We start from the raw sequence: 57,186 nt of genomic DNA, 5'->3' as shown, positions 1-57,186 counted from the left end.
TCCCCCCGGTTGCTGCTGGACACATACCGGCTGACGGCAGAGCTGGCACCCGGCTCGGGTGTGTGGAAGGCAGTGGACGCAGGCCATGGACAGACCGTCGCCGCCTACCGGTACGAGGTCGCCCCGGATGACCGCGGGACCTTCCTTCAGCAGGCGCGAGCGCTCGCCGATGTGCAGCACCCCCATGTGGTCGGCGTCCGCGATTTCGGATTCTGGAACGGCGGCGCATGGCTCGTCACGGACTTCGTGGAAGGCGTGACCCTGGCCGAGCTCACCGGCGAAGGAGGCGTCCGGCTGCCGTACTGGATGCTGACCTCTGTGGCGGCCCAGGTCGCGCGATGCCTCAGTGTCGTACACAGCCGGGACCTGACCCACGGCCGGCTCTCCCCGAACTGTGTCCTGCTCTGTCCCGACGGCACTGTCAAGGTCACCCGGTTCGCGCTGAGACGGGACGGTCGCACCAGCGAGTCGAAGGACCTCAGCGACTTGGGACGCCTGCTGTCCGAGCTACTCGGCGGACCCGTCCACCCCGAACAACACGACCCGGAAGGCACCGGACCGCCCCGAGCCCGCCGCGCCTTCTGGGAGAGGTTCACCGAGGCGGTGGACCACCTCCTCTCCACCGACCTCGACAGACAGCGCCATGGTCGGGAACTCTGCATGTCAGCCAACCACGACAATCAGAGCGTGTCCGCGAACGACCCCTACGGCTACCAGCTCCTGGGCCCGGTGCGGGTCACCCGGGACGGTCGCCCTCTGCCTGTCCTTCCTCCTGAGGAACAGGCCTTGCTGTGCATGCTCCTGCACAAGAGCGGCAGAACCGTGACGCACCTCGACCTGGCGGAAGGCCTGGGGATCGAACGATTCCCGGAGCGCCGGGCCTACCGGGGACTCGCTCGGCACGTCAACCGATTGCGGATCTCCCTGGGCCCGGGAATCCTCGCCACCACCTCCGGCGGCTACGCCCTCTACGCGACCCCGCGCACCGTGGACATGTACCGGTGCGAAGAGCTCGCCGACCGGGCGAGATTCCGCCGGGAGGACGGCGAGACCGCGACGGCACGTGACCTCCTCCAGTACGCCCTGGACCTGTGGCAGGGCGAACCGCTGGAAGGCGTACCGGGCCCCGCCGCAGAGGCGGCCCGCGTCCGCCTGCGCGCGCTCCGGTTCGACCTGTGGGTCACCCGGGCCGAACTCGACCTGGAGAACGGCGACTTCTCACAGGCCGAATCCGATCTGAGCGCGCTCGTACGCTCCCACCCGGCACGGGAGGACTTCCGCCGCCTGCACATGCTCGCCCTGCGCCACCAAGGCCGGGTCGGCGACGCGGTCAGGTCGTACGAGGAGTACGTGGAGCATCTGGAACAGGAGCTGCGTGGGGAACCGAGCGCGGCGCTCGAGACGCTGTACCGGGAACTGCTCGACGCACAGGGCCGCACCTTGATCACTTTGGAGATTTCCCCTCCGCACGAGCATCCGCGCACCCTCGCCGCCCTGGACCACACACTGCCGCGGCTGCTCTCGCTGAGCGGACTGGCTCCGGATCAGTACGAGGTCCTCGGCCGGGAAGACGACTATCTGATCCGGGCCGAGTCCGACGCCTCGGCGGCATCCGTCCTGTCGGCGCTCGATCCGGTCATGCGGCGACTTCCACGGGATCTCGCGGAGCTGTCGGATCCGCCGTCAGTCCGCGTGACGTTCTGGCGTGTCCCCGGTACCGCCCGCCCGGTGCCGCCTTCGGACATACGGGCCGCCCTCGGTCATGTCCCAGGATCCGTCGTCGTGATCCTCTCCCCCCTCCTCCACGAGGAACTCACAGCCGGTGGCGCGCCGGTCGACGCGTCTGTCTTCCGCCCCCTCCACGCGGCGGAACCGGACGACCGACCCGTCGCTTGGTACTGCTCCCTCGCAGCGACATAGCACGTCCCGTCCAGCTTCCTCCGCAACCCTCACCGAACCACCCGTCCAGCCGCACCCCCACCCGGCCCACCCCAACAGGCACCCCGCTCCCGCCCCCCGCACGATGCAAAGGGAACCAGGGAACCGCCGACCGCCGGCGGTCCGTACGGTCCGTGCTCTCGGGAGGATCCGCAATGACCGCGATGACCGCCAGTCTGGAGCAGCTGCGCCGCTGCCACTTCGGCGTCGACCTCGGGGCCGCGCGAACCCGGGTGTATGTGAAGGGCGCGGGTCTGGTCGTCGACCAGCCGAGCGTCGCCGCCGTGAACACCCGGACGGGCGCGTTGATCGCGGTCGGGGAGTTCGCGGAGAAGATGACGGGCCGTACGCCGGACTACATCCGGGTCGTCCGCCCCGTCTCGGGCGGCACGGTGGTCGACATCGAGATGGCCCAGCGCATGCTGCGCCAGCTGCTGGGCGACCGGGTCCGCCGCACACTGCGCCGCAAGCCCGTGCTGCGGGCCGCCGCCTGCACCCCGCACGGCGCGGACCCGCTCGCCCAACGCGCCACGATCGAGACCCTGGTGGGCCTCGGTGCCCGCCGGGTGGAACTGGTGGACACCCTCATCGCGGCGGCGGTCGGCTGCGGCCTGCCGGTGGAGCAGCCCGAGGCCACCATGATCATGGTGTGCGGGGCGGGCGCCACCGAACTCGCCGTCCTCTCGCTCGGCTCGGTCGTCAGCGCGGTACGCATCCCCGTCGGCGGTGAGACCATCGACCACGCGATCGTGCAGCACCTGCGCCTGCGCCACGAGCTGACGCTGCCGAGCCAGTCCGTACGGCCGCTCCAGCTGGCCCTCTCCGGCAACGGCCTCACCCCGCACGGCCCCACCTCCACCGAGATCCACGGCCTGGACGTGGCGACGGGACTGGCCCGTTCCGTGCAGGTGGACACCGCGGCGGTACGGGACGCCATCCAGACCCCCCTCACCGCCGTGGTCGACGGCATCGGCAAGGTGCTCCGCGACTGCCCGCCCGACCTGGTGGCCGACCTCGCCGACCGCGGCATCATGATGGTCGGTGGCAGCGCCCTGCTCCCCGGCTTCGACCAGATGCTGCGCCACGCCACCGGGATGCCGGTCCACATCGCGGAACGGCCCGACGTCTGTGCCGCGCTCGGCGTCGGCGCCATGCTGGACGGCCGGATCGAACCCATCAGCCTGGACCCGGTCGGCGACTGACCGACGCACCCGAGACGGCCCCGGCCCCGAGGCCGCCCCGCCGACACCCCCTACGAACACTTCTCCGAACATGCCCACGAGCGGCAGCATCCGGAGCACACGAGGGCGGTCGGCACCACGACGGTCTCCCGGTGGTCGCCCCCGTGAGCCCGTGACGCCCCACCGAACACCCGTACGCGTCGTTCTCGCCGAAGTGCCCCGCCGCTAGGGTTACTTGGAGGAACACGGCCACGGAGGTGAGCGCTCGGATGCCAGGGCCCGTGACCCGGATCGGTATCACCGGACACCGGGAGATCCCGGAAGCCGCCCTGTCCGCCGTCCGCTCGGGGATCCGGGCGGAGTTGCGCGGCCGCCCCTCCGGCACCCGGGCCCTCAGCAGCCTCGCCGCCGGGGCGGATCAGCTGTTCGCGGAGATCGCCCTGGAGAGCGGTCTGCAACTGACCGCCGTCATCCCCGGCATGGACTACGAGACCCACCTCGGCGACGACGAGGTCCGCGCCGCCTACCGCCGCCTCCTCAAATGCTGCGCCGAACGCGAGCAACTGCCGTACGAACGCACCCACGAGGAGGCGTACTACGCGGCCGGCCGCTACATCGTCGACCACACCGACCGCCTGATCGCCGTCTGGGACGGCGCCCCCGCCCGCGGTCTGGGCGGCACGGCCGACATCGTCGACTACGCACGCCTCACGGGCGTCCCGGTGACGGTCCTGTGGAGCCCGGGCGTACGCCGCGCCTGACCCCCTCGTCCCGTGGGTGCCCCTCCCCGTGTCAGGACCCGAACCGCACCAGCCAGTCCGTGTGCTGCGGCGAGACCAGCCGCTCGGCCTCCGCGACCGCGTCGGCCCACCCGTCCTCCGTGACGGTGGTGGTCATGGTGACGCGCAGGGTGTCCAGATCCTGCTCGACGAGCTTGTGCGCGTACGTCAACGGGCGGTGACGCCGTACCTCCTGCCAGGCGACACCGGCCGCGGCGGCGGCGCTGAGGACACCGGTCGGGTCCCAGCGGCTGCCGATGACCCCCAGGGCCCGGGCCACGGCGGTGACCAGGGCCACCGCGGTCAGGGTGGTGGTGACGCCCGACCAGCGCACGGACGCCTGGTGCGCCTGCCCGGCCTTGCCGCCGTACCAGGCCAGCTGGTTCAGCACCCGGTCACGGAGATAGATGTCGCGCCGCGCCGCGAACGCCTTGGCGCGTACCGCACGCATCCTCGGCGTGATCTGCCCGAGCCCGAGTTCGGTGACGGACTCGCGCGGGTCCTCCCACCCGACCTTGCGCAGTTCGCTGAGCCGTTCCTCCAGCCGTTCGGCGAACATCGCCTCGGGATTGACGAGCCGTGAGGGGAACGGCCCGCCATGGACCATGAACTGCCAGGCCAGCGACTTGACCACCTCGGCCGCCGCCCTGTGCGCCTGCCACTGCGCCCGCGCACGGCGCCGGGACACATAGACGCCGATCCCGATGGTCAGGCCGTACAGCACGGCCGCGACGGCCGAGGGCACCCGGCTCCCGACCCGCTCCGCCAGTGACGCGGTGGCGGTCGCGAGCAGCAGGACGACCAGTTGCAGACGGACGACCTTGAACGATTCACCCTGATGGGTCACCGCCTTCTCATCGCACACCTGGAACAACGGAGACAGATCTCGATCACTCACCGTAGTGCTGGGGCCGGGCGTCGCAGCCATGCAGACCTCATACGGATGCCGGGAAGTCAACGGAACGGTCATGCTCTCGTCAATCTTGAATTCGCGCCAGGCCGCCTGTCCGTGAATCACGGCGACGGACGGACACCCTTTACCGTCGGAGGCGGCGAGCCTCGTCCGCGCATGATAGAACTCGCCCAAACTCCACGAGCCAAGCCGCTCGGACCCTCAGTAAACCTGTGGACGGAGACAGCCATGTCCGCCAAATCCCATCCGCAACAGATACCGAAGCGGCGCGTGGAGAGCGACGACGCCGCGCCCCGACCCGGAGGGCACGCCGTGACCTTCCACATTCCCCCTCTCCCTCGCATCACGGCCGTCACCGCTGCCGGAGGTGGCACAGGCCTCATGATCGCCATCGGCACCGGGTACATTCCGCCGCACGTGGCCTGGCCTCTGGTCACGTTGTCCGTCAGCGCCATGCTGTACGACCTCGGCCGCCGGGCGCTCGGTCGGCACCGCTGACGCGCGGCACAAAGGTGGGCCCGGACACCATGCGATACACATTGCCCACCCCACCGAGGGGCTGAGAAGATGACCGTGCGGCCTTGCGCTTGTCGCACCCTCGTCCTGCACCACCCCTGACTCCAGCGCCGGACCTCTGCGCCGAAGGCGCCAGAACCCTGGCCTCGAACCAAGGTGAAGCAAATAGAGATGATTTCGCCGGACAGGAACACCACACACGGGCCGGCCACCACTGCGTCGACCCCGAGGAGGACAACACGCCTTTCGGCGATGTCCCCTGACGCGATCACAACCAGGAGAACCATCGGGCGAGTTGCCGACGTGCAGGGAGCGGAGGTCAAGCCTCACGCCTCCTTCAATTCGAGTCTCTAGCCTCGCGCGCGCCAAGGCTCCACTCCCACTGCACCACTGCGTAGTCCGGGACTCCGACCGATGAACCACCGCAGCAGTGCAGGGAGACAGGCAGCTAGGAGTGGGGTGCCGGACATGCCGATCCGGGAAGTAGTCCTCAAGGTCCACAGCAGATGCGATCTCGCCTGCGACCACTGCTATGTGTACGAACACGCGGACCAGAGCTGGCGCGGACGGCCGCCCGTCATCTCGGAAGAGACCGTCAGGCAGGTCGCCCGCCGATTGGCCGAGTACATCACCGAGAGCGGCTCGACCTCCGTGGGGGTGATCCTGCATGGCGGTGAACCCCTCCTCGTGGGGCCTGCGCGGCTCCGCCGTATCTGCGCGGAACTGACTCGCGTCCTGGCCCCAGTCGCCGAACTGGACCTGCGCATCCACACCAACGGAATACGCCTGGACCGGGAACACCTGGACGTCCTGGGGGAATTCAAGGTCAAGGTCGGAGTCTCTCTCGACGGCGACCGCGCGGCCAACGACCGCCACAGGCGCGACCGCAAGGGCCGCAGCAGCCACGACCGGGTGTTGCAGGCACTGGAACTTCTCCGTCTCCCTGAATATCGGCACCTCTACCAGGGCCTGCTGTGCACGGTGGATGTGGCCAACGACCCCGTGGCAGTGCACGACGCCCTCACCGCCCTCGCCCCGCCGAGTCTCGACTACCTTCTTCCGCATGCCACCTGGCAGACCCCGCCCCCCGGCAGTGGCGTGACGACCACGCCCTACGCGGATTGGCTGCTGACAGTGTTCGACCGCTGGGAGGAGCAAGGACGGCCGATGCGGGTCCGTGTCTTCTCCTCGGTTCTCAGCACACTGCGCGGCGGCCCTTCCTTGACCGAATCGATGGGCCTTGCTCCGGCGGACCTCGCGGTCATCGAGACCGACGGCACCTTCGAACAAGCCGACTCCCTGAAAACTGCGTTCCACGGTGCTGCCGCGACCGGTTACGACGTCTTCCGCCACGGATTCGCGGAGTTCGCCCGGCACCCCGGTGTGCTCGCCCGCCAGGCCGGCATCGAAGGGATCAGTGAGACCTGCCGGCGATGCCCGGTCGTCAAGTCCTGCGGCGGGGGCCTCTACGCCCACCGATACAGCTCCGAACGGGGATTCGACAACCCGTCCGTCTACTGTGCCGACCTGCGCTCCTTCATCGAAGGGGTCGCGGAACGCATCACGAACCGCACGCTTGCTCCTGCGGTCACCAGCCGAGACGAACTGGCACTGGCTCAAGTCGAGTTGGACCGCACCCTGCTGGCCGAACTGAACCTGGCCCTGAAGGGGTCCCCCGAGTGGGACACCGCCTGGAAGCTCCTGATCAGCCTTGACTCCGACCTGGCGACAACGGAGCATCTGGACACGGTCCTCGCTCATCCCTACCTCAGGCCGTCGTTGCTCCGATCCCGGCACGGACCGGTGGACCTCCCCCACTTCATGGGCGCGGCCGTGGCGGCCGCCGTGCGCGCTCGAGTCGAGGCAACCCTGGCGTGGGACCACACCGGCCTCTCCGTGCATCTGCCGACGCTGGGCACCGTGGGCCTCTCACAGCCCGGCCGGGTCGAGTTCCGTGTGAGCGCCGACGGCTTCGAGGTACTGCGGGGCCCGTCCTCACAGCGGACGTTCCGACAGAACGAGGTCGCCGACGTCGAAGTCGGCGTCCAGTGGCGCCCATTGGCTTCGTTGGCCCTCCCCGGGGGGCCGACGCTCCTGCTCGACGACGCCGACCCCTACCGTGACTGCTATCCGGCCTCCCCCACCCCACCCCTGGACTCGTCCGACGCGGACGCCTTCCTGGAGCGTCTGCGGACGGCATACGCGCTCCTCACCGAACGCGTTCCCGGCTGGCGCGAGGGCATCAACGCTCCGGTCACCACCACCATCACACCGCTCCGCGCCGGCGCGGGCCTCCACCTGGGCAGAGGGGGCCTGAAAGCCCTTGGAGCGGCAGTCGACTTCGATCCCGAGGTCTTCGTCCGTGAACTGCTCCGGCTGGGGCGCCGTGCGAGGCTCGTGGCCCTGCGTCAGGTCACTGAGCTGAACGTGCCGGGCAACCGTGCCGGACAGTTGCTCGATCTCGTCAGCGACGACATGGGCTGGGCCGTACCCTCTTCCTCCCGTGCCGCCGAGGCGCGGCATCGAGCGGGCCTCGCTCTGGAGGAGCTGGCCGCGCTGCCGGCGTCGGACCTCACCGAGACCGGTGCGTACCTGGCTGACGAACTGAGATCGGAGTGGACGGCTCTCCATGACTGACAGCACCCGGCTTCGCCGTACGTTGCAGGAGTTGGGCATCCATCGCAGTGGCATCCTCATGGTGCACGCGTCCCTCAGCGGTACAGGCCTCTCACCCGCCGCGGTGAGTTCCGTTCTGCGCGACGTGCTGGGCCCCGACGGCACACTCGTCGTGCCCGCGTTCACGCCGGAGAACTCGGACACGTCGCCCGCCTACCGCAATCTGACCAGGGGCATGACCGAACAGGAGAGAGCCGAGTTCCACAGGTCCATGCAACCCTTCGAGGAGGGTGCCACTCCCTGCCCCACGATGGGGGCGCTGGCAGAGCACGTACGGACGACGCCCGGCGCTGTGCGAAGCGCCCATCCGCAGACGTCCTTCGCCGCGATCGGCCCCAGAGCCGCGGAACTCCTCGACGACCACGACCCCCACTGCCATCTCGGAGAACGCTCCCCGTTGGCTCGCCTCTACGCCGCCGACGCCCAGGTGCTCCTCCTCCGGATCGGCTTCGCGGCCTGCACCGCGTTCCATCTCGCCGAATATCGGATGATTCCACCGCCACCCCTCCGCACCTATCGCTGCGTGGTCGGGCGAAAGGGCAACTGGATCTCCTACGAGGACGCCGTGCTCGACGACAGCGATTTCGCCGAGCTCGGCGCACGACTACCGCGGGGGCTGTTCTCGGAGGCGGAATTCGCCGGAAGGGAGGTGCGGCTCTTCCGAATGCGAGACACTGTGGACGCCGTCCGAGTCGAGATGTCGGGATATCGACAGAGCATGCGATCTCACGAACGCCCCGTCGGCGGAAGCGGGACCGATCCGTCACCCGCGTGAGCCGGACGGCGCGGACCATCCACGTACATACCAGGTCATCAGCAACAGGGGGCATGCGGTGGCACCTCAACGGGGATGGGGCCCGATCGACAACAGGCCCTATTTCTTCCTGAGTTACGCCCACACCCCGACCTGGGGGCCGGACGGGGGCGACCCCGATCACTGGGTGCACACGCTTTTCAAGGATCTGTGCAACCACGTCATGGCACTCACCGACCTGCCGGCGGGAGCACCCGCCGGTTTCATGGATCGGGAGCTGCGTTCCGGGCAGGGTTGGCCGGACCAGCTCAGCGAGAACCTCGCCACCTGCCGCGTGTTCGTACCGCTCTTCTCACCCCGCTACTTCACCAGCGAGATGTGCGGACGGGAGTGGTACGCGTTCAACGAACGGATCGTGCAGGCCAAGGCGGCCACCGGGGCTTCGGATCTGCCCGCCATCGTGCCGGCGCTCTGGACCCATGTGAACTTCGACCTTCTCCCCGATTCGGTTCGGCACATACATGTCGACCACTCCTCGTTCGGTGCGCGGTATCTGGCACACGGAATCTATGGGCTGATCAAACTCAAGAGGCTGAGAGACGAATACGAAGAGGCGGTGATGACTCTCGCCCAACGGATCGTGCGTGTGGCCCAGGAGTCCCCCCTGCCGACGAGCCGGCCGCGCCCCTACGACTCGACACCCAGCGCCTTCAAACCTCGCGGCGAAGGCCCCCGCCGCATTCATCTGACCGTGGTGGCGCCCACCAGGAGCAGCAAACCGGAGCATCGGGACGACCGCCCGTACGGCGAGGAGGCTCAGGACTGGAACCCTTACCACGGTGAGTCGGCCCGGCCGCTGCCGGCGCTCGCGGAGGAGATGATCCGGTCGCTGGACTACCGGATCACGGTCTCCGATTTCGACAACGACCCCTGGGAATGGGGTGGTTTCGGCCCGCTCGAGTCTGATGGTGGCACAGGAGACGAGAAAGTCCTGACCAGGCACCCGGGCATCCTCCTCATCGACCGCTGGGCGATCTCGGACGAGGACCGCAGGCGCAGACTCAAGGCACTCGATGACAACTCACGCCCCTGGATCAGTGCGATCGTCCCCTGGAACCGCGCCGACCTGCAGTGCCATGGCGAGGAGGGTCGGCACCTGGCTGCGGAGCTGGACCGCACACTGCCCCTGATCCTGGAGCGAGGCAGGCGCACCGACTGCCGTATCGCGGTCATGGGCGTTCCCACCCTCAAGGCGTTCACCGACATACTCCCTGCCGTCGTGGCCCACACGACACGGCAGTACTTCAAACACGCAGAGGCCCATCCACCACCTGGCCCACATGTGCCTCGCCCCCGGCTCACGGGTCCGACGTACACCTCGTATCCCGCGACAGGGAACGACACAGGAGGAGAAGCATGACGGCCACGGGCGGACGCATCATCACCTTCTACTCGTACAAGGGTGGTACGGGCCGCACGATGGCGCTCGCCAACACAGCGTGGATTCTCGCCTCCAACGGCAAGCGGGTACTGACCGTCGACTGGGACCTGGAGGCGCCGGGCCTGCACCGGTTCTTCAGTCCGTTCCTCGACCCCAACGCGCTCGCCGCCACCAGCGGCGTGATCGACATCATCACCGAGTACAGCTGGGCGGCGACGACTGGCGGCCCTCGCAGTGGCCCCTGGCACCTCGACTACGCACGGGTCGAGGACCACGCCGTGTCACTCACGACCGAGCAGCACGGCCTGTCCTTTCCGCACGGTGGCTCCCTTGACTTCCTCTCAGCGGGCAGGCAGAACCGTGAGTACTCAGCGACCGTGTCGTCCTTCGAGTGGGACAACTTCTACGAGCGCCTGGGTGGGGGCCTCTTCCTGGACGCCCTGCGCGACGACATGAGGGCCAAGTACGACTACGTCCTGATCGACAGCCGCACCGGCCTCACGGACAACGCGGACATCTGCACCATCCAGATGCCCGACGTGGTGGTCGCCTGCTTCACCCTCAGTGGCCAGGCTCTGGACGGCACGGCCGATGTGGCCAGAAACGTCGAGGAGGGCTACCGCAAGCGACGCATCCGGGTCCTGCCCGTACCCATGCGCGTCGACGAAGGCGAGAAACAGAAGGTCGAGGCGGGACGGGCGCTGGCCCGCATGCGGTTCGCGGGTCTGCCGAAGACCCTCGGCGGTGAGAATCGAACGCCGGAGCAGCTCGACGCGTACTGGGGCGCGGTCGAGATCCCGTACCGCCCTTTCTACGCCTACGAGGAGACTCTCGCGACCGTGGGCGACAAGAGTGGCATGCCGAACTCCATGCTGTCCGCCTTCGAACGACTCACCGCGGAGATCACCAATGGTGAGGTGACACACCTTCCCCCCATCCCCGAACAGGTGCGATCGCGCTGCCTGGACGCCTTCACCCGCCGGACACCACGGCCGACGCGACCGGACATCCTGATCGTGTACGCGGCGGAGAACCGTCTGTGGGCCGAGTGGGCGGAGTCGGCGTTCAAGCGCACAGGGTGCAACGTGACCCTGCACGACGTCACCAGCCACGCGCCGACCCAGCCGGACGTCGGAACCCGCGCGGTGCTCCTGCTGTCGGGCCCATTCATCAGCTCCCGCAACGCGCACGCCACGTGGCGCCTGCTGATGGAGGCCACTTCGGATCAGGCCCACGCCCCTGGTGTCGCGTTCCGCGTCGACGAGGTCCGGCTCAGCGGGCCCTATCGGAGTTCCACGCCCACGCTGCTCGGACTGGACGAGACCCAGTGCATCGCGGCCCTGCTCGGGGCCTTGGACTTGCGGGCGGAAACTCTGGCGAGCGGGCCGATGGACCCGAGCTTCCCGGGACGCACACCCGATATCTGGAACATGCCTGGCCGCAACACCACCTTCACCGGCCGGGCGCTTGTTCTCGATCGACTCCGTGATCAACTTCGGGAGGACATGACCGTAGCCGTGCCGAAGCCTCAGGCACTGTTCGGACTCGGCGGTGTGGGCAAGACACAGGTCGCGTTGGAGTACGTGCACCGGTTCATGGCCGACTACGACCTCGTCTGGTGGATCTCCGCCGAGGAGACCGAGAACGTCGTCGCTTCCCTCGCCGAACTAGGCGCGCGGATGGGGGCACAGGGGGGTGACGACATCACGCAGGTGAGTCAGGAGGCGGTACGCCTGCTCTCGCGTGACGCGAAGACGAAGCGCTGGCTCCTCGTGTTCGACAACGCCGACGACCCCGCCGCCCTGGCACGGTTCATCCCTGCGGGCGGCAGCGGGCACATCCTGGTGACCTCGCGCAACCAGGCATGGGGGGAGCGGGGCGAGCCCTTGCCCGTCGCCGTGTTCACCCGCGAGGAGAGTGTCGAGCACCTCTCCCGACGCACACCCGGGCTGAGCGCGCAGGAGGCCGATCGGGTGGCGGAGGCGGTCGGGGACCTGCCACTCGCCGTGGAGCAGGCGGCGGCCTGGCTCGCCGAGACGGCGGCGCCCGTCGAGGAGTATCTGCGCCTGCTGTCCGAGCAGACCTCGAACGTGCTGGACCTCAACCAGGCGGCCGATTACCCGCATACGGTGGCCGCCACCTGGCTGGTGTCCATCGCCCGGCTGCAAGAACGCTCACCGGCGTCCGTGCGGCTGCTGCAAGTGTGCGCGTTCATGGGACCGGAGCCGATCTCGTCGGCTCTGCTCTACAGCAAGGAGATGCTCGACGAACTCAGGTCGGTGGATCCGACTCTTCAGGAAAGACTGTTGCTCGGCCGAGTCGTCCGCGAGATCAGCCGCCTGGCTCTCGCGCAGATCGACCAGGTCAACAACAGCATCCAGATCCACCGTCTGGTGCAGGCCGTGATTCGCTCACAGCTTTCGGCAGAGGAACAGCGGCAGGCCAGGCATGTCGTCCATCTGGTGCTCGCCGGCGCCCGGCCACAGGACGACGAGCCCACGGACAATCCCGAGGGCTGGCCCCGCCTGGAAATCATCTGGCCCCATCTGTTGGCCTCCAACGCATGGGAGTGCCGCGAGTCCGAACCGCGTCGCCTGCTCATCGACCGCGTTCGGTATCTGTGGAAGCGTGGAGGGTTCACCGCCGCGGCACAACTCGCCGAAGAAATACTGCAGCACTGGAAGCCGGCACTCGGCGAGGATCACATGCAGTACCTGTACCTTCGCGCCCAGCTCGCCAACGTACGGCGGTCACAGGGCCGATACGTGGAGGCCAGAGGGATCGACGAGGACGTCCTGGACCGACAGCGTCGAGTTCTCGGCCCGACCCATCCGCACACCTACATGACGATGTCAGGTCTGAGCGGCGATCTCGCAGCTCTCGGGGAGTACCGGTCGGCAGTCGAGCAGGCCCGTGAGGCCTACGACGGATACGGGCAGATCTTCCACGACTCCCACCCGCGGACTCTCAACGCGGCGAACAACCTCGCCCTGGCGCTGCGTATGGTCGGCCGGTACAGCGAGGCCAGGGACATCGACCAGGACACCTACGATCGCCGCAAGGAGGTCCTGGGGCCCTACCATCCCTACACGCTTTCGTCAGCGTCCAGCCTGGGCCGCGACCTCAGGGAAGTGGGCCGCTACACAGACTCGGTGAGGCTCCTGGAGGAAGCCTACGCATCGCACAAGGACACGCTGACCAAGGCCTTTCCGGGCACGTTGAGCTGCGCCAAGGGGCTGGCCGTGTCACTGCGTCGGGCCGGGCGGTTCCAGGAGGCGGAGCGGCTCACCACGGCGACCCAGGCCGAGTACCGGGCGCAGTACGACGCGCCTACGCCCGACTCGTTGGCCTGCGACCTGAACTGGGCAGCCGACCTGTACGCCACGGGCCAGAACGAGAAGGCTCGGCGCGAGGCACACCTAGCGCTGACGGAGTACATGAAGGTACCGGGAGAGCGGCACCCTTACACCTTGGCAGCGCTGAACAACCTGGCCATCTACCAGTGGAGCTGCGGAGAGCGCGAAGCGGAGTCAGCCTTCCGGCGGGCGCACGAGTTCATGGCGGACGTCCTGGGCGAACGGCACCCTCACACCCTTTTCTGCCGCGCCAACCACGCCAATGTCCTCGCCGAGCAGGGGCATCTGGAGGAAGCGCGGCTGTCGGAGGAGACGGCACTCAACGACTTGAGGCAGGTTCTGGGTGCCCACCATCCGGAGACCCTGGCCGTAGGCAGCAACCTGGCGCTGACGCTGCATACGCTGGGGCGGACTGCGGAAGCGGAGCAGATGAGCACGGAGGTGCTGACCGCACTGGGACAGCAGGCAGCGGTGTTGGGGCACAACAACGCGATCCTGCAACAGGTCAGCCAGAAGCAACGGGTCTACCGGGACCTGGAACCACTGGCAGTGTGAGCGATCGAGAAGGAGGAGGGGGTGCCTTCGCCGCTTGTCGCCGACCCCTCTCGCAACGGGGTGTCCTCCAGAAGCCAGCCCAGCATGTCCGGCAGGGCACGCAGGGCCCCGAAATGCGCCGCATCCGGCTCAAGGACGATGGTGGCGCGCGGAATGCGCGCAGCCAGCCACGACGAGTGCGCGGGCGGGGAGAAGACATCCTGCACACCGTGCCAAAGCCGCACAGGCGTGCGGATGTCAGCTGGATCGAACCCCCACGGCCCGGCCAGGGCGAGAGCGTCATCGATCCAGCCGTACGGCGAGGTGCGCAGTGCCTCGATGTAATTGCGCATCAGCATGGAGCGGATGCCGTTGTCCGAGACGATCCTGCGATCGTCAGCGGTCAGATCGTGCCGGATCTGTTCCAGTAGCTTGGCCGGGTCGGAGCGGATCGCCTTGGACCGCGGGATGAGCTGGGCCATGAAACGCTCGGGGTCCTTGAACGCCAAGCGGAATTCGTCGACGTTGAAGGCCGACATCCCCTTGTACCAGTCCAGCCCCTCCGCGTCGCGGGGGGCGAGTGTGACGAGTGCGCCTGCTCTGGTGACCCTGTGCGGCAATCGAGCCGCGCAGGCGAGTGCGTGCGGGCCACCGCCGGAACGGCCCACCACGGCGAACCGGTCCAGGCCCAGCGCATCGGCGATCGCTGTGACGTCCTCGGCCACGTCCACGACCCGACGCCCGGGCAGCCGACTGGAGCCGCCGTAGCCCGGACGGTCGTAACTGATCAAGTGGACGCCGCGCTGGTAGAGGAACATGGAGCGAGGCCGGGGGCCCACTCGGCTGCCGGGCATGCCGTGCAGCAGGAAGACCGGCCGCCCACCCGGGTCACCGGAGCATTCGACCCGCAACAGCCGTCCGTCCGGCGTCCGGACACGGTCCAGCGTCGGCACCAGGTCCTGCACAGCGCTTCCCCTCTCCTGGTCCCGCCGACCGGGACCACGCTGCCGGAACTCGTCCCGTGCGTCCAGTCAACGCCACTTTGTTGATGCCAACGTAGCCGACCACGCCCAGATTGGCGGCATGCGTGAACTTACGTTCTCAGGGCGTACAGCAGTGCCTGACGCGGCCTTGCCGCACGACAGCTGAACCACCCCCGCGGCACCGGCCAGGGAGGAGCCCGCAGCTCTCCGCCGTCCACGGCCACCATGCCCGACGCGTGTCTTGACTTCACCATGCCTTCACGTCAGATTCGAGGCTCCGCACACAGCCCGGGGCGTACGGGAGCGTGGTCGCGTTGCCGCCGGGGGATCAGCACCGCCACCCGTCCCTTCGTGAGGCTGGAGCGTCCCGCATGTCCAAGAGCGCGGATCCTGAGAGACGTACGGGGCCCGAGGCGGGCCCGAGTCGGCGGCGGGTGCTGGGGACGGCCGCGGGGGCCGGGGCCGCGGTCGCCGCGGGCGGCGGGCTCGCGGGGGCCGCCGTCGCCGCCGCTCCGCCCCTGCTCGGCACGTACGACGTGGTCGTCGTCGGCTCCGGCGCGGCCGGGATGACCGCCGCGCTCACGGCGGCGAAGCAGGGCTTGAGTTGTGTCGTCGTGGAGAAGGCGCCGACGTTCGGCGGGTCGGCGGCGCGGTCGGGGGCCGGGATCTGGCTGCCCAACAACAGTGTGATCAAGGCGGCGGGGGTGCCGGACACCCCGGCCAAGGCGGCGCGGTACCTCGCGGCCGTGGTCGGCGACGACGTGCCCGCCGACCGGCAGAGGGCGTTCCTCGACCACGGGCCCGCCATGCTGTCGTTCGTCATGGCGAACAGCCCGCTCAGGTTCCGCTGGATGGAGGGGTACAGCGACTACTACCCGGAGCTGCCGGGCGGGCTGCCGAACGGGCGGTCCATCGAACCGGACCAGTTCGACGGGAACCTGCTGGGCGAGGAGCTGGCACGGCTGAATCCCGCCTATCTGGCCACGCCGGCCGGGATGGTGGTGTTCAGCGCCGACTACAAGTGGCTCGCGCTGACCGCCGTGAGCGCCAAGGGGCTGGCCGTCGCCACCGAGTGTCTCGCCCGGGGCACCAAGGCCGCCCTGCTCGGGCAGAAGCCGCTGACCATGGGGCAGGCACTGGCGGGCGGGCTGCGGGCCGGGCTGCTCGGCGCCGACGTGCCGGTGTGGCTCGACACCCCGCTCACGGACCTGCACCTGGAGAACGGCGCCGTGAAGGGTGTGGTCGTCACCAGGAACGGCTCCGCCGGGCTGGTCCGGGCCCGCCGGGGCGTCGTCGTCGGCTCCGGCGGTTTCGAGCACAACGCGGCCATGCGGGCGCAGTACCAGGAGCAACCGGTCGGAACGCAGTGGTCGGTGGGGGCCAAGGAGAACACCGGCGACGGGATACGGGCCGGCCAGCGCGCCGGTGCCGATGTCGCGCTGATGGACGACGCCTGGTGGGGACCGGCCGTCGACACCCCGGGCCAGGCCTGGTTCTGCCTCGCCGAACGCACGCTGCCCGGAGGGCTGTTGGTCAACAAGGCCGGTGCGCGGTTCGTCAACGAGGCGGGCCCGTACAGCGATGTGGTCCACACGATGTACGAGAAGGACACCTCGTCCGCCTCGCACATCCCGGCCTGGCTGATCGTCGACCAGAACTACCGCAACCGGTACCTGTTCAAGGACATCGCGCCGACCTTCCCGTTCCCCGACGAGTGGTACGACGCCGGGGCGGTCCACAAGGAGTGGACGCTCGACGCGCTGGCCGGCGCGATCGGCGTACCCGCCGCCGCCCTCCGTTCCACCGTCGACCGCTTCAACTCCCTGGCCCGGCAGGGCGACGACACCGACTTCGGGCGCGGCGACAGCGTGTACGACCACTACTACTCGGACCCGTCCGTGACGCCCAACTCCTGCCTGGCGCCGCTGTGGTTGCCGCCGTTCTACGCCCTGCGCATCGTCCCCGGCGACCTCGGCACCAAGGGCGGACTCCTCACCGACGCCCGCGCCCGCGTCCTGCGCCCGGACGGCACGGTGATCCCCGGTCTCTACGCGGCGGGCAACGCCAGCGCCGCCGTGATGGGCCGCAGTTACGCGGGCGCCGGATCGACGATCGGCCCGGCGATGACCTTCGGGTACGTGGCGGCGCTGGACATCGCCGGGAAGCTGTAGTGCCGCGGCGGGCGACGTTCGCGCGAGGGGCGTACGTCGCCCGCGACGGCGCTGCGGGTCAGTGCACCTGGGAAGCGGCGCCCGTGTCGTCGAGCCGCAGGTCGATCCACGGGATCGTGTCGCCGTCCAGCAGATAGCGCTCGGTCTCCACGAAACCGTGGTCGAGCGCGAACCGCAGGCCGTCCTCGTTCGAGGACAGGACGCAGGTCTCGATCGTCCGGGCGCCCAGTTCGCGCGCCCGCCGCACGGCCCGCTCGTACAGCTGCTCGCCGAACCCCCGACGCCGGTGTTCGGCGAGCACGCGCGCGATCACCATGGCCGTCGCGCCGTCCCCCTCGGGCGGACGCACGGTGGAGTTGCCGACGAGGACGCCGTCCGCGTGGGCGAGTTCGAGGTGGTTGCGTACGGCGCGCTCGCGGACGTCGTCCAGGGAGAGCAGGTGGGCCGGGATGATCGTGTTGTGGACGTGCCGCCAGGCCTCGAGTTCCTCGTCCCCGGCCGCACCGTCCACGCGCTTGATGTCGAGATCGGTCACGGCGTCAGCCTAGGGCCCTGGACACCGCCCGCGCCGACCGGTTTTCGGCTACGCGTCGAGGAGCGCGTACGCCCGTACCGGGAACGTCCCCATGCCCTCGACGGCCGGCGGCGCGGCGTGGAAACGGAAGCCCCGCGCGGGCAGTTGCTCCAGGCCCCGCAGGTGTTCGACGACGGGGATGCCGGCGGCGAGGAGACCGGTGTGCGCGGGACGGGTGCCGTCGTCGGTGTCGTCGATGTTGAGGGTGTCCATCCCGACGAGGACGGCGCCCTGCTCGACCAGCCAGGCCACCGCGTCGGCGGTGAGGTAGGGGTGGCCGTGACCGTAGCGGTCGGTGCCCCAGTGCCGGGCCCAGCCCGTGTGGATCAGCACCGCCCGGCCGCTCACGTCGTACGGCAGCAGCGCCTCCCGGTCCACGGCCCGGCCGCGGTCGTCGACACCCTCGACGCGTACGACGACACCGTCGAGGTCGATCAGCCGGTCGAGCGGCAGGCCCGCGAGATCCTGGCCGTCGTCGAAGCGGTGGTGGGGGCTGTCGACGTAGGTGCCGGTGTTGGACACCATCGAGATGCGGCCCATGGCGAACTCGGTGCCGGGGGCGTAGATCTTCCGCGAGGCCTCCCGGGTGAGGTGCTCGCCGATCTCGGGGCCGGGCAGCCCGGGGTAGGTGATCATTCCGTGCCGGATGGGGTGGCTGAGGTCGACGATCCGCCGTGACTCGGTGCTCATGCCACGCATCCTCCCTGTAGTACCACTTCATCACAAGCAAGATTTACTGAAGCGGCACTACAGTGTGGCTTATGGAACTGGATCCCCGTCGGCTGCGCGTCCTGCGTGCGGTGGCGCTGCGCGGCGGTGTGGTGGACGCGGCGAAGGTGCTGCATCTGACGCCGTCGGCCGTGTCGCAGCATCTGGCGCAGCTGGAGCGGGAGGTGGGTCAGCCGCTGGTGGACCGGTCGCGGCGCCGGGCGGGGCTGACCCCGGCGGGACGGCTGCTGGCGGCGCGGGCGGAACGGATCGAACGGGAACTGGCGGAGGCCCGCCGTGAACTCGCCGAGCTGACGGGCCGTTCGACGGGGCCGGTGACGGTCGCCGCGTTCTCCTCGGCGGTGTGCCATCTGCTCGTCCCGGCCCTCGCCGCCCTCGCCCGCACCCACCCGGAACTGCAGCCGAGGGTGGTGGAGGCCGAGGGCCCCGAGGCGCTGCGCGAACTGCGCACCGGCGGACTGGATCTGCTGGTCGTCGAGTACGACGGCGACGATCCCGACCCGCACGAGCAGTGGCGCGACCTCGCGTCCGCGCCGGTGGCCGACGACGAGTACCGCGTGGTCACCCCGGCCGACTGGTCACCGACGCCCCGCTCGGTCAGGGATCTCGCCGACCGCCCCTGGGTCACCGCACCGCCCGGCACGGCGTGCGGCCGCGCCCTGGCGCGCATCTCCGCGCAGTACGCCTTCACCCCGAGCCGCGCCCACACCGCTCGGGAGTTCCCGACCGCGCTGTCCCTGGTCCGGGCGGGCCTCGGCGCGGCCGTGGTCCCCACCCTGGCCCTCACCGACGCACCCCCGGAAACCGTGGCCCTGCCCACGGTCCCGGTGGCGGGCCACCGCCGCATCGCAGCCACATGGCCCGCCTCCCCGTCCGGCCCACAGCCCCGGACTTCGGCACTGGTCGAGGCCCTGCGACAGTCGGCCGAGAACTTGGGGCTGACGCCTGCGCCTTGATGCGCCATGAGGGGGCGGGCGTGACGTGCGGGGCTGCGTGGCGGGGGGTGCGAGCGGGGCCGCAGGGGCGCGAGCGGCGGTGGGTGCGGTTCAGCGGAGGAGAGCGGGGGTGGCCTGTCGCCGCAGGGCGGCTTCTGCGGCGAGAGCCCACCGCCGCTTTCATCTCACGGTCCCTCGGCCTCCGGGCCGCCCCGGAGTCGAGCCCGGGGCGGCCCGGAGGCCGAGGACGGTGAGGTGTTCCCACGGGACTCCCGTGACCGTGGACGGGAACCGTCGTTCCGGCAGAGGCGTCGCCCGGCGATCCGGGGCCGCGTCGCCGGCGACCCAGGGGACGCCCCGCCGGCGACCCGGCGGTCGCCCCGCCCGGGCGATCTAGCGGGTGGACCCGGCGCGCTCCCGCTCAGCCGCTGCCTCGTCCGCCGTCGCCGTCCCGGCCCCCGGCTCGGCGTTCTTCTCGGCGAACCCGCGCCGGCCCGGCAGGACCGCGAGGACGATCAGGGTTCCGGCGGCCATGATGATCCCGCCGATGAGGCTGGTCTGGGCGACACCGTGGGCGAAGGCCTGGTGGACGGCGTCCACGACGGCCTGCGCCTGCTGCGGCCCGGCGGAGGGATCCTGCGCGACCCGCTCCGCGACCGCCAGGCCACCGCCGACCGAGTCCTTGGCGATCTCCATCGCCTCGCCCGGGAGCCGGTTGCCCACCAGATCGGTCAGCTCGTCCCGGTAGGCCGTGCCCAGCAGCGAGCCCAGCACCGCGATGCCCAGCGCTCCGCCCAGCTCCAGCGCGGTGTCGTTGGCACCGCCGGCGACGCCCAGCTCGGACTCGGGGAAGGAGTCCATGATCGTGTCGGTCGCCGGGGAGACGCTCAGCCCGATCGCGAAGCCCAGCATCATCATCGGCGCCAGGAAGTCCCCGTACGTCGAACCCTTGTCGATCTGGGTGAGCAGGAACACGCCCGCCGTGCCGACGGCCATGCCGGTCACGACCATCGCCTTCACCCCCAGCTTCGGGGTCAGCTTCCCGGTCACCACGGCCCCGAGGAACACCGCACCGGCCAGCGGCAGCAGCCGTACACCCGTGTCCAGGGCGTCGTAGCCGAGGACGAACTGCAGGAACTGCGTCGAGTAGTAGATCGCGCCGAACGTGCCGAAGAAGAAGAACAGCACCGCGAGCATCGAGCCGCTGAAGGGCCGCAGCGCGAACTTGCGGACGTCCAGCATCGGGTGCGGGTGACGCAACTCCCAGGCGCCGAAGGCGAGCAGACCGACACCGGCGACCACGGCCGCGGTGACAGGACCGACGCCCCAGCCGAAGTGCGGGCCCTCGATGGCCGCGTACACCAGGGAGCCGACCGAGACGATCGACAGCAGACCACCGACGTAGTCGATCCGGCCCATGCCCTCCGCCTTGGACGGCGGCACCAGGGCGAGCGCGCCGAACACGGCGACGACGGCGATCGGCACGTTGATCAGGAAGGTCGAGCCCCAGGCGTGGTCCTCGAGCAGCCAGCCGGCGACCAGCGGGCCGACGGCTATCGCGAGGCCCGAGGTCGCGGTCCACGCGGTGATGGCCTTGACGCGCTCCCCCCGGGGGAAGGTCGCGACCAGCAACGACAGCGTGGCCGGCATCACGACCGCGGCACCGACACCCATGATCGCGCGGGCCGCGATGACCAGCGAGGTCTCGTCGACCATGCTCCCCATCACCGAACCGCCGGCGAAGATCAACAGCCCAAGCACCAGCGCGCCGCGCCGGCTGTACTTGTCGCCGATCGAACCCAGCACCAGCATCAGCGCCGCGTACGGGACGGTGTAGCCGTCGACGACCCACTGCAGATCACTGCTGCTCAGGCCCAGGTCGGTGGTCATGTCGGGGGCGGCGACGATCAGCGACGTGTTCGCCATCACCACGATCAGCAGGCTCAGGCACAGCACGAGCAGCGCCCACCAGCGCCGCGCGTACGGCCCGGTCATCTTCTCCACGGGGGTGTTCGCGAGGAAGGGCATCGGTAGCTCCTAGAGGACGGGGACGACGAGCAGAATCACTTAATTGCCCATCGATGTGCAGACTAGTTTATTGCCCATTGCTGTGCAACTATCGCGATGACCCCCCTCCTTCCACCCGCCCCCGAGGTACCGACGTGACCAGCCGACCAGCACGAACACCGACGGCGAGGCCGAGGCCGTCTCCGGCACAGCGCCACGAGACGCCACCTCCTCCCCCTCCGACTGCGGCTTCGCCTCAGCGGCGGGACGCGCAGGCCACCCGTGCCCGGATCCTCGACGCGGCCCGGCGGGAACTGGCCCGCGACCCCGACAGCCGCCTGGAGGACATCGCCGAGGCCGCCGGTGTGGCCCGGCGCACCGTGTACGTCCACTTCGCCGGCCGGGCCGCGCTCGTCGAGGGCCTGGCCGCCGAGGCCGCGGAGGCGATCCGGCGGGCCGTCGCGGACGCCCCCGCCGAGACCGCCGACGCCGCCGCCGACCTGGCGCGCCTCGTCCTCACCGTGTGGCCCGTCGGCGACCGCTACCGCACCCTCATCCGGCTGGCGCGCGGCCATGACCTCACCCCCACCCGCGTCGACGAACTGCTGTCCCCCGCCCGCGACCTGGTCACGAAGGTCCTCACGCACGGCCACCGGCAGGGCGTCTTCCAGACCACCCTCCCGCCCTACCCGCTCACCCGGGCCGTCGAGGCCCAGCTGCTGGCCCTGCTCGACTGCGTCAACCGCGGCCTCTGGTACGACGACGGCACCGGCGCCGCCACCGCCGCCCTCGTCACCGCCGGAGTCGCCCCCGACACCGCCACCGCGAAGGTCGCTCACATACGGAAGACCGGGTCGCCCCCGAGCCTCGTCTGAAACCCCGAGCCGTCCCCGCCACCCCACGACCAGCGGCACACCCGAGGCGTCAACTCCGCACCCCGCGCACGCCGTTGGTGCCGCGGAACGCTAGCCGTCGTCGCCACCTCGCGGTCCGCCCCGGTGCTCGCGCCCGTCGCGGTGGACCGGGCCGTGGCCGCGCGCTGGAACCGACCCAGGGCTGAACCAGGGTCTTCGCCGAGCCGATCGCGCTCCGGAACATCCCCGGCGGGGCCTCCGGCTGCGCTCGGTCACCGCCACGGAGCTGGGCCTCACGGCCCGCTTCTCCGCCAAGTCGGTCACCTTCCGCCGCGACGACGCCCGGGGCACCTCCTCGAACGGTTCGGCCTGAGAGGCTTCAGGCGCCGTCCGCCGGAAGAGTCGTGGCGAGCGCCGACGCGGCCTCCTCGACCACCGCGCTGGCACGCTCCTCCGGCACGCCGGCCGCGATGAGGGTGGCCGTGGCGATCCGGTGCCCGTCGTCCTCCAGCGCACCCGTGTTGACGGACTCCAGGAGCGCGACGTGCATCGCCTCCAGGCCGGCGCTCTGCACGGCCGGCGGCAGATGGGAGTGGAAGACGCCGTCCCGCTGCCCGCGCTCCAGGATCGCCGTGGCGGCCTCGCGGGCCGGCGCGAGCACCTCGGCGACGCGCTCGGAGCCGAGGTCCCGCCGGGCGAGGGCCAGCAGCATCCGGTAGCGGTCGCCCACCGGCCACATCCGGAGCACGAACCGCGCCAGCGCCCGCTCGGCCGGCTCCGCCGGATCCCCCGACTCCGGCCCGGCCTCGACCGTGTTCCGCAACGTCTCGGCGGCTTCCTCGGCGAGCGCCTCCAACAGCGCGGCCCGTCCCGGGAAGTGTCCGAAGAGGGTACGCCGGACGACCCCGGCGGCCCGCGCCAGCTCCTCCAGCGTGACATCGGGGTTCCGCCCCAGCTCCTCACGGGCCGTGGCCAGGATGCGCGCCCGGTTGGACCGCGAATTACGGCGCAGCGGCTCGCGGGCCACGGGCTTGCTCACGGAGAACCTCGCAGCATCGGAGGACGGACGAACAGCCCCCTATTTTGTCACGCCGGGCCGAAGCCCCCCTCTCGCGCCCCACCACCCACACACGGAACACACCGCCCGACCGACCAGGCCCCGTACGCCCCGCCCGGCGCCGATCATCCGCGGGTCAGACCCAACTCCCCGGCCCGTACGCCCGCCTGGAAGCGTGAGGCCGCGTCCAGGCTGACGAGCAGTTCCGCGACCCGGCGGCGGTAGGTGCGCAGCGACATGCCCAGCTCGCGTGCGGCCACCTCGTCGGTGGCGCCGGAGACCAGGGCGCGCAGGACCTTGGAGGTACCGGCGTCCACGCGGGGCCGCTGCGGATCGAGGAAGGTGGACAGGTCGGCCGCGCTCTCCCAGGCGGCCTCGAAGAGCGCGTAGGTGCCGCCGATCAGGGCCGGCGAGGCACTCATCGTGTACGTGCGCGGCCGCTGGGTGCCCGGCGCGGAGGACGCCGGGTCGGTGAGGATCATGGTGCGCCGGTCGATGATGACGGTGCCCTGCGGCAGGGGGGCCGTGGCGATCCGGATCCGGAAGCCGTACGCGGCCATCTCCCGCAGGACGTCCCGGTCGCGCTCGTCGGCGAGAACGGCGGGGCTGTACAGCTTGCGCGCCCGGTGCACCTTGCCGAGGCGCATCTGGCGGCGGGCGGCCTCACGGGCTCCGGGCCAGGTGTCGAGGTCGTGGGCGATGTGAACCCATTCCCCGGCGTCCGACTCCGCCAGGGGCCCGACCCGGGCCCAGAACTCGACATCACCGCGGAGTTCGATGACCTGTGCCATGCGTTCAGTATGCCGTTGGCAGGAAGGTGCCACGGGCTCGCCGGAAGGGCGCGGATCTTGCAGGCTCGCCTCCATGAACGGCAGGTTCCGCCCGGCCGACGCCCCGCACCCCGTCCCGCGAGACGTCACCCGGCTCTTCCGATCCTCAGACGAAGGACGCTCCCATGAATCTCCTGATCCTCGGTGCGACCGGTCCCACCGGCCGCCATGTCGTCGACTTCGCCCTCGCGGCGGGCGACCGGGTGACCGTCCTGGCGCGCAGGCCGGAGGCTCTGGCGGACCTGGCGGACCGGGTGACCGTGGTCGCCGGGGACGCGACCTCGCACGGTGACGTCGCGAAAGCCATGGTCGGGCAGGACGCCGTCGTCTCCGCTCTCGGCAGGAGCACCTCGATACGTGCCGACGATCTGTTCACCCGCGCCGCGACGGCCGTGATCGGCGCGGCCCGGGAGCGGAACGTCTCCCGGTTGGTGTGGCTGTCCTCGTTCGGAGTGGGTGAGACCTACCGCTCGGCGAGCGTCGTACAGAAGATCTTCTACCGCACCTTCCTCCGGAACATCTACGCGAACAAGGCGATCTCCGAGCGGGCGATCCGCTCCAGCGGCCTGGACTGGACGCTGGTCTACCCGACCATGCTGACCAAGGGCCCCGCCAAGGGCGGCTACCGCGCCGGCCACCGTCTCCCGATGAAGGGCAACCCGACGATCAGCCGCGCGGACGTCGCCGACTTCCTGCACAAGGCGTCCCACGACCCCACCTGGATCCACCGCGACGCCGTCATCACGGACTGAACCCGCCGCCCGGCACCCGGCACCCGGCACCCGGCAGGGCAGTGCCCCAGGCCGGGCCCCGCAACAGCCGTGACGTTCGCTCGATGGCCGACGGGGCGTCACGTTGCGACGTCCACCAGGACCGTGCCGACCGCACCGCCCTCCACCGCTCGGTGCGCGTCGGCGATGCGGTGGAACGGAAAGCGGACCAGAGCGATCGCCGCACAGTGAGGAGGCGGATTCAGCGGTGGGCCGACCGCGACCGCGCGCACGGCGAGGCCGGGATGACCCGGCCCGGTTCATGCACCTCCGGCGTGGCGTCGATCCGGCCGGGATTCGTTGATCACGGCGGATCAGAGCGTGCGCCGGCCGACGGCTGCCCCGCGAGCAGGGCTGCGGGTGTCGGGGGATCCGGCAGTTCGGTGAAGGAATACGGAGGCCAGGGGCCCAGAAAACGGATACGCACGGCGGGTTGGCGTGCCTGGAGTTCGCTCAGGACTCCACCCACGGTGTCGATGTTCTCCTGCCGGGTGAGGAGGGCTGCTGACAGCACGTGTGTCTCGTCCGGGGATTGCCGGGTGCGTCCGCGGTCACGCAGGTCTTCCGCGATGGCGAGCAGTTTGCCGCGGATTTCCGCGTGCACCTCGTCGGCCAGCCGCTCGGCCGTCTGCCTGGCGGTCTGTTCCTCCTGTTTGGCGAGGAGCCGGCGCATTCCCGCCGAGCGCTGCGTCGAGGCCGCATCCGTGTGCGAGGCCGGTGTGGCGCCGAGGGCTCTGCGGTCCAGGGCTATCTCCACACGCAGTTCGCACCGGTCAGCCAGTGTGCGTAGCTGTTCGTCGATCTCGGCTGCCCGTTCGGCGATCCATTCCGTCAGTCGCTCGGCCGCCTTCCGCCCGCCTGCGGACCCGCCCGCCGGGGACGGCTCATCGGCCACCAGGACATTGAAGGTCATGGGCAGGACACTGCCGGTTCGTTCCCACACGGTGGTGACGACCTCGCTCTGCTGCCTCACCCAGCGGCGGACCTGGTCGTCACTGCCCTGGTACGGGGTGGCGGGGGCATCGTGCACCAAGGCCGCGATGCCTGTGCCCGGGGCGTGTACGAGCCGTGTGGGACACCCGTCGAGACCGGTGACCTCACAGGTGGTTGCTGTCCCTGGACGGAGCAAGGCGTACACGTACAGGGCGTGTTCCCCGGTCATGCGTCGGCCTCCTCGGCCCAGCGCCGAGGGTTGACGAGTTTGTCGACCACGTCGTCGACCACCTCGTCCAGGCCCCGGTGCAGGTCCGCGACGGAGGAAGTGATGCCGTGGTCGTCCTTGATCTGGTCCATCGCCTCATCCAGTTCCAGCAGCGCGTCGGCCAGGCGCTCGCTCTCCTCCAACGTCAGGTCGCCTCCGTTGATACGGCGCAGAGCCTGGCGTTCGAGCGCCTCCTGGATGACCTCCACCAGCGTGACCACCAGAGACAGCACGCCGTGCTTGAGGCTTTTCTCGTCGACGGTCAGGGGCATGACTGCCCACCTTTCTGTGTCACGGTTCGCCGTACGGTCATGCGGCCGGTGGCATGGACCCCACCGTGGTCAGCGCCTGCGTCAACGCCTGCGTCCAAGGCACCGAGTCCCCGGCGGCCAGCAGCACTTCGCCCCGCCCCATGGCACGCAGGACGAGCACTTCGCCGTCCCCGGCGGGGCTGGTCCCGTTCGCCGTACGGCGCACACCGGTGATCTCCGCGGTGGGTACGACCAGGGCGGGCCGGGAATCCATGGGCGACTTCCAGGTCAGGGCCTCACCGGTGAGCCGTCCCTGCCCACAGCGCCACAACGGGCCGCCGCGGCGCGGCTCGTGGAACCACAGCCGCCCCTCCGCCAGCGGCCGCTCCTCGACAGCCGGCGACGTGTGCCAGAGCGCGTCGTCCAAACGGCCCGCGCACGCGTCGGTGAGATGGTCGTGCAGCCGCTCGGGGTCCTGGGCCGACAGCAGTTCCTCCGTACCGTCGGCCAGCGCCACCCGCACCCGCAGGCGTTCCTCGCCGCCCACCGTGGGCTCCGGGGCGAGTCGGACACCCCGGACCACGCCGAGATCGCTCTCCCACAGGACTTCCCGAGGCTCGTCCCGCACCACGGCCAGACGCTGGTCGGTCAGCCAGACGATGCCGGGCCGCCAGGTGCGGTTCGGCCCCTCTGTCAGCAGGTGTCCGCCGCTCATGCGGCTGATGACTCTCTCGCCGTCCCACAGGTCGATCGTGCGGCGTGCGGCGGACCGTTCGGCCCAGGCCCGGGTCGCCTCGTCCCAGTTCCGCATCATGCCGTACTCGAGCATGGTCTCCATGCCTGCGACGGCCGCCCGGAGGCTGACCCCGATCAACGGGACGTCCGACACGGCGACAATGAGGTCCAGGTGCAGGACCGCGCCCTTGTTCAGCAGGACCTCCACCAGGTCGTCCAGTGTCACCCGGGGGTCACGCGTCGGACGCAGGGGCGATGGCTCAACGGTCACGCCGGGCCGCCTCGTCCCCAGCCTCCACGTTCGCGCGGTCGCCACCGGCGGCGGGGCCGTCGAGAGGGACGGGACCCGCCAGGGCTTGCTCCGTCAGGCGGGCCTGGGCACTGCGCCAACCGCACCAAGGGCAGTACTCCTGCAGCAGTTGCTCGACGGGAGCACGTTTGTCGCACTGGGGGCATGTCTCCTTCGCCACCCGCGCCTGCCGCCAGGCGGCCGTCTCCGTGTCCGTACCGGAGGGGAACTCCAGCCCGTAGTGAGCGGCCGTCTCGAACGAGGCCAGGGCGGCGCGCAGACGGATGCCGAGCAGTTCCACCCCCGCCACCGACACCATGATGTCGGCGTTGAGGACCAGTCCTTTGTCCAGCAGGGTCTCCACGACATGGGCCAGACCCCCGTCGCCGTCCCGTCTGGGCTGCAGGGGAACGGCTCCCACGCCTCGCGTTCCGGCCATCGCCCCATCGCGGCGTGTGCTTGCGGGCGGTAAGGCGGCCCGGTTGCCCACGTTGTCGTCCGGATAGCTGCTCATGCCTGTGCAAGTATCCGCCCTCGCGCGGCTTACACACCCGACACGGCGGAGGTCGGCCGTCCTGGCGGGGGTACGCGGCTGCGTTTTCAGTACAGGCCGTTTCCCACCCACACCGACCAGCTGCGCAGAAGCCATGTACCGCTGGTTCAAACGCTGCGAACTGGAACATCCGCGCAGGCCAGGGACGCTCGCACCACCGACACCGGCAACGAGGCCGAACTCACGAGCAGCGGATTCAGTCCGCTCAGGCCAAGTCGCCGACCCAACAGGACAAAATGAACGTTTCAGCAGGTCAGAGACCTGCAGAAGTGGAGCGGGTGGGACTCGAACCCACGGCCGACGGATCATGAGTCCATTCGGGATCTTGGCGACCCTTGCCGATCCGTGCCGATCCGCGCCGATTCATGGCGTTCTTGCAGGTCAGGCGTGTGCACCTGTGTCGGGGTTCGGCGACAGCAGCCCACAGCGGCACGGAGTAGCACGGGATGCTCGCCGGCCTGCGGAATCGGAGACCACGTGCCAGCACACGCACATCCGAGCCACGCGACGACCATCCCGCCCGCGGTACGACTGGAGTAACTGGTCCGCCCCCGCGGGACGTACCGGCCCGGCATGACTGGTGCAGTCGAGAAGCCGGTGACGCGGCGGGAGGGCCGCGTCACCGGCGGGTCGGGGCGGCCGTGCAACGGGCCGCCCCGGCTGTTACGAAGGGATGACCTTGTCCTGCCGGGCGTTGCGAGCCAGCCGCTCGCGGACCAGCGCGAAGGCCACCACGGCCCCGGCCACCAGGGTGGACAGGACGACCTGGTCGCGGCCGCCGCCGTCGGCGGTGTCGGTCAGCATGTAGACCAGGACGAACGTGATCATCGCGATGGTGGCCCAGGTCAGGTACGGGTACAGCCACATCCTGACGACCAGCCTGTCCGGCGACTCCCGCTGGATGATCTTGCGCATCCGCAGCTGGGAGAAGCAGATCACCAGCCAGACGAAGAGGGCGATCGCACCGGAGGAGTTGAGCAGGAACTGGAAGACCGTGTCCGGCCAGAGGTAGTTGAAGGCGACGGCGACGAAGCCGAAGACCACCGAGGCCAGGATCGCCGCCCGCGGGACTCCGCGTCCGGTGGTGCGGGCGAAGGCGGCCGGGGCGTCGCTGCGTCGGCCGAGCGAGAACGCCATCCGGGACGCGGTGTAGAGGCCGGAGTTGAGACAGGACAGCACGGAGGTGAGCACGATGGCGTTCATGATCTCGCCGGCGTGCGGGATGCCGACGGAGTTCAGCGCGGCGACGTACGAGCCGTCCTCGAGGATCGCCGGGTCGTCCCAGCGCAGCAGCGACACCACGACGAGGATCGAGCCCAGATAGAACACCGCGATCCGCCAGATCACGCTGTTGGTGGCCTTGGTGACCGCGGCCCGCGGGTTCTCGGTCTCGCCGGCGGCCAGGGTGACGATCTCGCTGCCCATGAAGGAGAAGACCACCATCAGGATGCCGGTGAGGATCGCCCCCGGCCCGTTGGGCAGGAACCCGCCGTGTTCGGTCAGGTTGGAGAAGCCGGATGCCGGGTGATCCGAGCCGGGCAGCAGGCCGAAGATCGCGAGTCCGCCGATCACGATGAACGCGGCGATGGCGACGACCTTGATGCCGGCGAACCAGAACTCGAACTCGCCGTAGGAGCTGACGGAGACGAGGTTGGTGGCGGTGAGGACGACCATGACGAGCAGGGCCCAGCCCCACTGCGGGACCGCAGGGATCCACCCGGCCAGGATCTTGGCGCCGGCGGTCGCCTCGACGGCGAGCACCACGACCCAGAAGAACCAGTACAGCCAGCCGATGGTGAAGCCGGCCCAGCGGCCCAGCGCACGGTCCGCGTAGGCGGAGAACGAGCCGGAGGAGGGGTTGGCCGCGGCCATCTCGCCGAGCATCCGCATGACGAGGACGACGAGGGTGCCGACGAGCAGGTAGGAGATCAGGATGCCGGGACCGGCGGCGGCGATGCCGGATCCGGAGCCGACGAACAGACCGGCACCGATGACACCACCGATCGCGATCATCGACAGGTGACGGTTCTTCAGCCCGGCTTGCAGGCCGGATCCTTCTGAGGCGCTCTCGGTGGTGGTCACCGGATCAGGGGCGGGACGAGGGGCTTGTGTTGTCATCTCGACATCCAGGAAGCAGGTGGGGACGAGGGAAGGTTCCGGCGGGATCGGGCGGGGTGGCCGCATGGATGCCGCCGGGCGGGGGGTGCGGGGGTGCCGGGTAACAGTGCGGGTGGCGATCACGGTCGGTGGGAGGGCATGGTGGACCGTGGCCTCCGGGTCCGGTGCCTGCTGGACCGGTCGGACCGGTGGCGTTCAGGAAAATAGTTCAGGACGATCGAATAAAACAAGGGGTCCAGTCGTCCACCCCATGGCGCCAGCGCGCCGCCTCCCCGGGGCGCGCATGCCTCGCAACCGCCCCCTCGCGCCCCGTCGGCGGACCCCGGTGACGCGCCCGCCGGGGCGTAAATCCCCTGGTCGGGGCCATGACGAGCCAGCCGCCACCCACGCCTCGTTCCCCGCCTTCCGGACCCGTCACGGCAGGGGCTTGTTTAACTGTTCACCTTGCTCTAATTTTTCCTGCATCGCGACCCGCTCCTCCCGTCGCGACGCCCGTACCGTGCCGCGCCATGTCGTGCCCCGGCTGTTCCGGGCTGATTCGGAACCTCCTCGGGAGTCCCCATGCATCACACAGTGGCGTCGTCGCGGGAACCACCGGCGGACCTTCCCCCTCACCGAGCGCGAGCTCGCCCTCGGCGCCGACCCTGCGCACCGCACGACGGCCGTCGTGCGCCGCGACCGCGATCAGCGGGCAGTTAGGGTGGCGGCGTGGCGAATGCAGCGGGCAAGTTCGGGCCTTACCACCCGCCAGGCCCGGCCCAGACGACATCGGTCACCGGCGTGGGACACGCCCGCGCCCTGCCCGGCGGGGGTCAGAGCGGATCCGATCTCGTCCGGTCACGAATCGCACTGCGGGTACGCCTGCGATCCGTGCAGCCTGGAGACCGGCTGCCGGACGCCGGGGTCCTCGCCGAGGAGCTGGGAATCGGCGAGATCACCGTGCGCCGCGCGCTGGAGGGCATGTGCCAGGACGGCCTGCTCGACCGCCGGCGCGGAAGGGCGGGCGGAACCTTCGTCGCGCAGGACTGGGACACCGTCGTAGCCCTGATCCACGACCCCGAGGAGGCGGCTTCGCTGGACGCCTTCCAGCTCCTGCTCGAATGCGGCCTCGTGGCACACAGCTCGGGAGAGGTCCCGGCCGAACGGCTGGACGGGCTTCGGGTGCTGGTCGAGGAGATGGAACAGACCGACGACCCGGCGCGCCTGGCCGAGCTGGAGACCCGATTCCACCTGGACCTCGCGGTGGCGCTCGGCGGCGCCGGAATCCGCGAGTTCGCCGCCGATCTGCTCGGCCGGCTGTGCCTGCTGCTGCCCGCACCGGAACCCGCGGTCGTACGGGCGCAGAACCGCTGCCACGCCGAACTGCTCGCCGAACTCGGGCGGGGTGCGACCGATCCGGCCGTGCAGGCGGTGAAGGCACACCACCGTTCCCGGCACCGCTGACACCCGGTCCGTGCCGGCCCGGCCGTCGAGAACCCGCGCATCCATCACGCCGCCACACCGCACGAGGAGTTGCCGCCATGCCCAACCCCGGAGCCGGCCCGCTGTCCCTGCCGGGTCCCGTCGGCGGCGCGCCGCAGCGGCTGCGCGGCGGCGTCCTCGGCATGGCGGACATCGCCGCCGCCACGATGGCCAATGTCGGCCCGGCCATGAGCTTCTTCTTCGGTTTCGCCTTCCTGGCCACCACCGCGGGCGTGGCGTCACCGCTGACCATCCTGGCCGCGGGCATCGCGGTGGCGCTCCTCGGCAACACGCTGGCGGAGTTCTCCCGGGCGCACCCCTCGGCGGGCAGCTTCATCACCTTCGTCGGCAAGACCTTCGGGCCGGTCAGCGCGGTGACCACGGCGCTGCTGGCGGCGCTCGGCTACATCATCGCGATGGCCGGCGTCATCTCGATCTCCGGCGGGTTCGTGCAGATCACCCTGCACCACTACACCGGCGTGGACCTGCCGTGGATCATCTGGACGCTGCTGCTCACCGGACTGGCCGTGGCGCTGATGCTGCGCGGGGTGGTGGTCTCCACCAAGTGGGCCGGCTACTTCTTCGGCGCGGAGATGCTGGTGCTGGTCGTGGTCTCGGTCGCCGCGCTGGTGGAACACCGCGGCGAGCTGTCCTTCGCCCCGTTCCTGCCCAGCCACATCAGCGACGGCTTCAAGGGGCTGGCGGCCGGCTTCCCGCTGGCGGTGTACCTGTTCATCGGCTGGGAGAACTCGGCGGCCCTCGCCGAGGAGACGGAGAATCCGCGGCACAACGTCGGCCGCGCGGTGTTCTCCTCCGTCACGATCATGACGGTGAGTTACATCCTCTTCGCCTACGCCACGGTGACCGGCTTCGGCTACGACGTGACCAGACTCGGCGCCTCCCGGATCCCGTTCATCGAGGTGGCCCACCACACCCTCGGCGTGCTGGCGTTCCTCGCCTACCTCGGCGGTCTGACCTCCACCCTCGGCGTGCTGATCGCGGGCATCAACTCCCAGGCCCGCCTGGTGTTCAACGCCGGACGCGAGGGGCTGCTCCCCTCCTTCTTCGGTTATGTGCACCCCATCCGCCGCACACCGAACAAGGCGATCATCACCTTCACCGCCACCGCGCTGCTGATCATCGGCGGTTGGGCCCTGGGCCACCTGCTGGGGTCCTCCGGCGACTCGATGAACCCGGTGGTCTTCTTCACCGAGTCATCGACCCTCGGCGCCATCCTGATCCTGCTGGTCTACCTCGCGTCCAACATCGCCCTGCCGCTGTACTACCGCAGGTACCGGCCGCAGGAGTTCCGGGTGGTCCGCCATCTGGTGCTGCCCGCGCTCGGCACGGTGGCCATCCTGGTCCCGCTCTACTACCTCGCCAAGCCGGGCCAGCCCGCGCCTTACAACTGGTTCCCCTACGTGGCGGTCGCCGCCCTGCTCGCCGCCGTCGGCTACGCGGCCCTCCTGGTCCGACGCGACCCGACCCTGGCCGAACGTGTCGGCTCCATCGTGGCCGACGCGGACTGAGCCCTCGCGACCGGCAAGAGCGCGGACTCGACGAGGACGGACTGATCGGCGCGGCAGCCCTGCTGCGTCTCTGTTCGCGCGGCCCCTTGACCTCGGGCAGCTGGGCCCGGCGGGCCGTCAGCGAGACCACGCCGCTGGGCTCCGCCCAGGGCGGCGGCTCGTCGGCGTCGTCCAGATCCGCGTCCGGGGGCGGGGTCTGCGCGGCTGCCCTGCGGGCCTCGACGGCGACCACGTCGGCGCTGGTGGCGCCCGCCCTGATCGCGGCGGCCATGCCCTGCTCGACGGCGGCCGCGGGCATCCGCCGGTGCAGCAGCAGAACCTCGATCAGCGCCCGAGTCCCAGCAGCGTCCCCGTGGGCGGCCCGGGCCGCGGCCCAGAACGCTTCGTGGACCTCGGTGAACGAACCGTTCTGCCGGGCGGTGACCAGCGCGGTCGCTCCGGCCATCGCTCCGGGCTTGACCAGCAAGATCTCCAAGTAGTGGTCGAGTTCGTCCCGGTAGTCGCCTCGCCGGGTCAGCCGCGGATGACGGGCGACGGCCTCACGCCGTTCGAAGACGAGCAGTTCGTTGCCTCGCAGCAGGACCCACACGTTCTGTCCGATGAAGCGGGCCGGCACCGAGTAGTGGCACTGCCTCACCGTGATCCGGCTGCTGCGGTCGACCCTCGGCGTCAGCGTGATGCCGCACTCGAACTCCTCGAATGGCAGCGGCCCCATCTCGCCAGCCTCGGCGACGAAGCTGAAGCCGACCGTGGTCAGCCTGCCCGCGAGGATCCGTTCGTCCTCGGCCGCGTCAATCTCGGCGAGCCAGTCGTTCAGCTCCTCCAGCGTGGCGACCTCGGGAACCGGGACCAGGTGCGTGCGGCGGAAGCGGCCGCCCTCGTGCTCGACCCCGCCCTTCTCATGAGCGCCGTCCTGGCCAGGGATGCAGGCAAAAGGCGTCGAAGCCGTAGTGGGCGCGGAAGGCCAGCCACCGCTCGGATTCCACCCGGCTGCGACCGGTGCAGATGCGGTTGCCCGCAGGTTTCAGGTTGTCGTAACGGATGTGCCTCGTCGGGACTCCGCCCAGGACGTTGAACGCCTCCACGTGTCCTTCCATGAAGGACTCTTGGGCCTGCGAGGCGTGGACACGGTGGACGGCCTTGCCCGAATAGGACAGCCGCAGCGTGAACAGATGGCACTTGACGACCTCGCCCGCCAGGCGGACCCACACATCGGCGAAGTCCACCTCGGCTTCCTCGCCAGGCAGATGGACCTGCGGAACCATGCCCGTCAGATGCCGACGGCCCTCCAGCACCTCCGCCTCGATCTGCGGGCGTCTGGCCAGGACGTAGTGGCAGACCGTGGAGTACGACGCCTGGTCGAAGCCGTACTCCTGAGCAAGACGCTGATGGATCCTGCGGGCGGTGTACCTCTGCTTGCGCGGCGCGGTCGCATCCTCCCGCAGCATCGCGTCGATCCAGCCCTTGGCCGGATCCAGGACCGTGGCCCTCGGCGCCGGCTTCTTTCTCGGCGGCGGGACCGCAGAGGTCAGTTCCTGCCGCACCGTCCGGCGGTGCACTCCGTACTTCTCCTCGAGTGCCCGCTGAGACATCTCCGGATCGAGACACTTGTCCCGCCGGATCGCAGCGAACAGCTCCGCCCGCGACAACCCCATCCCGGCCTCCCGACAGGACCGTGATCAAGTAACACGGCCTCCGACATGACCGTGATCGACGCACAAACCCTGCCGTCGCCGGGTGGACGGAGCAGTGCATTCACTTCAAAGAGGGCACGTCGCGGACCTGCCTGTCGGCCCGCTCACGCAGCCTGTCAGTAGGGCGTGTATCGGAAGTGGATCACGTCGTGGTGGCGAGTTCGACGAGGTGCCGGGCTGTGCCGGCAGGATCGACGATCTGATGGAGGTGTGCGCCGGGCAGGTGTGCCACACGCCAGCCGCGTTCGCGCGCTTCGGCGGCAAGGCCGTCATACGGAGGGCCGAACAGCAAGTAGGAGCAGGGATGGTCATCCCAGCCGTCGGGGACCGGGATGTGCTGCTCGTAGTAGGACAGCGGCAGGGTGGGCTGCTCCTCAATGACTTTCTGTCGCATCGTCGGATCGGAGAACATCGGTGCGACATCTGCCTCGTCCCACCAGTCGGTCCAGCGCGGCAACCTGCCGTTCACAGCCATCGGCCCGAGGAACTCCAGCAACTCGGGTGAGGCGACAGAGGTCGGTCCGGTCAGAGCCGGCAGCGCGGCATCGACGAAGATCGAGCTGGTCACCGGATGGTCAAGGCCCGAGCGGATCGCCGGGAGAAACAAGCCTGCATTGCTGTGTGCCACCAACGTGACGGGGCTGCCAGCCGGGACCTGCCGGAGGTCGTCGCGGACGGCACTGACGATGCGGGGCCAGAACGGCGGAGCACCGGCGCCGATGTGCACCAGGGACGGCACCTGTACCTGATATCCCACCGCCGTCAGGTGTTCGGCCACGGGGCGCCAGGTCGAGGGGCCAACGGACGGACTGTGCACGAGAACGAAGATCGGCTGCATGTGACGATCCTGTCGCCCATGTCACCGGAGCCGCGACAGTATTGGCCGACAGCAGAACGCTTGGCTTCGAAGAAGCTCACGTGCCGCCACACAGCCCATCCGGTCGAGCCTTTCACGGCTCCCTGACCGCCGAGTGGGGCCAGATCAACTTCTTACTCCGTGGAGCCACTCCTGATCCCTGCGGTGGGGCCCAAAGAGGTGCCTACAAACACCTACAGCGACTCAAAGGCAGGGGAGAGCGAGCCCCTCCGGGGGCCTCAAACGATCAGCGCACGACCTGTCCCCGCGTGCGAGCATCCGCGAGTACATCTTGATGACGGAGCCGTCTCCGCGTATGCGGGGATAGGTCGCAGTGATGCACCCCGGAGACATCGATCACCGAAGTCAGAAGCCGACAGACGTGTTCTGCCTCCGCAGATCAGGCTCGAGCGTCTCGCTGCTGAACCTCCTTGAGGACTCCGGCCACCGTCGCGAAGTCATTGTCCACGTGGAGGACGGTGTGCCCATGGTGTACAGCTGTCGCACACACCAACAGGTCGATCGCTCCCGCCGCCCGATGCTGGCCGCTCTGGGTCAGTTTGTACTGGGCGGTGTCGACCCACCGCCAGGCGTTCTTCGGAACCAGAGAGAGCGGACAGAGCGCGTCCAGTTCCTCGGCCAGCTCATCTCGGTGAGACGGGCTGGTCGCCGAGTAGAGGAATTCGGCTCGTGTCGGCTCACAGAGGTGGAACACCCCGGCGGCGACGTGTCCCTCCCAGGGGCGCAGCGCACCTGGAGTACGGAACAGATGCCACAGAGCCGAGGTGTCGACCAGATACGTGATCACTCGAAGGCCTCGCGCCGCGCACGCTTCTCGGCTTCATGCGCCGCTGCGGCCTGCTCAAACTCGCCGCGCTCACCTCGCGCGGCCAGCTTCTCCGCGGCCTCAAGCCTCCTGATCCGCGCTACGTAGTCCCGAAGGGCCGCGTTGACGGTCTCCTTCTTCGTCGTGGCACCCATGAGCCGCATGGCCTCGGCCAGTGCCTCGTCGTCGAGATCAATCTGCGTGACGGACATCGCACCCCTCCAATGTCCACGATGTATGCATCCAGGATACATCACCAACATCGAGCGCGACCGTCAATCTCAAGAAATCATGATCACCACGGGGCCGCCAGGCCCCTCAGGCTCTCGCTCTGACCAGGAAATCACCTGGTCAGAAGGTTTCTCCTCGCCTGGCGAGTGGTGGGGCGGGGGGACTCGAACCCACGGACCCTCTCCCCAGCCGAGGAGAGGTCTCGAAACCATGCGCAGCGGATTCCCTTTCCAACGCGCCGCGACTCAAGGGCAGGTAGATCGCCCCCAAGTGCATGAGCCGACGTCCGGTAGCACGACGCCTCCGTGATCACGCGGGAGCGTCCCTGCGGGCGCGGGGCCAGGGCGGAGCTTGGTCCGGCCGGGAACGAAGACCAGCGCCCCAGCTCGGGAGGGGATCTCCAACCACCCGCAGCGGACTCCCCTTCCAACGTGCGGAGGCTCTCCCCCGGGTGCTGAGGCAGAGCCCCTATGGCAGTGGTCACAGGTCAAACGTCTACGCGCGGCCTGGCCGAGTTCCAGTGTGGCCAACCGCGTGGCTGGGGCGGTCGATTCGGGAGCGGGGCAGTACGGCGACCAGGCCGGCCGCAAAAACGACAGCGGGGCACCAGAGGCTGAAGCCTGTGCCGTACGCGACCTGCAGATCGGCGGACGACACCGCAGGCAAGGCGGTGAGCCGGATCCACGACAGTGATCCGGGGCCCCTGAAGGCACACGTCCAGGAGTACGTCATGCCGGACAACAAGTTCCTCGTCGGCGTCGCCTGCGGCGCGGCCACGGTGCTCGGCCTGGGCGGGCTGGACACGCACCCTGTCTCCGGCACCACCTCGACCCCCTCGCTCAGCCTGTCCGACTGTCTTTGAAGGCGGTCGCCGGAACCGTTCTCACCTGTAGCCGCAAGCACACTGACGGCACCGCCGTCGACATCCGGATCACGATGCTGAAAGTGACGACCTCCCGCCTCACCTGGAAGTTCGAACGCTGAAAGGAGCCCACCGGGAAGTCCCTGGCGCACACCCCTCTTCTGATGCGCTCGCCGCCAGGCCACAGAGCTGAGAAGCAGACCACCCGGGGGTGCGCGAACCCATCAATATACAATCGATCACGTATATTGATATACGCCGCAGTGTGCATGAGGAGGCCACCTTGAGCCGCACCGTGATCGACCTCGACGACGAGGCACTGGAAGAAGCCGCCAAGGAACTCGGCACCACCACCAAGCGCGACACCATCAACACCGCCCTGCGCGAGGTCACCGCCCGCTACCGGCGCCTGCGCGCACTTGAAGACGCCCGGCAACTGGTGACCGACGGAGCCCTGGACATCGACATTCTCCTGGACAAGAACCAGTACCGGCCGTGACCGTCGCCGACTACCTCATCGACACCTCCGCCCTCGCCCGCGTCCTACTCGGCCAGAACACGACTGAGTGGGACGACAGGATCAGCGTCGGCCTCGTCGCGATCTGCGACATCACGGAACTCGAGGTCCTCTACTCCGCCCGCTCGGCCGCGGACCGCGCGCGACTGAAGGCGGCACTCGACGCCCACTACGTGGGGTGCCCTATGCCGGACGGCATCTACCGCCGCTCCCGCGTGGTCCAGGAGCAGCTCACTGCCAAAGGCGAACACCGCAGCGCGGGCCCCGTCGACCTCCTGGTGGCCGCAGCCGCGGAAGAAGCGGGACTCACTCTGCTCCACTACGACCGCGACTTCGAAACCATCGCTCGCACGACAGGGCAGCCGGTCCGCACGATCGACCTCAGGCAGTAGAGCTGACGCGGTGCCGACGGGCACCGAGCCTCTCACGCACGTCAGCCGCACCATGCAGGAGCTGATCGTCGCCCGATTATGGCTGACCGTCTACCAGCTGCCGCCGTACGCTCCCGAGCTCAACCCGGTCGAGGGCGTGGTCGCACCTGAAGAGGTCACTGGCCAACCTCACCAAACACAGCCTCGACCAGCTCACCACTCTGGTCAAAGCACGGCTGAAACGGATGCAGTACCGACCCGGGCTCCTCGAGGGCCTCATGGCCAAGACCGGCCTCGACTCCCAACCGCCGTAACACCAGCCATTAAAGTTCTCCAGTGCAACAGCTGTGGTGCTACCGCTGGTTGGAGTGTCTCTGATGGCAACTGAGTGATCCGCCTGTCCGCGTGCGCAACGAAGTCCCCAGGCTCGTACGGACGACTGCCGTCGGCTTCTGCCGGCGGGCGGCGGGTAGGGCCGCTGACGGATCGGGCCGACCGTACGCGTAGTCGGACCGTGGTCTGCCGGAGGTGGAAAGCATTCGACCGGTCACACGCCGATCCGGCACCCTCCTCCGCACCCTGATGGCCGTGACTGCGCAGATCCGCACGGGTGCGGGCCAGGCGGCAGCGGCGAGAGCGCTATGTCCCCCGGCGAAGGTCAGCCGCTCACTGCCCGCAGTGCCCCCGGCCTGCGGCCGTTGAGACGGTCCAGCGCGGTGGCCGTGGCCTGGTCGGCCGGCATGTGCACCACCAGGCGACGGCCCTCGTCCGCCAGCATGAGCGTCTCGAACGACAGACGCAGGCGACCTGCCTCGGGATGCTCGACCACCTCAAGCCCAAAACGGGAGGGCAGGGCCGGAACAGCGGCGAGACGGTCGCTGAACGGCGCCCCCGCCGCTGCCGTCAGCTCGTCGGCCAGGACGGCGACGTGTGGGTCGTGAAGCGAGGACTCGTTGCGCAGATGGGCGACCTGCTCGTCGGCCAGCCGGTCCCAGCCGGGGAACACGGCGCGGGACCGGTCGTCGGTGAACAGGTACCGCACCATGTTGGGAGGGTCGCCGTCGAGCAGGCCGAGTGGACGGGCATACCGCTCGTAGCCCTGGGTCCAGGCCACGATGTCTCCCATCCGGTTGATCAGGACGGCCGGCGCGGGCTCCAGACTCTCCAGGAGCGCCCGCAAGGTGGGGCGCACCGTGCGCTCCGGCGGTGCGGTGACCGCCTGGCACAGGTCTTTGTCCTCGCCGTGTTCCCTGACCAACCGGTGCAACAGCACACGGTCCGCCGTCGACAGCTGGAGGATGTCGCCGAGGGCGGCGAGGACCTTGGGTGAGGGGTTGCGGTCCCGTCCCTGTTCGAGCCGGGTGAGGTATTCGACGCTGATGCCGGCGAGGGTGGCGAGCTCGGCGCGGCGCAGCCCCGGCGTGCGACGGCGAAAGCCCGCGGGCAGGCCCGCCTCGGCCGGGGTGAGGGCTTCGCGGCGGGTACGCAGGAAGGTGCCCAACTCGTTGTCGTTCACCTCTCGAACGTACAACGTGCCTCGGCGCGAAGGGTGGCCCTGCCACTACCACCCTTCGGCCGGTCTCCCCTGCCCCGCCGCAGGGCCCGCACGATGAGGGCATGAGCAACGACACCCCTGCGAACACCGCTGTCTCGTCCGTCGCAGCGCTGCCCCTTTCTCCCGGCGAGTGGGAACTCGACCCCCACCACTCATCGGTCGACTTCACCGTCCGCCACCTCGGGATCAGCAAGGTCCGCGGCCGCTTCACCGAGTTCACGGCCGGGCTGTACGTCGGTGAGACCCTCGACGACGTGCGGGTGACCTCCGAGATCGCCCTGGCCTCCATCGACACCGGGAACGCCGACCGGGACGCGCACACCCGCTCGGCCGAGCTGCTCGACGTGGAGAAGCGTCCGACGATGACGTTCCGCTCGACGCGGATCTCCGGGGACGGTGAGGACTGGACATTGGCGGGGGACCTGACCATCGGAGACGTGACCCGCCCGGTCGTGCTCGCTGTCGAGTTCGGCGGAGTGGTGGACTCCCCTCTGGACAACCGGAAGCACGCCGGGTTCGAGGCGACGGGCGAGATCCGGCGCGGCGACTTCGGGCTGACCTTCTTCCCCGGGCTCCTGGGCGAGGTCATCAAGATTCGCCTGGACATGCAGTTCGCCGGCCCGCAGACCCAGGACGCCTGACCAAGCGACGAGCGACGCACCGCGCGGCGTTCGCGCCGGCGTGACGATCGACGCACCCCACCACATGCGACTTCGACGAGGGGGCCGACGACCTCGGGCCCCGCGTCGGGAGGAGGACCTCACATGAGCGGTGCCCTTGTACGCAATCCAGGCGACGGCACCACCTTCAGCTACCACGCGAACGTGGTCGAACAGGTGGTGAGCAACGCCGAGACGAGCGGATTGATCAGCGTCACGCGTCAGCTCGCGCGCCCCGACCAGGCGCCGCCCCTGCATACCCACAGCCGGGAGGACGAGAGCTGGATCGTCCTGTCCGGCCGCGTCCGGTTCTGGGTCGGATCGACCTCGTTCGACGAGTGCGAGGTGTACGAGGCCGAGCCCGGCGCTTTCGTCTGGGGCCCCGATCAGTCCCCCACAGCTACCAGGCCATCACATCGACCGCGAAACTCCTCGTCATGTGCAATCCCGGAGCCATCGAAGGCTACTTCCACGAGGCCGGAGCCACCGACTCGCGCAGCGACGCCCCGCACAGCCTCATGGAGGAGTACGGCTTCGTGATCCACGGCAACCCGCCCCCCGCCCCTCAGACGTACTGATCGCGAGTGTCGTCGACGCTCGCCGGGCTCGATCATGGCGACGACCTCCGGTGTGGTGGAACTGCCTGTACTGCACCACGCGGAGGTCTACGCGTCCTCAAGGCGATGCCCGGCTGACCGTTCACGGCAGGTCTACGCCACCCTCGCCGAGGCCATCGCGGGCAGCTCAGTGCCCGGCCCTCGGCACCACGACACCGGAACCGCGTCGACTCCGGGGGCGTGCCCCGGCGCAAGCGGCAGTCGTTGGCCGGGCGCCACGAGCATGGCCAACCCCAACGCCCAGATCCTGGCCTCCCTGGCCGAGCAGGTCGTCTCGGGCGTGCTGTGAGTACCGGTCACCGCCACCTACCTGCTGGAGCAGGCCGCGGAGGCGTTCTTCGCCTTCGGTGCCGGCCCTCCGGGCAAGATCGCTGTCTCCTGCTCCTGAACACGCCCGACAAACGCCGTCTCCTACTCCTGACCACGCCCGAACAAGAGAGGTACGACCATGCCCGCCAGGGAGCCCGTCCATGTCGTCTGACCAACCGATGATGCGCGCCGTCCGGTACGACCGTTACGGAGGCCCCGAAGTGCTCTCCGTCGGTACCGTTCCGCGTCCGTCCCCCGGGCCGGACCAGGTGCTCGTTCGGGTCCACGCATCCAGCGTCAACCCGATGGACGTGAAGATCCGCTCCGGCGGGCTGCGTCTGATATCCGGGCGACGCTTTCCCAAAGGCACCGGAGGCGACTTCGCCGGGGAGGTGGTCGCACTCGGCAGCACGGTCACCGACGTCACGGTGGGCGAACACGTGTGGGGCATCCTCAGCGACGTCTCCGGACGGACGGGCGCGGCCGGCGAATACATCCTGGCCAAACCCCAGGCCATCAGCACCGCCCCCAGCGGCACAGACCTGGTGGCAGCCGCCGCCCTGCCCGCGGTCGGCATCACCGCACTGCGCGCCCTGCGGGACACCCTGCGCCTGCGCTCCGGCCAACGGCTGCTCGTGGTGGGCGCGAGCGGCGGCGTCGGCAGTACGGCGGTCCAGCTGGCCCACGCCTGGGGCGCCCACGTCACTGCCATCGCCGGCGCTACCAATGCCCCGTTCTGCCGCGAACTCGGCGCCGACGTGGCCCTGGACTACGCCACCACCCCACCGCACGCCCTCAAAGGGCAGTTCGACGCCATCCTCGACTGCCACGGCTCCTCTGTCCGCGACTACCGACGCGCCCTCCGCCCCGGCGGTCGCATCGCCTCGCCCACCGCCGGCGCCATACCCTTCGCCCTGCTGTCCTTCGTCCTGCCCGGTCCGCGCGTACGCCTGATCGTGGCCAGCCCCCGACGCGCGGACCTGAAAACCCTCGCCGATCACGTCGACAAGCAAGACCTGCGTCCGGTGATCGAGCGCGTGTATCCCCTGGACGAGATCCAGGACGCCCACCGAGCCACCGAAACCGGCCACGCCCGCGGCAAGCGTGTCATCCGCCTCGTTTAGCGCCTAAAGGACTACAGGGCTAGATCTGGATCATCTGGGGCCGCCTTCAGAAATGGTGCCGTCGTGCTTGCGCCTGATCCGCGCGTCTCCAGATCGACCAGTGAAGTCCCTGGTCAATGGAAGTGGGAGTCGAGCCGATCAGGTTGCCCACGCGCCGGACCTCGGCGACGGTCAGGGCCGCGAGCCGCCGCGTTCGCGGCCCGTGGTCACCGACCAGGTCCGCAGGGCTCCCTTTGGCGGGATCCGGGCAACCGCGGCCAGGAACGCCAGCGCCAGCATGGCCATGGCGATATGGCGATATGGCGATGCCAGGCGCCGTATGTGCGTACCTGGTAGTTGTCCAGTCCGGCCTGCTGCTTGGCTGCCTCGAAACACTCCTCGACCGGCCAGCGCAATCCGATGACCGCCACCAGTTCCGGCAGTGATTCCCCGCGCGGGTTGTTGTGGAAGTAGGCGGTCTCGCCGTCCGCGATGCTGCGGCGGACTTCGACAGCTGGGTACCACCCAGGGACTCGGCGAGTTTCTCGACCCTGCGGGTGGAGACGCCCAGCAGGTAGGCGGTGGCGACGACCGAGACGAGGGCCTGTTCGGCCCGCCGCCTGCGTTCCAGGAGCCAGTGCGGGAAGTAACTGCCCTGCCTCAGCTTGGGCACGGCGAGTTCGACGGTGCCCGCGCGGGTGTCCCACTCGCGCGGGCGGTAGCCATTGCGGTGGTTGACCCGCTCGTCACTGACCTGCCCGTACTCGGCGCCGCACAGGGCGTCGGCCTCCGCGGACATGAGCGCGTCGGCGAACGTCTTCACCATCGCGCGCGGCAGATCGGGACTGCCGCGGCGAGGTTGTCCTCCGCGAGGACGTGCAGGGGAACACTGTCTGGTGCGGTCATCGTGCTGATCTCCTTCAAGGACTTGGTCGTCTTGAAAGATCAGCCGGTGGCCGTTCGTCTTTACGGGCATCATCCCGAAGCCGGAGCAAACCCCCCAGATCAGGTCGAACCTGTACACCACTTCCCTGGACGCAACCGGGGGCGACTCCGTGGTGCGATCTGGGCCACGATCCAGACGAGCCCAGTTGCCACCACACCGCGCCTACTCCGCTACACCCCTGGGCAGAGTGGATAGCTCGGCACCAGAGTGAGCCCTTCCGGTTTCCCCACGTCCAGCCAGCGTCCAGAATCCAGTACCCAACCAGCCACAGGAGCCACGTACCGCAAGTTCAACCGCTGCGAACCGGAACATCCGTGCAGGTCAGGGCATACGCACTACCGACACCGGCAACGAGGCTGAACTCACGAGCAGCGGATCCAGTCCGCCCAGGCAAAGTTGACGATCCCACCCCCAAAAAAGAACGTTTCCGCAGGCCAGAGACCTGCGGAAGTGGGGCGGGTGGGACTCGAACCCACGGCCGACGGATTATGAGTCCCTTGGGGATCTTGGCGGCCCTTGCCGATCATTGCCGATTCACACCGTTCTCGCAGGTCAGACGTACTGATCTGCGTCAGCCCTGTGCAGTGCTTGTTGGTCTGTCCCTGTCCTTGTGACCCCTCAATGACCCCTGGACATATCGAGGAGTCGGGCGCCTTCCACCCATCGGCAGGGAATTCCGCCACCAGGTCGGGCCGCGCAGAGGGCCAAGGCTCCCGCCTGGAGCAGGCGAACACCGAGCCGTTGGCGCGACCGAAGGAGCGGGAGGCTGCCCAGGCGGCCCACCGCGGCCGATCTCGCACAGGCCGAGCGACAGCCAATACTTGGCTAGCCACATGTTTGCTGTTACGTTGATTATGTGTCCAGCCACCTAAATGGGTGGTGGCACGGGAGGAGTCGTCATGAGAGCCATCCTGTTCGACCGTTTCGGCGGCACGGAAGTGCTGCACGAGGCGGACATCGATGTCCCGCAGCCCGGCCCCGGGCAGATCCGCGTCCGCGTCGAGGCGGCCGGGCTGAACGCGCTGGACGGCAAGATCCGCTCCGGGGCCATGGAGGCCGCGTTCCCCACGGCCCTCCCCGCCGTCCCCGGCGGTGAGTTCGCCGGCGTGGTGGACGCCCTGGGTGAGGGCGTGCGGGACGTGCAGGTGGGGGATGAGGTGCTGGGCTGGTCGGACACCGGCTCGTACGCCGAGTACGCGCTGGCCACCACTGTGGCCCCCAAGCCCGCCGGTCTCGACTGGCAGCAGGCGGCCGCGCTGCCGGTGGCGGGCGCGACGGCCGCTCGGGTCCTGGACCTGCTCGGCGTCGTCGCCGGGGAGACCGTACTGATGCACGGCGCGGCCGGAGCGGTCGGCACCCTGGCGGTCCAGTTGGCCACGGCCCGCGGAGCGCGGGTCATCGGCACCGCCGGCGCCGCGAACCAGGACTACCTCACCTCGCTCGGCGCCACCACCACCCTCTACGGCGAGGGCCTGGTCGAGCGGGTCCGGGCGCTCGCCCCCGACGGCGTGGACGCGGTGTTCGACCTGGCCGGGAAGGGCGCCCTGGAGGACTCCATCACCCTGCGCGGCGGCACCGAGCGCATCGTCACCATCGCCGACCTCCGCGCGCACCGGCTCGGCATCACCTTCTCCAGCAGTCCCCGGGAACGCTCCGCCGCCGGCCTGGCCGCGTTGGCACTGGACGCCGCGACCGGCAAGGTCGTCACCACCGTCACCTCCTACCCACTCGCCGAGGCCGCCGCGGCCCAGCAGGTCAGCGACGCCGGGCACGTCCGGGGCAAGCTCGTCCTCACCGTCGGCTGATCACGTCCCGCCTTTCCCCCTGTTTCGATCATCACCTCACCGAAGGACCCCTCATGCTGAACGCCCTGTGGACGCCGACCACCGTCGGTGGCATCTCCCTCCCGCACCGCCTGGTCATGGCCCCCATGACCCGCGACCGTTCCACACCCGAAGGCGTACCGACCGAGCTGAACGCCGAGTACTACGCCCAGCGGGCCTCGCACGCGCTCATCATCACCGAGGGCACCCAGCCCTCCACCGACGGCCAGGGCTACCTCCTCACCCCCGGTATCCACAATGACGAGCAGATCGCCGGGTGGCGCAAGGTCACCGACGCCGTGCACGAGGCCGACGGCCGGATCGTCATCCAGCTGATGCACACCGGACGTATCGCCCACCCCGACAACACTCCGCACGGCCGTCAGCCGGTCGCCCCTTCGGCGATCCAGCCGCAGGGCGCGATGTTCACCGCGTCCGGGCCCCAGGAGATGCCGGTCCCTCGTGCTCTGTCGACGCAGGAGGTCGCGGCGACCGTCGACGACTTCCGCCGCGCCGCGGCGGCCGCCGTCGCGGCAGGCGCCGACGGCGTGGAGATCCACGGCGCCAACGGCTACCTCGTGCACCAGTTCCTCGCCGACAACACCAACCAGCGCACCGACCGCTACGGCGGTTCCCTCGAGGGCCGCATCCGCTTCGCCGTCGAGGTCACCGCTGCCGTGGCCGAAGAGATCGGCGCCGACCGCACCGGCCTGCGCATCTCTCCCGGCAACCCCTACAACGACATCGCCGAGTCCGACACCGCCGAGCTGTATCCGGCACTCCTGCGCGCCCTGAGCCCGCTCGGCCTCGCCTACCTCCACGTGATGCACTCGGGCGACGAGGAACTGCTGGGCACCCTGCGCACGCTGTGGCCGACCACGCTGATCCTCAACCGGGCCGGCACCGACCTGCCGACCCGCGCCAAGGACGTCGGCAACGGCACGGCCGACCTCGTCTCCGTCGGCGCCCTCGCGCTCGCCAACCCGGACCTGGTCGAGCGGCTACGCTCTGACGCGCCGCTGAACACCCCCGACCCGGCGACCTTCTACGGCGGCGGAGTGGCCGGCTACACCGACTACCCCACCCACACCGTCTGAGGAACCGCATCATGCCCGCCTCCACCCACCGCACCCCCTCCACGGCCGGCGAGGGGCCGGTGAGCTATGCGATCTTCCAGCTCGCCCGCGCCCACCGCGCCCGCGCCGCCGCCATGCTCCGCGAGATGGACCTGCACCCCGGACAGGAACTGCTGCTCATGCAACTCCTCGACCGGGACGGCCAGACCCAGTCCGAACTGCTCGAAAGCGTCGGCCTGGACCACTCCACCGTCTCCAAGTCCCTACGCCGCATGCAGGACGCCGGCCTGCTCATCCGCGAGCCGGCCACACACGACCGGCGCGTCATGGTCGTCCACCTCACCGACAAGGGCCGCGCCATGCGCGAGCCCCTGGCAGCCATGTGGCGTGCCCTGGAGGAGACCTCCGGGCTGAACCTGTCGGCGCAGCAGGCAGAGTCCTTCGTCCGCACCGCCTACGCCATCGCCGACGCGATCAACGGCCGCGCTGTTCCACGGGAAGATTCCGAGTAACTCCTCTCGGTCCGCACCCCCGTTCCCGGCCTGGAGTGCGCTTCGTTTCCGGCGTTCCTGCGAAGTGGACGGTGCTGCAGCGCAATCGGCTCATTCAGCCCCGTGCTGAACGGAGCCGGCCGCCCCGACTGTCGGAAGGCCCGGTGAGCGGAGCCGGCGGATGTGGCGGTACCCCAGCTCACCCCCGTATGCCAGGGAGAACCGGGCTGAGCGGGGCCTCAACATCCGAGGCAAGCGCGAGCTGTCCCGGTGGAGGCAGGACGGAACTCATCCGGGGCAGGGCAACACCCCCGCAGGGACGGCGAGCCCTTCCCTGTCGCTGGCCGGCCGGCCGGCCCCACATCGAGGACGGGTGCATCACCCGCGTCCGGGTCGCCTTGGACCTCGACAAGCTCCTGCAGGCCGGCGATGACCCGCGCCGCGGATCCGCCCACCGCAGGCCAGCCCCTGATCGGCCCGGGCCGACGGCGCCCGCGTCCGCGGCCCACTGCCTCGCTCACCTGATCCCCCACTGCTGACCTGATGGAAAGTGAGACTCCCATGACCACCACACTCCCCGTCCTCGTCGTCGGCGCGACCGGCTCCCTCGGGGGCAAGGTCGTCGACGAACTGCTGGGGCGCGGTAAGAACGTCCGCGCTCTGGTCCGGCCGACCACCGATGCGAGCAGGCTCGAAAGCCAGGGTGTCGAGATCGCCCGCGGCGACATGCTCGACCTCGACTCGCTCGTCGCCGCCATGAACGGGGCCGATGCCGTCATCACCACCGCCGCCGGCTAAACCCGCGGCGGCAAGAACGCGCACGACATCGACACCGTCGGCAATGCCAACCTCGCCGAGGCCGCCCACCGCACCGGCATCCGGCGGTTCGTCCTGACCAGCATCCTCACCAGCGACCAGACGCCCCACGTCCCGCACTTCTGGCACAAGAAGATCGCCGAGGACAAGCTCGAACAGCTCGGCGTCCCGTTCGTCGCACTGCGCCCGGGAGCCTTCCTCGACCAGATCGCGACCATGGCGGGCAACCCGATCGACAAGGGCCGCCTGACGTGGATCGGCAAGACCACCGTCCCCCTGACCTTCGTCCACACCTCCGATCTCGCGGCATACCTGGCAGCCGCCGTCGACGCCGAGGCAGACCACGGTGAGCGCGTCGACATCGGCTGGGACCGTCCGGTCAGCATGCGCGAGATGGCCCACCTGATGGGCACCCGAGCCGGAAAGAAGATCAAGGTGTGGGCCGTCCCCTCCGCCGTCGCCCGCGCCGCAGGAGCCACCGCCGGCCGCTTCATGCCCCTGGTCAAGGACATGGCCGCGATGTTCGGCTGGTTCGACAGCGGCCGCTACGTCGCCGACCCCCGCCGCCAGGAGCAGCTGTTCGGCCCCGTCCCCACGGCCGAGGACGCCCTCAGCCGCTACACCGACGAGCTGGGCAAGGCGCAGTACCGGTGACCAGCCCGCATGCCGGTCCGGCTGAGCCCGGGGGCCCAACCGGTGAGTCGGAGGAACCGCTCTGACAGATCGCCGTACATTCCTGCCGCACCCGGAATGCGCCCTGCCAGGCCGACTCCAACCGGCTTCACCTGAACTGGCAAAACCACGGCACCTGCTGCGGTGGCAGCGGTTCCCGACAGCCAGGAGTTCTCCAGGGGAGCGACCGTGGCGGGAGGCCGGCCGGAGGGTCGAGTGCCCCGTCGGGGCCGTTTCCCCTTCGGGCCGTTTCCCTGCCCGTCTGCCATCACCGGGACGCTTCCTCATCCGCCGGTGTCAGCACTGCCTCCTCCGCTGCGGGCCCAGTACTCAACTGTCCGCCCTGTGGATGGCTGCCCCAGCCACGCAACCATCAAAGGGGACAACGAATCGACCCCGAAACACCGTCGGCCTGGACAGGTCTGCGCCGTCCCGGCCCCTGTACGGCCCCTGGATCTTGGCATCGGCCCGCAGGGCAGCCACCCGAACCGCGAGCGACAACCTCGAACACGCACTCCGTCGCAGGTCAGAGGGGACGAGGGCCTCCACCCACCGCCGGACCCCAAACCCGCGAGCAGCGGATCCACTCCGCCCAGGCAAAGTTGACGATCCAACACCCAAAAAAGAACGTTTCCGCAGGTCAGAGACCTGCGGAAGTGGGGCGGGTGGGACTCGAACCCACGGCCGACGGATTATGAGTCCGCTGCTCTAACCGGCTGAGCTACCGCCCCGTACGGCGTGTCGCGTACATGTGTGCGCGCCGTCTGCCGCAGCATAGCCGCTCATACGATCTCCTGCTTCGGATGGTCGGCCTTCGCATGCGCTTCTTGACCTTGAGGACCCCGGCGCGGCACACACGGTTCCCCCGGACATGAAAAAGGACCCCCACGGGGGTCCTTCCTCGGTCCTTGCTCGATGGCTCTCCCGACTGGACTCGAACCAGTAACCTGCCGGTTAACAGCCGGCTGCTCTGCCAATTGAGCTACGGAAGATCGAAGCTCCCCCGACTGGACTCGAACCAGTAACCTGCCGGTTAACAGCCGGCTGCTCTGCCAATTGAGCTACGGAGGATTGCCTCGTTGCATCGAACGTACCTCCCTGGGTATTCGCCAGGGGGCGTGCGCTCGCTGCGACACATACATTAGCGCAAGCTGGGGGGTGCTCCGCCAATCGGTATCCCCCGCGCCCGTCGCCGCGCAGGGCGACGCTCGGGACCGACGCAGACGTATAGGGAAGGGTGGCCGCCATGCGCTATCGGCTCACGTTCTTTGCCGGACTGGCCCTGGGGTACGTGCTCGGCACGAAGGCCGGTCGCGAACGCTACGAGCAGTTGAAGAAGTCGGCGCGGCAGGTCGCGCAGAACCCCGCCGTGCGCAACACCGCCGAGTCGGCCGCCCAGCAGGGGCGGGTCTACGCCGGCAAGGCCTACCACGTGGTCAGCGAGAAGGTGGGTGACCGAATGCCCGATCTGGTCGCCGAGCGGGTCCGCTCGCTGCGGGAACGCAACGCCAACGGCTCGGCCGGGGACGACTGGGGCACCAGCAACACCTAGGCGGGGCCCGGGGCCGTATTGCGCCGACCGGACCACCGCGCGGCGCTCCCACCCCTTCCCGTGCGGCAGAATTTCCGCCATGGGGATAGTCGCCGGGCTGGACAGTTCGCCCGATTTTACGCGCATTGTCGTCTGTGACTCAGACACAGGGGCCGTGCTCAGGCAGGGGTATGCCCCGCACCCGTTGGAGCCGGCGGAGAGCGGGGGGCGACCGTCGGACGTCGACCCGCAGGCCTGGCTGCTGTCCCTGGGCGAGGCGGCCGGCGGCGGGCTGCTGGAGGGTGTGCAGGCGATCGGGGTCTCGTCCCAGCAGAACGGGCTGATCGCGCTGGACGCACAGGGCAACACCGTGCGTCCGGCGATGGTCGGCGGCGACAAACGGACCCAGGTCGCGGCGGCCGACCTCGTCGACGCGCTCGGCGGGCGAGGGGCGTGGGCGGAGGCCGTCGGCTGTGTGCCGGGGGCCGCGCAGCCGGTGACCAAGCTGCGCTGGATGAGCCGTACGGAACCGGACGCCGCCATGCGGACCGCCGTACTGCTCCAGGCGCACGACTGGCTGGTCTGGCAGTTGCTGGGGCGGCCGGTCAGAAGGACGACCGACCGGGGCGGGGCGTCCGGGACCGGGTACTGGAACGCGGCGACCGGGCAGTACCGCACGGACCTCGTCGAGATGGCCCTCGGACACCAGGTCATGCTCCCCGAGGTGCTGGGGCCCGCGGACGCCGCCGGTACGACGCCGGAGGGGCTCCTCATCTCCGCCGGCACCGGCGAGACCATGGCCGCCGCGTTCGGGCTCGGCATCGGGCTCGGCGACGCGGTGGTGTCGCTGGGGGCCTCCGGGTCCGTCATGGCCGTCCACACCCAGGCGCTCGTCGACTCCTCCGGGATGATCACCTCGCTGGCCGACGCCACGGGGATGCATCTGCCGGTGGTCACCACGCTGAACGCCGTACGGACGCTGCGCGGGGCCACCGAACTGCTGGGCGTCGCCGATCTGGAGGCGCTGTCCGACCTGGCGATGAAGTCGACGCCGGGGTCGCACGGGCTGGTGATGCTGCCGTACCTGGAGGGCGAGCGGACGCCGAACCTGCCGCACACGGCGGGGACGCTGGCCGGGCTGCGGCGGGAGTCGATGAAGCCGGAGCACTTCGCGCGGGCCGCGTTCGAGGGCATGCTGTGCGGGCTCGCGGACGCGCTGGACGTGCTGCGGGGCCGCGGCGTGGACGTACGGCGGATCTTCTTGCTCGGCGCGGCGGCGGAACTGCCGGCCGTGCAGGCGGCGGCGCCGGCGCTCTTCGGGGTGCAGGTGGTGGTGCCGCAGCCGGCGGACTACGCGGCGGTGGGCGCGGCCCGGCAGGCCGCGTGGGCGCTCGGGGTCTCGCAGGGCGTGCTCGATCCGCGTACGCCACCGATGTGGCCGGGGGCGGCGGCGCAGGTGCTGGAGCCGGGGGACGAGCTGGCGGTGGGGCAGGCGGTGCGGCAGCAGTATGTGGCGGTGCGGGAACAGACGCATCCCGGGGCGTTCCGGACGTGAGCTCCTCGGCCTCACCTGCAAGGTTCGGCCATCGATCCCTCACCGTCGGGTTAATTCGGTTGAGGTAACGCGGGTGGAGTGTCCGACGATGGGGGGTGATGCGTCCAGAACCCCGTCTTCGACTCCGAGAGATCTCGCGTGCTCATACGATTGCTGAGAAGTCATCTCCGTCCTTATCGGACACCGATCACCCTGCTGGTGCTGCTGCAGTTCGTGCAGACGTGCGCCACGCTGTATCTGCCCACGCTGAACGCGGACATCATCGACGAAGGCGTGGTGGAGGGGGACACGGGTTACATCCTGTCCTTCGGCGCGCTGATGATCGGTATCTCGCTGGTGCAGGTCGTCTGCAACATCGGGGCCGTGTACTACGGCGCCCGCACCGCGTCGGCGATCGGCCGGGACATCCGGGCCGCCGTGTTCGACCGGGTGCAGTCGTTCTCCGCGCGTGAGGTCGGTCACTTCGGGGCCCCGTCGCTGATCACGCGGACGACGAACGACGTGCAGCAGGTCCAGATGCTGGTCCTCATGACGTTCACGCTGGTGGTGTCGGCGCCGATCATGTGCGTCGGCGGCATCGTGCTGGCGCTTGGGCTGGACGTGCCGCTGTCGGGGGTGCTCCTCGCCGTCGTACCGGTGCTCGGGATCTCCGTCAGCCTGATCGTGCGCCGGCTGCGCCCCCTGTTCCGCACCATGCAGGAGCGGCTGGACACCGTGAACCGGGTGCTGCGGGAGCAGATCACCGGCAACCGGGTGATCCGGGCCTTCGTGCGGGACGACTACGAGAAGGGCCGGTTCCGGAAGGCGAACGTCGAGCTGACGGATGTGTCCCTGGGGACCGGGCGGATGCTGGCGCTGATGTTCCCGATCGTGATGACGGTGATCAATCTGTCGTCGATCGCGGTGGTGTGGTTCGGCGCCCACCGGATCGACAGCGGCGGGATGGAGATCGGCGCGCTCACCGCGTTCCTCGCCTATCTGATGCAGATCGTCATGGCCGTGATGATGGCCACCTTCATGTTCATGATGATGCCGCGCGCCGAGGTGTGCGCCGAGCGCATCCAGGAGGTGCTGGACACCGACACGAGTGTGGTGCCGCCGGTCGAGCCCGTACGGGAGCTGCGGCGTCACGGGTTCCTGGAGGTCCGGGGGGCGGGATTCCGCTATCCGGGTGCCGAGGAGCCGGTGCTCAGGTCCATCGAGGTCGTGGCCCGGCCGGGTGAGACGACCGCGGTCATCGGGTCCACGGGCAGCGGGAAGTCGACGCTGCTCGGGCTGGTGCCCCGGCTGTTCGACGTCACCGAGGGCGAGGTGCTGGTGGACGGCGTCGACGTACGCACGCTCGATCCGAAGCTGCTGGCGAGGACAGTGGGTCTGGTGCCGCAGAAGCCGTATCTGTTCTCCGGGACCGTGGCGACGAACCTGCGGTACGGCAATCCGGACGCCACCGACGAGGAGCTGTGGCACGCGCTGGAGGTGGCGCAGGCCAGGGAGTTCGTGGAGCGGCTGGAGAACGGGCTGGACTCCCCCATCGCCCAGGGCGGGACGAACGTGTCCGGCGGGCAGCGGCAGCGGCTCGCGATCGCGCGGACGCTGGTGCAGCGGCCGGAGATCTATCTGTTCGACGACTCCTTCTCCGCGCTCGACTACGCGACCGACGCCGCGCTGCGGGCGGCGCTGGCGCGCGAGACGGCCGACGCGACCGTGGTGATCGTGGCCCAGCGGGTGGCGACCATCCGGGACGCCGACCGGATCGTCGTCCTCGACGAGGGCCGGGTCGTCGGCACCGGACGTCACCACGAACTGATGGCCGACAACGAGACCTACCGGGAGATCGTCCTCTCCCAGCTCACGGAAGCGGAGGCAGCCTGATGGCCGGGCCGTTGGCACGGATGGCGGGGGCCGGGGCCCCCGATCAGCACTCCATGGACTTCAAGGGCTCCGGGAAGCGGCTGCTGGCGCAGTTCAGGCCCGAGCGGTTCACGATGTACGCGATGGTCCTGTGCGCGGTGCTCAGCGTCGGGCTGTCGGTGCTGGGGCCCTGGATCCTCGGCCGCGCGACCGACCTGGTCTTCGCTGGGGTCGTCGGGCGGGAGATGCCGGAGGGCGCCACCAAGGCCGAGGTCCTCGCGTCCATGCGGGAGCGCGGGGACGGCGCGGTCGCCGACATGCTGTCGGGCACGGACTTCACGCCGGGCAAGGGCATCGACTTCGAGGCCGTCGGCACGGTGCTGCTGGTTGCCCTCGGCATCTTCCTGGTCGCGGGCCTGCTGATGGCGGTGGCGACCCGGCTCTCCAACCGGGCGATCAACCGGACCGTCTACCACATGCGCGAGGATCTCCAGGCGAAGCTCTCGCGGCTGCCGCTGTCGTACTTCGACAAGCGGCAGCGCGGTGAGGTGCTGAGCCGGGCGACCAACGACATCGACAACATCGGGCAGACGCTGCAGCAGTCGATGGGGCAGCTCATCAACTCGCTGCTCACCATCATCGGCGTGCTGGCGATGATGTTCTGGGTGTCGCCGCTGCTGGCGCTGGTCGCGCTGGTGACCGTGCCGGTGTCGTTCCTGGTGGCCACGCGGGTCGGCAAGCGGTCGCAGCCGCACTTCGTGGCGCAGTGGCGGGTGACGGGCAAGCTGAACGCCCACATCGAGGAGATGTACACCGGGCACACGCTCGTGAAGGTGTTCGGGCGGCAGGAGGAGTCGGCGAAGCAGTTCGCCGAGGAGAACGAGCGGCTGTACGAGGCCGGCTTCAAGGCCCAGTTCAACAGCGGGATCATGCAGCCGCTGATGTTCTTCGTGTCCAACATCAACTACGTGCTGGTCGCGGTCGTGGGCGGGCTGCGGGTCGCCACGGGCGCGCTGTCCATCGGTGATGTGCAGGCCTTCATCCAGTACTCACGGCAGTTCTCGATGCCGCTGACGCAGGTCGCGTCCATGGCGAACCTGGTGCAGTCGGGGGTCGCCTCCGCCGAGCGGATCTTCGAACTGCTCGACGCGGAGGAGCAGGAGGCCGACGCGGTGCCCGGGGTGCGGCCCGAGGAGCTGCGGGGGCGGGTGGCGCTGGAGGGGGTGTCCTTCCGGTACGAGGCCGACAAGCCGCTGATCGAGGACCTGTCGCTGGTCGTCGAGCCGGGGCACACGGTGGCGATCGTGGGGCCGACGGGGGCGGGCAAGACCACGCTGGTCAACCTGCTGATGCGGTTCTACGAGGTCACCGGAGGGCGGATCACCCTCGACGGGGTCGATGTCGCGTCCATGTCCCGGGACGAACTCCGGGACGGGATAGGGATGGTGCTCCAGGACACCTGGCTGTTCGGAGGGACCATCGCGGAGAACATCGCGTACGGGGCGTCCGCCGCGCGGAAGGTGACGCGGGGGGAGATCGAGGAGGCGGCTCGGGCCGCGCACGCGGACCGGTTCATCCGGACGCTGCCGGACGGGTACGACACGGTGATCGACGACGAGGGGACCGGGGTGAGCGCGGGTGAGAAGCAGCTCATCACGATCGCCCGGGCGTTCCTGTCGGATCCGGTGATCCTGGTGCTGGACGAGGCGACGTCCTCGGTGGACACGCGTACGGAGGTGTTGATCCAGAAGGCGATGGCGAAGCTGGCGCACGGGCGGACGTCGTTCGTGATCGCGCACCGGTTGTCGACGATCCGGGACGCCGACACGATCCTGGTGATGGAGAACGGTTCCATCGTGGAGCAGGGGGCGCACGAGGAGTTGTTGGCGGCGGACGGGGCGTATGCGCGGCTGTACAAGGCGCAGTTCGCGGAGGCGGTGGCGGAGGTGGACTGAGGGGGTGGGCTGTGGGGTGCGTCGTCGGGTGCGGGCTCGGTGGGGCTTCTCGCGCAGTTCCCCGCGCCCCTGAGAAGCAGGGGCTGCGCCCACTGCTTCTCAGGGGCGCCGGAGCCGCGGCCGGCAACGCGCCCCCTCAGTCCAGGTAACCCCGCAGTTGGTCCGCGAAGGCGTGGTCCCGGAGTTTGTTCAGGGTCTTGGACTCGATCTGGCGTATCCGTTCCCGGGTCACGCCGAAGATGCGGCCTATCTCCTCCAGCGTGCGGGGGCGGCCGTCGGCGAGGCCGTAGCGGAGTTGGACCACCTTGCGTTCCCGCTCGCCCAGCGTCGACAGCACCGCCTCCAGGTGTTCGCGCAGCAGCAGGAACGCGGCCGACTCCACGGGGCTCGTCGCGTCGCCGTCCTCGATCAGGTCGCCGAGGGCCACGTCGTCCTCCTCGCCCACGGGCGCGTGGAGCGAGACCGGCTCCTGCGCGAGGCGGAGCACCTCGCTGACGCGCTCGGGCGCCAGGTCGAGGTGGGCGGCGACCTCCTCGGGCGTGGGCTCGTAACCCCGCTCCTGGAGCATCCGGCGCTGGACGCGGACGACCCGGTTGATCAACTCGACGACGTGGACCGGGACCCGGATGGTGCGGGCCTGGTCGGCGAGCGCGCGGGACATGGCCTGGCGGATCCACCAGGTGGCGTAGGTCGAGAACTTGTAGCCGCGCGCGTAGTCGAACTTCTCGACGGCCCGGATGAGGCCCAGGTTTCCCTCCTGGACCAGGTCCAGCATGGTCAGGCCACGGCCGACGTAACGCTTCGCCACGGAGACGACGAGCCGCAGGTTCGCCTCGATCAGACGGCGTTTGGCCATGCGGCCCATGACGACCAGCCGGTCGAGGTCGAGGGCGAGCCGGGTGTCGAGGTCGGGGGCGTTGCCGAGCCGTTCCTCGGCGAAGAGGCCGGCCTCGACGCGGCGGGCCAGCTCCACTTCCTCCGCGGCCGTCAGGAGGGGGATGCGGCCGATCTCGCGCAGGTACTGGCGGAAGAGGTCGGAGGAGGGGCCGCTGGTGTCCGGGCGGGCGCGGGGCAGTTCCACGGGCTCGGGGGCCTCAGCCGTCTCCAGGGCCTCGACCGCCGCGGCAGGCGGCTCGTCCAGGTCGGGCGGGCCGTCCGGAACCGCCTCGGGGTGGTGCGCGGCACGGCTCTGGGCGGGCACCGCGGTGATCACATCGGTCTCCGCGGCCGGCTCCGAGCCGTCGGTACCGATGGCCGTACCGGTGTCGTTCTGTATGAGGGTCTGGGTCTGCACGGGGGCGACCTCCAGGAATGTCGCTGCCAGGGCGTACGGCAGCGGTACGTCTGGGATGGCGCGGGCGGCCTCTCCGCCGTCCATCCCGTACTCATCGAGCGGAACCGCGGGGATCTCGGACCCGTGGGGGACGGGTCGGCCGCGCTCCGAGGACTCAGGCACCGGAACCCAGTGTGGAGTACGACACACAGCCGCCACGAGGGGCGTGCGGTGACTTTTTGCGTCCGGGCCGTGACCGCACGGTCACGTGCCGTAGGAGTGCGCTGCTGGGAGGGCCGTGCACTGCTCGTGGGCCGTTCGGAGTGGGGTGGCTCCGGCGTGGATTGGCATGTGCTCCGGGGACGTGCGCGGCCGGGGGTGCTCACCGGCACCGGATCAGAGCGCCTCCGCGCCCCGCTCCCGCAGTGCCTGGTCGTACTGCTGGAGGACCCACAACTCGTT

General features: G+C 69.7%; 47 protein-coding genes, 3 tRNA genes and 4 pseudogenes (2 of these 54 cut by a window edge). 30 read left to right on the top strand and 24 right to left on the bottom strand.

Translation table 11 applies throughout. From position 1 onward, the window contains the following. From ACZ52C_RS00745 to ACZ52C_RS00735, 3 genes are all read left to right on the top strand, one after another. On the top strand, nucleotides 1–1,920 hold the 3' portion of the coding sequence (locus ACZ52C_RS00745) for an SAV_2336 N-terminal domain-related protein (RefSeq protein WP_469072738.1). Its footprint begins 1,629 nt before the window's first position; only the last 1,920 of its 3,549 coding nucleotides appear in the window; its start codon lies off the left edge, out of view; it ends in the stop codon at nucleotides 1,918–1,920. 182 nt (nucleotides 1,921–2,102) lie between these two features. Next, entirely contained in the window at nucleotides 2,103–3,140 is a 1,038-nt protein-coding gene (locus tag ACZ52C_RS00740; RefSeq protein WP_215457781.1) for a rod shape-determining protein, read from the top strand. A 248-nt stretch (nucleotides 3,141–3,388) separates the two neighbouring features. Further along, nucleotides 3,389–3,880, top strand: a complete 492-nt coding sequence (locus ACZ52C_RS00735; protein WP_469072737.1) for a hypothetical protein — start codon at nucleotides 3,389–3,391, stop codon at nucleotides 3,878–3,880. Nucleotides 3,881–3,911: 31 nt separating this feature from the next. Here ACZ52C_RS00735 and ACZ52C_RS00730 read toward each other — a convergent pair whose 3' ends face one another. Next, nucleotides 3,912–4,826, bottom strand: coding sequence for a DUF4231 domain-containing protein (locus tag ACZ52C_RS00730; protein ID WP_319099744.1), 915 nt, complete (start codon nucleotides 4,824–4,826; stop codon nucleotides 3,912–3,914). Between the two features lie 915 nt (nucleotides 4,827–5,741). Between ACZ52C_RS00730 and fxsBH the strand changes: the two genes are divergently transcribed. From fxsBH to fxsT, 4 genes are read left to right on the top strand one after another with little or no spacing between them, the layout of a single operon-like run. Next, a complete protein-coding gene (gene fxsBH / locus ACZ52C_RS00725; protein ID WP_469072736.1) occupies nucleotides 5,742–7,964 on the top strand; it encodes a radical SAM/SPASM protein FxsBH, inactivated beta-hydroxylase extension form in 2,223 nt (740 codons plus the stop codon). Next, nucleotides 7,957–8,778, top strand: a complete 822-nt coding sequence (locus tag ACZ52C_RS00720; protein ID WP_469072735.1) for an AAC(3) family N-acetyltransferase — start codon at nucleotides 7,957–7,959, stop codon at nucleotides 8,776–8,778. The genes fxsBH and ACZ52C_RS00720 overlap by 8 nt, the downstream gene beginning before the upstream one ends. Before the next feature lie 58 nt (nucleotides 8,779–8,836). Next, nucleotides 8,837–10,177, top strand: a complete 1,341-nt coding sequence (locus ACZ52C_RS00715) for a TIR-like protein FxsC (RefSeq protein WP_469072734.1) — start codon at nucleotides 8,837–8,839, stop codon at nucleotides 10,175–10,177. Beyond that, on the top strand, nucleotides 10,174–14,109 hold the full coding sequence (gene fxsT / locus ACZ52C_RS00710) for an FxSxx-COOH system tetratricopeptide repeat protein (protein WP_469072733.1): 3,936 nt from the start codon (nucleotides 10,174–10,176) through the stop codon (nucleotides 14,107–14,109). The genes ACZ52C_RS00715 and fxsT overlap by 4 nt, the downstream gene beginning before the upstream one ends. Here fxsT and ACZ52C_RS00705 read toward each other — a convergent pair. After that, complete coding sequence (locus ACZ52C_RS00705) at nucleotides 14,079–15,053, bottom strand: alpha/beta fold hydrolase (RefSeq protein ID WP_469072732.1); 975 nt, start codon at nucleotides 15,051–15,053, stop codon at nucleotides 14,079–14,081. The two genes, fxsT and ACZ52C_RS00705, sit on opposite strands and share 31 nt — an antisense overlap. A 389-nt stretch (nucleotides 15,054–15,442) precedes the next feature. Here ACZ52C_RS00705 and kstD point away from each other — a divergent pair, with 389 nt between their 5' ends. Further along, nucleotides 15,443–17,242 (top strand): 3-oxosteroid 1-dehydrogenase, encoded by a 1,800-nt coding sequence (gene kstD, locus ACZ52C_RS00700; protein WP_469072731.1) that lies wholly within the window; start codon nucleotides 15,443–15,445, stop codon nucleotides 17,240–17,242. A 58-nt stretch (nucleotides 17,243–17,300) separates the two neighbouring features. On the opposite strand, the gene ACZ52C_RS00695 is transcribed toward kstD, so the two are convergent. Both ACZ52C_RS00695 and ACZ52C_RS00690 read right to left on the bottom strand, forming a co-directional pair. Beyond that, nucleotides 17,301–17,777, bottom strand: coding sequence for a GNAT family N-acetyltransferase (locus ACZ52C_RS00695; RefSeq protein ID WP_469072730.1), 477 nt, complete (start codon nucleotides 17,775–17,777; stop codon nucleotides 17,301–17,303). A 48-nt stretch (nucleotides 17,778–17,825) separates the two neighbouring features. Continuing rightward, a complete protein-coding gene (locus ACZ52C_RS00690; RefSeq protein WP_469072729.1) occupies nucleotides 17,826–18,506 on the bottom strand; it encodes a cyclase family protein in 681 nt (226 codons plus the stop codon). 71 nt (nucleotides 18,507–18,577) lie between these two features. Here ACZ52C_RS00690 and ACZ52C_RS00685 point away from each other — a divergent pair, with 71 nt between their 5' ends. Continuing rightward, nucleotides 18,578–19,501: a LysR family transcriptional regulator gene (locus ACZ52C_RS00685; protein ID WP_469072728.1), complete on the top strand. Its 924-nt coding sequence runs from the start codon at nucleotides 18,578–18,580 to the stop codon at nucleotides 19,499–19,501. 372 nt (nucleotides 19,502–19,873) lie between these two features. Here the strand turns inward: ACZ52C_RS00685 and ACZ52C_RS00680 are convergent, their stop codons facing one another. Further along, nucleotides 19,874–21,508 (bottom strand): MFS transporter, encoded by a 1,635-nt coding sequence (locus tag ACZ52C_RS00680; RefSeq protein WP_469072727.1) that lies wholly within the window; start codon nucleotides 21,506–21,508, stop codon nucleotides 19,874–19,876. A gap of 134 nt (nucleotides 21,509–21,642) precedes the next feature. Between ACZ52C_RS00680 and ACZ52C_RS00675 the strand changes: the two genes are divergently transcribed. Then, nucleotides 21,643–22,362: a TetR/AcrR family transcriptional regulator gene (locus ACZ52C_RS00675; RefSeq protein ID WP_469072726.1), complete on the top strand. Its 720-nt coding sequence runs from the start codon at nucleotides 21,643–21,645 to the stop codon at nucleotides 22,360–22,362. Between the two features lie 358 nt (nucleotides 22,363–22,720). Here the strand turns inward: ACZ52C_RS00675 and ACZ52C_RS00670 are convergent, their stop codons facing one another. Continuing rightward, on the bottom strand, nucleotides 22,721–23,380 hold the full coding sequence (locus tag ACZ52C_RS00670; RefSeq protein WP_469072725.1) for a TetR/AcrR family transcriptional regulator: 660 nt from the start codon (nucleotides 23,378–23,380) through the stop codon (nucleotides 22,721–22,723). Between the two features lie 143 nt (nucleotides 23,381–23,523). Next, nucleotides 23,524–24,189, bottom strand: a complete 666-nt coding sequence (locus ACZ52C_RS00665) for a helix-turn-helix domain-containing protein (RefSeq protein ID WP_469072724.1) — start codon at nucleotides 24,187–24,189, stop codon at nucleotides 23,524–23,526. A 164-nt stretch (nucleotides 24,190–24,353) separates the two neighbouring features. Here ACZ52C_RS00665 and ACZ52C_RS00660 point away from each other — a divergent pair, with 164 nt between their 5' ends. After that, entirely contained in the window at nucleotides 24,354–24,980 is a 627-nt protein-coding gene (locus ACZ52C_RS00660) for an NAD(P)-dependent oxidoreductase (RefSeq protein WP_469072723.1), read from the top strand. A gap of 322 nt (nucleotides 24,981–25,302) precedes the next feature. Here the strand turns inward: ACZ52C_RS00660 and ACZ52C_RS00655 are convergent, their stop codons facing one another. From ACZ52C_RS00655 to ACZ52C_RS00635, 5 genes are all read right to left on the bottom strand, one after another. After that, on the bottom strand, nucleotides 25,303–26,160 hold the full coding sequence (locus tag ACZ52C_RS00655; RefSeq protein ID WP_469072722.1) for a GvpL/GvpF family gas vesicle protein: 858 nt from the start codon (nucleotides 26,158–26,160) through the stop codon (nucleotides 25,303–25,305). Beyond that, nucleotides 26,157–26,471: a gas vesicle protein K gene (locus ACZ52C_RS00650; protein ID WP_045557382.1), complete on the bottom strand. Its 315-nt coding sequence runs from the start codon at nucleotides 26,469–26,471 to the stop codon at nucleotides 26,157–26,159. Before ACZ52C_RS00650 ends, ACZ52C_RS00655 begins: the two co-directional genes overlap by 4 nt. A gap of 37 nt (nucleotides 26,472–26,508) precedes the next feature. Beyond that, nucleotides 26,509–27,456 carry a gas vesicle protein gene (locus tag ACZ52C_RS00645; protein ID WP_469072721.1) on the bottom strand — a complete coding sequence of 316 codons (948 nt, stop codon included), beginning with the start codon at nucleotides 27,454–27,456 and terminating at the stop codon, nucleotides 26,509–26,511. Continuing rightward, nucleotides 27,446–27,913, bottom strand: coding sequence for a gas vesicle protein (locus tag ACZ52C_RS00640; protein WP_469072720.1), 468 nt, complete (start codon nucleotides 27,911–27,913; stop codon nucleotides 27,446–27,448). Before ACZ52C_RS00640 ends, ACZ52C_RS00645 begins: the two co-directional genes overlap by 11 nt. 777 nt (nucleotides 27,914–28,690) lie before the next feature. Beyond that, complete coding sequence (locus ACZ52C_RS00635; RefSeq protein ID WP_469072719.1) at nucleotides 28,691–30,145, bottom strand: amino acid permease; 1,455 nt, start codon at nucleotides 30,143–30,145, stop codon at nucleotides 28,691–28,693. 708 nt (nucleotides 30,146–30,853) lie between these two features. Between ACZ52C_RS00635 and ACZ52C_RS00630 the strand changes: the two genes are divergently transcribed. The 3 genes from ACZ52C_RS00630 (at nucleotide 30,854) to ACZ52C_RS00620 (ending at nucleotide 33,614) form a co-directional block, all read left to right on the top strand. Further along, entirely contained in the window at nucleotides 30,854–31,588 is a 735-nt protein-coding gene (locus ACZ52C_RS00630; RefSeq protein ID WP_469072718.1) for a FadR/GntR family transcriptional regulator, read from the top strand. 77 nt (nucleotides 31,589–31,665) lie between these two features. Further along, nucleotides 31,666–33,135, top strand: coding sequence for an APC family permease (locus ACZ52C_RS00625; RefSeq protein WP_469072717.1), 1,470 nt, complete (start codon nucleotides 31,666–31,668; stop codon nucleotides 33,133–33,135). An 86-nt stretch (nucleotides 33,136–33,221) separates the two neighbouring features. Further along, nucleotides 33,222–33,614, top strand: a complete 393-nt coding sequence (locus tag ACZ52C_RS00620) for a hypothetical protein (protein WP_469072716.1) — start codon at nucleotides 33,222–33,224, stop codon at nucleotides 33,612–33,614. Nucleotides 33,615–33,646: 32 nt separating this feature from the next. Here ACZ52C_RS00620 and ACZ52C_RS00615 read toward each other — a convergent pair. The 5 genes and pseudogenes from ACZ52C_RS00615 to ACZ52C_RS00595 form a co-directional block, all read right to left on the bottom strand. Then, nucleotides 33,647–33,850, bottom strand: a pseudogene (locus ACZ52C_RS00615) (Mu transposase domain-containing protein); the annotation flags it as partial. A gap of 184 nt (nucleotides 33,851–34,034) precedes the next feature. Then, on the bottom strand, nucleotides 34,035–34,727 hold the full coding sequence (gene istA, locus ACZ52C_RS00610) for an IS21 family transposase (protein ID WP_469072715.1): 693 nt from the start codon (nucleotides 34,725–34,727) through the stop codon (nucleotides 34,035–34,037). Between the two features lie 244 nt (nucleotides 34,728–34,971). Beyond that, nucleotides 34,972–35,667, bottom strand: coding sequence for an alpha/beta fold hydrolase (locus ACZ52C_RS00605; protein WP_469072714.1), 696 nt, complete (start codon nucleotides 35,665–35,667; stop codon nucleotides 34,972–34,974). A 418-nt stretch (nucleotides 35,668–36,085) separates the two neighbouring features. Continuing rightward, the gene (locus tag ACZ52C_RS00600; RefSeq protein ID WP_469072713.1) at nucleotides 36,086–36,493 is read right to left on the bottom strand and encodes a PIN domain-containing protein; all 408 of its coding nucleotides are present in this window, start codon (nucleotides 36,491–36,493) and stop codon (nucleotides 36,086–36,088) included. Beyond that, the gene (locus ACZ52C_RS00595) at nucleotides 36,490–36,723 is read right to left on the bottom strand and encodes a type II toxin-antitoxin system VapB family antitoxin (protein WP_033530157.1); all 234 of its coding nucleotides are present in this window, start codon (nucleotides 36,721–36,723) and stop codon (nucleotides 36,490–36,492) included. The genes ACZ52C_RS00600 and ACZ52C_RS00595 overlap by 4 nt, the downstream gene beginning before the upstream one ends. 641 nt (nucleotides 36,724–37,364) lie before the next feature. Here ACZ52C_RS00595 and ACZ52C_RS00590 point away from each other — a divergent pair. From ACZ52C_RS00590 to ACZ52C_RS00575, 4 genes and pseudogenes are all read left to right on the top strand, one after another. Continuing rightward, on the top strand, nucleotides 37,365–37,604 hold the full coding sequence (locus tag ACZ52C_RS00590) for a hypothetical protein (protein ID WP_469072712.1): 240 nt from the start codon (nucleotides 37,365–37,367) through the stop codon (nucleotides 37,602–37,604). A 283-nt stretch (nucleotides 37,605–37,887) separates the two neighbouring features. Next, nucleotides 37,888–38,103, top strand: a complete 216-nt coding sequence (locus ACZ52C_RS00585; RefSeq protein WP_020115394.1) for a type II toxin-antitoxin system VapB family antitoxin — start codon at nucleotides 37,888–37,890, stop codon at nucleotides 38,101–38,103. Next, a complete protein-coding gene (locus ACZ52C_RS00580; protein ID WP_469072711.1) occupies nucleotides 38,100–38,513 on the top strand; it encodes a PIN domain-containing protein in 414 nt (137 codons plus the stop codon). The genes ACZ52C_RS00585 and ACZ52C_RS00580 overlap by 4 nt, the downstream gene beginning before the upstream one ends. Before the next feature lie 34 nt (nucleotides 38,514–38,547). After that, nucleotides 38,548–38,806: pseudogene (locus ACZ52C_RS00575) on the top strand (transposase); the annotation flags it as partial. A 344-nt stretch (nucleotides 38,807–39,150) separates the two neighbouring features. On the opposite strand, the gene ACZ52C_RS00570 reads toward ACZ52C_RS00575, so the two are convergent. Continuing rightward, nucleotides 39,151–40,008 (bottom strand): helix-turn-helix domain-containing protein, encoded by an 858-nt coding sequence (locus ACZ52C_RS00570; RefSeq protein WP_469072710.1) that lies wholly within the window; start codon nucleotides 40,006–40,008, stop codon nucleotides 39,151–39,153. A 101-nt stretch (nucleotides 40,009–40,109) separates the two neighbouring features. On the opposite strand from ACZ52C_RS00570, the gene ACZ52C_RS00565 reads away from it, so the two are divergent. From ACZ52C_RS00565 to ACZ52C_RS00550, 4 genes are all read left to right on the top strand, one after another. Further along, nucleotides 40,110–40,688, top strand: coding sequence for a YceI family protein (locus ACZ52C_RS00565; protein WP_469072709.1), 579 nt, complete (start codon nucleotides 40,110–40,112; stop codon nucleotides 40,686–40,688). A gap of 455 nt (nucleotides 40,689–41,143) precedes the next feature. Continuing rightward, nucleotides 41,144–41,284, top strand: coding sequence for a hypothetical protein (locus ACZ52C_RS00560; RefSeq protein WP_469072708.1), 141 nt, complete (start codon nucleotides 41,144–41,146; stop codon nucleotides 41,282–41,284). A 34-nt stretch (nucleotides 41,285–41,318) separates the two neighbouring features. Beyond that, nucleotides 41,319–41,612 (top strand): hypothetical protein, encoded by a 294-nt coding sequence (locus ACZ52C_RS00555; protein ID WP_469072707.1) that lies wholly within the window; start codon nucleotides 41,319–41,321, stop codon nucleotides 41,610–41,612. Between the two features lie 181 nt (nucleotides 41,613–41,793). Further along, entirely contained in the window at nucleotides 41,794–42,756 is a 963-nt protein-coding gene (locus ACZ52C_RS00550; RefSeq protein WP_469072706.1) for an NAD(P)-dependent alcohol dehydrogenase, read from the top strand. A gap of 481 nt (nucleotides 42,757–43,237) precedes the next feature. On the opposite strand, the pseudogene ACZ52C_RS00545 reads toward ACZ52C_RS00550, so the two are convergent. Further along, a pseudogene (locus tag ACZ52C_RS00545) lies at nucleotides 43,238–43,641 on the bottom strand (transposase); the annotation flags it as partial. Between the two features lie 939 nt (nucleotides 43,642–44,580). On the opposite strand from ACZ52C_RS00545, the gene ACZ52C_RS00540 reads away from it, so the two are divergent. The 4 genes and pseudogenes from ACZ52C_RS00540 (at nucleotide 44,581) to ACZ52C_RS00525 (ending at nucleotide 48,541) form a co-directional block, all read left to right on the top strand. Next, entirely contained in the window at nucleotides 44,581–45,486 is a 906-nt protein-coding gene (locus ACZ52C_RS00540; protein WP_469072705.1) for an NADP-dependent oxidoreductase, read from the top strand. Between the two features lie 53 nt (nucleotides 45,487–45,539). Beyond that, nucleotides 45,540–46,601: an alkene reductase gene (locus ACZ52C_RS00535; RefSeq protein WP_469072704.1), complete on the top strand. Its 1,062-nt coding sequence runs from the start codon at nucleotides 45,540–45,542 to the stop codon at nucleotides 46,599–46,601. A gap of 11 nt (nucleotides 46,602–46,612) precedes the next feature. Continuing rightward, nucleotides 46,613–47,092, top strand: a complete 480-nt coding sequence (locus ACZ52C_RS00530; RefSeq protein ID WP_469072703.1) for a MarR family winged helix-turn-helix transcriptional regulator — start codon at nucleotides 46,613–46,615, stop codon at nucleotides 47,090–47,092. Between the two features lie 522 nt (nucleotides 47,093–47,614). Then, nucleotides 47,615–48,541 (top strand): annotated as a pseudogene (locus tag ACZ52C_RS00525) (SDR family oxidoreductase). Nucleotides 48,542–49,216: 675 nt separating this feature from the next. On the opposite strand, the gene ACZ52C_RS00520 reads toward ACZ52C_RS00525, so the two are convergent. The 3 genes from ACZ52C_RS00520 to ACZ52C_RS00510 form a co-directional block, all read right to left on the bottom strand. After that, nucleotides 49,217–49,290: transfer RNA gene (locus ACZ52C_RS00520), tRNA-Ile, on the bottom strand. Nucleotides 49,291–49,475: 185 nt separating this feature from the next. After that, nucleotides 49,476–49,551: transfer RNA gene (locus ACZ52C_RS00515), tRNA-Asn, on the bottom strand. A 6-nt stretch (nucleotides 49,552–49,557) separates the two neighbouring features. Continuing rightward, a tRNA-Asn gene (locus ACZ52C_RS00510) sits at nucleotides 49,558–49,630 on the bottom strand. Between the two features lie 175 nt (nucleotides 49,631–49,805). Here ACZ52C_RS00510 and ACZ52C_RS00505 point away from each other — a divergent pair. From ACZ52C_RS00505 to ACZ52C_RS00490, 4 genes are all read left to right on the top strand, one after another. After that, nucleotides 49,806–50,111, top strand: coding sequence for a hypothetical protein (locus ACZ52C_RS00505; protein ID WP_045557412.1), 306 nt, complete (start codon nucleotides 49,806–49,808; stop codon nucleotides 50,109–50,111). 79 nt (nucleotides 50,112–50,190) lie between these two features. After that, nucleotides 50,191–51,645 carry an FGGY family carbohydrate kinase gene (locus ACZ52C_RS00500; protein ID WP_469072702.1) on the top strand — a complete coding sequence of 485 codons (1,455 nt, stop codon included), beginning with the start codon at nucleotides 50,191–50,193 and terminating at the stop codon, nucleotides 51,643–51,645. Between the two features lie 138 nt (nucleotides 51,646–51,783). Beyond that, nucleotides 51,784–53,517: an ABC transporter ATP-binding protein gene (locus ACZ52C_RS00495; protein WP_469072701.1), complete on the top strand. Its 1,734-nt coding sequence runs from the start codon at nucleotides 51,784–51,786 to the stop codon at nucleotides 53,515–53,517. Next, the gene (locus ACZ52C_RS00490) at nucleotides 53,517–55,451 is read left to right on the top strand and encodes an ABC transporter ATP-binding protein (RefSeq protein WP_469072700.1); all 1,935 of its coding nucleotides are present in this window, start codon (nucleotides 53,517–53,519) and stop codon (nucleotides 55,449–55,451) included. Before ACZ52C_RS00495 ends, ACZ52C_RS00490 begins: the two co-directional genes overlap by 1 nt. Nucleotides 55,452–55,587: 136 nt before the next feature. Here ACZ52C_RS00490 and ACZ52C_RS00485 read toward each other — a convergent pair whose 3' ends face one another. Both ACZ52C_RS00485 and dnaG read right to left on the bottom strand, forming a co-directional pair. Continuing rightward, nucleotides 55,588–56,907, bottom strand: coding sequence for an RNA polymerase sigma factor (locus ACZ52C_RS00485; RefSeq protein WP_469072699.1), 1,320 nt, complete (start codon nucleotides 56,905–56,907; stop codon nucleotides 55,588–55,590). Between the two features lie 213 nt (nucleotides 56,908–57,120). Next, on the bottom strand, nucleotides 57,121–57,186 hold the 3' end of the coding sequence (gene dnaG, locus ACZ52C_RS00480) for a DNA primase (protein ID WP_469072698.1). 1,836 nt of this gene lie beyond the right edge of the window; the window shows 66 of its 1,902 coding nt (coding positions 1,837–1,902); the start codon falls outside the window, past its right edge — the gene reads right to left on this strand; it ends in the stop codon at nucleotides 57,121–57,123.

Source organism: Streptomyces sp. NPDC034049 (genome assembly GCF_055575575.1).
This window is presented reverse-complemented; position numbering and strand designations above follow the sequence as displayed.

Excerpts from the sequence above, each read along its gene's own strand:
- fxsBH (WP_469072736.1), top strand. The coding sequence starts at position 5,742 with ATGAACCACCGCAGCAGTGCAGGGAGACAGGCAGCTAGGAGTGGGGTG.
- ACZ52C_RS00605 (WP_469072714.1), bottom strand. The coding sequence starts at position 35,667 with ATGCAGCCGATCTTCGTTCTCGTGCACAGTCCGTCCGTTGGCCCCTCG.
- fxsT (WP_469072733.1), top strand. The coding sequence starts at position 10,174 with ATGACGGCCACGGGCGGACGCATCATCACCTTCTACTCGTACAAGGGT.
- ACZ52C_RS00730 (WP_319099744.1), bottom strand. The coding sequence starts at position 4,826 with ATGGCTGCGACGCCCGGCCCCAGCACTACGGTGAGTGATCGAGATCTG.
- ACZ52C_RS00720 (WP_469072735.1), top strand. The coding sequence starts at position 7,957 with ATGACTGACAGCACCCGGCTTCGCCGTACGTTGCAGGAGTTGGGCATC.
- ACZ52C_RS00635 (WP_469072719.1), bottom strand. The coding sequence starts at position 30,145 with ATGACAACACAAGCCCCTCGTCCCGCCCCTGATCCGGTGACCACCACC.
- ACZ52C_RS00595 (WP_033530157.1), bottom strand. The coding sequence starts at position 36,723 with ATGTCCGTCACGCAGATTGATCTCGACGACGAGGCACTGGCCGAGGCC.
- ACZ52C_RS00660 (WP_469072723.1), top strand. The coding sequence starts at position 24,354 with ATGAATCTCCTGATCCTCGGTGCGACCGGTCCCACCGGCCGCCATGTC.
- istA (WP_469072715.1), bottom strand. The coding sequence starts at position 34,727 with ATGTCTCAGCGGGCACTCGAGGAGAAGTACGGAGTGCACCGCCGGACG.
- ACZ52C_RS00550 (WP_469072706.1), top strand. The coding sequence starts at position 41,794 with ATGTCGTCTGACCAACCGATGATGCGCGCCGTCCGGTACGACCGTTAC.
- ACZ52C_RS00560 (WP_469072708.1), top strand. The coding sequence starts at position 41,144 with ATGTGCAATCCCGGAGCCATCGAAGGCTACTTCCACGAGGCCGGAGCC.
- ACZ52C_RS00500 (WP_469072702.1), top strand. The coding sequence starts at position 50,191 with ATGGGGATAGTCGCCGGGCTGGACAGTTCGCCCGATTTTACGCGCATT.
- ACZ52C_RS00490 (WP_469072700.1), top strand. The coding sequence starts at position 53,517 with ATGGCCGGGCCGTTGGCACGGATGGCGGGGGCCGGGGCCCCCGATCAG.
- ACZ52C_RS00625 (WP_469072717.1), top strand. The coding sequence starts at position 31,666 with ATGCCCAACCCCGGAGCCGGCCCGCTGTCCCTGCCGGGTCCCGTCGGC.
- ACZ52C_RS00680 (WP_469072727.1), bottom strand. The coding sequence starts at position 21,508 with ATGCCCTTCCTCGCGAACACCCCCGTGGAGAAGATGACCGGGCCGTAC.
- ACZ52C_RS00665 (WP_469072724.1), bottom strand. The coding sequence starts at position 24,189 with ATGGCACAGGTCATCGAACTCCGCGGTGATGTCGAGTTCTGGGCCCGG.
- ACZ52C_RS00685 (WP_469072728.1), top strand. The coding sequence starts at position 18,578 with ATGGAACTGGATCCCCGTCGGCTGCGCGTCCTGCGTGCGGTGGCGCTG.
- ACZ52C_RS00740 (WP_215457781.1), top strand. The coding sequence starts at position 2,103 with ATGACCGCCAGTCTGGAGCAGCTGCGCCGCTGCCACTTCGGCGTCGAC.
- ACZ52C_RS00690 (WP_469072729.1), bottom strand. The coding sequence starts at position 18,506 with ATGAGCACCGAGTCACGGCGGATCGTCGACCTCAGCCACCCCATCCGG.
- ACZ52C_RS00650 (WP_045557382.1), bottom strand. The coding sequence starts at position 26,471 with ATGCCCCTGACCGTCGACGAGAAAAGCCTCAAGCACGGCGTGCTGTCT.
- ACZ52C_RS00655 (WP_469072722.1), bottom strand. The coding sequence starts at position 26,160 with ATGACCGGGGAACACGCCCTGTACGTGTACGCCTTGCTCCGTCCAGGG.
- ACZ52C_RS00565 (WP_469072709.1), top strand. The coding sequence starts at position 40,110 with ATGAGCAACGACACCCCTGCGAACACCGCTGTCTCGTCCGTCGCAGCG.
- ACZ52C_RS00735 (WP_469072737.1), top strand. The coding sequence starts at position 3,389 with ATGCCAGGGCCCGTGACCCGGATCGGTATCACCGGACACCGGGAGATC.
- kstD (WP_469072731.1), top strand. The coding sequence starts at position 15,443 with ATGTCCAAGAGCGCGGATCCTGAGAGACGTACGGGGCCCGAGGCGGGC.
- ACZ52C_RS00540 (WP_469072705.1), top strand. The coding sequence starts at position 44,581 with ATGAGAGCCATCCTGTTCGACCGTTTCGGCGGCACGGAAGTGCTGCAC.
- ACZ52C_RS00640 (WP_469072720.1), bottom strand. The coding sequence starts at position 27,913 with ATGGCCGGAACGCGAGGCGTGGGAGCCGTTCCCCTGCAGCCCAGACGG.
- ACZ52C_RS00530 (WP_469072703.1), top strand. The coding sequence starts at position 46,613 with ATGCCCGCCTCCACCCACCGCACCCCCTCCACGGCCGGCGAGGGGCCG.
- ACZ52C_RS00505 (WP_045557412.1), top strand. The coding sequence starts at position 49,806 with ATGCGCTATCGGCTCACGTTCTTTGCCGGACTGGCCCTGGGGTACGTG.
- ACZ52C_RS00535 (WP_469072704.1), top strand. The coding sequence starts at position 45,540 with ATGCTGAACGCCCTGTGGACGCCGACCACCGTCGGTGGCATCTCCCTC.
- ACZ52C_RS00555 (WP_469072707.1), top strand. The coding sequence starts at position 41,319 with ATGGCGACGACCTCCGGTGTGGTGGAACTGCCTGTACTGCACCACGCG.